The organism is Aerophototrophica crusticola (assembly GCF_012913305.1).
Classification (GTDB): domain Bacteria; phylum Pseudomonadota; class Alphaproteobacteria; order Azospirillales; family Azospirillaceae; genus Niveispirillum; species Niveispirillum crusticola.
The window spans coordinates 3,046,323-3,100,397 of sequence record NZ_CP051775.1; the positions used below are offsets into that span (position 1 = coordinate 3,046,323).

Here is a 54,075-nt window from a genome sequence, read left to right on the forward strand (position 1 = left end):
CGGCGCGCCGGAGCCCTTCCGCGTGCCGGTGGGCCAGGACGTGCCCCTGACCATGACCCTGAACCATGGCGGGCTGAACGTGTTCGAGCTGGCGGTGGATGCCGGCCCGCAGGAGCTGACGCTTGCCAACAACAAGGCCGCCGTGGTCGTCAACGGCGTGCGCGACCGGCTGCGGGTGCTGCTGGTGTCGGGCGAGCCCCATGCGGGGGAGCGCACCTGGCGCAACCTGCTGAAGGCCGACCCCAGCGTGGATTTGGTCCACTTCACCATCCTGCGCCCGCCGGAGAAGCAGGACGGCACCCCGATCCGGGAGCTGTCGCTGATCGCCTTCCCCATCCGGGAGCTATTCGAGCAGAAGCTGGAGGAGTTCGACCTGATCATCTTCGACCGCTACAAGCGGCGTGGCGTGATCAGCAACACCTACCTGGCCAACATCGCCGATTATGTGGAGCGGGGCGGCGCCTTCCTGGAGGCGAGCGGCCCGACCTTCGCGACACCCCTGTCCCTGTTCCGCACGCCCCTGGGCACCGTGTTGCCGGCGGAGCCCACGGGCGACGTGGTGGAGCGGCCCTTCACCCCCGCGGTCAGCGAGCTGGGACGGCGCCACCCGGTCACCGCCGGCCTCACCAGCCGGGAGGACGGCACCGGCGACTGGGGCCGCTGGTTCCGCCAGATCGACATCGCCCCCACCCGCGGCAGCGTGGTGATGAACGGCGCAGACGGCCGGCCCCTGCTGGTGCTGGACCGGGTGGGGGAGGGGCGGGTGGCCCAGCTCGCCTCCGACCACATCTGGCTCTGGTCCCGTGGCTTCGAGGCCGGCGGGCCCCAGGCGGAGCTGCTGCGCCGCCTTGCCCACTGGCTGATGAAGGAGCCCGAGCTGGAGGAAAATGACCTGCGGGCGACCGTGGACGGCAACCGCATCACCGTCACCCGCCGCAGCCTGGAGCCGGACACGCGGCCGGTGGAGGTCACCTCCCCCAGCGACGCCCGCTCCACCGTCACCCTGGAGGACCACAAGGACGGCACGGCCACCGGCACGGTGCTGGCCACCGAGCCCGGCATCTGGCGCATCGGCGACGGGGAACGCACGGCCCTGGCCGTGGTGGGTGCCGTGAACCCGCCGGAGCTGGCCGACGTGCGCACCAGCCCCGACCCGCTGGCCCCCGTGTCCAAGGCCACCGGCGGCGGCGCCTACTGGCTGGCGGATTACAGCACGAGCGACCCCATCCCCGACATCCGCCGCACCCGCCCCGACCGCGACAGCGCCGGCCGCGGCTGGCTTGGCCTGCGGGCCAACGGCGACTATGTGGTCACCGGCGTCAACCAGGTCCCGCTGCTGCCGGGCGTGCTGGTCCTGTTGCTGGCGGTGGGCCTGCTGCTGGCGGCATGGCGGCGAGAGGGGCGGTGACGCAGCCTTTCGGCGTGGCGGTGTGGCTCTGACAGACGGCGGCGTTGCGGAAGGACTCGGGCACGGATGAACCCGGATCAAGGCCGGATGTACAGGGATAATGGCCTGATGGGGCGGCCGGTTCTGGCGCTCTTGGTTTACTGGGCGGGTGAGCCGGAAACATTCACGAACAAGCACCATCCACGCACGAACATACACGAAAAATGACTGCGGCTTCGCCGCGCAAACAGCGCCGCAGGCTATCTTGTTTTGTGCGTGTTCGTGAATGCTTGGTGCGTGTCCGTGAATGTCCAAATGCCTCACCACACCCATCTAGGCACAATCCCCATCCCCAACCCCATCCGTGCCCATCCGGCAATCATCCCTTTCATCCGTGTCCAAATCCTTCCGCCCCGCCCTCCTCCGCAAAAGCTTCCTCCCCCGTTGAACCCGCCGCCATGGCCTTGTAACAAGGCGGGGTCGTTCAACCGGACCCCCGCATGACCCCAGCCCGCACCCTGGAGCCCATCGGCCTGATGGCCGGCACCGCCGCGCGGCGGGTGATGCAGTGCCTGATGCGGACGGGGCAGGAGGCCCGGTTCGTGGGCGGCTGCGTGCGCGACGCGGTGCTGGGGCTGGAGGGGGAGGACGTGGACATCGCCACGCCGCTGCCCCCGGACGAGGTGATGCGCCGGCTGAAGCAGGACGGCCTGCGCGCCGTGCCCACCGGAATCAAGCACGGCACCGTCACCGCCATCGTGGAGGGCAGTTCCTTCGAGGTCACCACCCTGCGCAAGGACGTGGAGACCTATGGCCGCCATGCCAAGGTGGAGTTCACCGACGACTGGCTGGAGGACGCGAAGCGCCGCGACTTCACCTTCAACGCCCTGTCGCTGAGCCTGGATGGCGACCTGTACGACCCGTTCGACGGGCTGGCGGACCTGGAGGCCGGTCGGGTGCGCTTCGTTGGCGACCCGCGGGAGCGCATCCAGGAGGACGTGCTGCGCATCCTGCGCTATTTCCGCTTCCATGCCCGCTTCGGCCGGGGTGGGGTGGACGCGGCCAGCCTGGACGCCTGTGCCGAGTTCGCGCCCCTGCTGCCCACCCTGTCGGGGGAGCGGGTGCGGGACGAGCTGCTGAAGCTGCTGGCCCTGGACCGGGCGGTGGAGGTCTGGCGGCTGATGCTGGGGCGCGGGATCATCGCCCACCTGCTGCCCCACGCCACAAGGGTGGAGCGGTTGCAGGCCCTGGACCGGCTGGAATGGATGGTGGGGGAAGCGGACCCCATGGCCCACTTGGCCGTGCTGCTGCCGCGGGACCGGGGGGTCGCCCTGGCTGCGGCGGAGCGGCTGCGCCTGTCCAACGCCCAGCGCGACCAGCTGGCGGCCCTGGTGGACCCGGCGGCGGAGGTCCACCCGGACCTGACGGTGCAGCAACGCCGCCACGCCTTGCAGAAGCTGGGCACGGAGCTGTACCGCGACCTGCTGCTGATCGCCGCCGCCGACCGCGGCACCCCGGCGTTCGAGCTGCTGGAGCCCCTGGCGGAGGCAGCCGCCTGGAAGGAGATCCCGTTCCCCCTGAAGGGACAGGACCTGCTGGACCGCGGCATCGCCCCCGGGCCGGCGGTGGGGAGCTGCTGGCCGCGGTGGAAGGCTGGTGGGCCGCCCGCGACTACCGCCCCAGCCGAGAGGACTGCCTGGCGGAGCTGGAGCGGCGGCTGGCCGGGCGCTGATGCCAATACCCGACGCGGGCAGTAGGCCTATCCCTTTGCACTGACTTTCGGGATAGGTCTAGCTTGCCTTTCGCCCTAAGCGGCGCTTCAATCAGGCGCGCAGGGAGGGTGGGATGCGCGTTCTGGTCGTAGATGACAGCCGATTCGTGCGGGAGATGCTCCAAGCCGTCCTGCTGGACCTGGGCTATGAGGTCGCCGTGTGCGAGACGGCGGAGGAAGCGGAGCTGCTTGCCTCCGGCGACTGGTTCGACATCGTCCTGGTGGACCTGAACCTGCCCGGCAAGTCGGGGATCGAGCTGTGCTGGGACCTACGGGTGAAGCACCCGCCGGGCTTGCAGTACCTGGTCATCATGACGACCATGACCCAGATCGCCACCCATATCGAGGCGCTGGACGGCGGGGCCGACGATTTCATGCCCAAGCCCATCGACATCGGCCTGCTGCGCGCCCGGCTGCGGCTGGGGGAGCGGCTGGTGCGGGCGCACAAGGACATGCACCGGCTGGCCATGACCGACCCCCTGTCCGGGGTGCTGAACCGGCGCAGCTTCTTCGAGCAGGCGGAGGACGCGCTGCGCCGCCGCCAGCGCACGGTAGAGTCGCTGGCCGTGGTCATGGTGGACATCGACCACTTCAAGCGGGTGAATGACGGCTTCGGCCACGACATGGGGGACGAGGTGATCCGCCAGGTGGCCAAGACCCTGCAAGGGGCCGTGCGCCAGACCGACTGCATCGGCCGCCTGGGCGGGGAGGAATTCGCCATCCTGTTCAGCAACACCGGCATCGACGTGGTCAGCCTGCTGGCCGAACGCCTGCGCAAGCGCATCGCTGAGCTGGCCCTGCGGTCGGAGGGGCGGTTGTGCCCCGTCACCGCCAGCTTCGGCGTCAGCCCCGTCCTGCCGGACGAGGACGCCATTGAGGCCGCCCTGAAACGGGCCGACAGCGCGCTCTACCGCAGCAAGCATGAGGGGCGGAACCGGGTGACGGTGCTGGCGGCGTAACCGTCAGGGCGCGATCTCCTCCACCGCCTCCCCTTCCACCCGGAACACCCGGTCCTGCGGGATGGCGAGGGCCAGGCAGTCGTCCAGGGGCAGGCCGGTGACGAGGCCGCGCAGGATGCGGCTGGCCATGCCGTGGCTGACGGCGATGGTCGGGCCGGTGACGGTGCGCAGCCAGTCCGCCAGCCGGGCCTGCACGCCGGCCAGACTCTCCCCACCCGGGGCCAGGAACTGCCAGCCCAGGGCGGGGGCGGTGCCCATGATCTGGGGACAGGCGGCGATGATCTCCGGCTTGGTCATGCCTTCCCAGGCGCCGAAGGAGACCTCTGCCAGACGCGGGTCCGTTTCCACGGCGAGGCCCGTGTGCCGGGCGATGGCGGCGGCGGTGGCCTGGGCCCGGCCCAGATGGCTGGCAACCAGCCGCACGCCGGGGGTGTTAGCCGTGAGGCGCGCCAACAGGGCGCCCACCTGGTCCGCCTGGGCACGTCCCCGGTCCGTCAGGGGGCTGTCGCGGTGGCCCTGGCTGCGGCCCTCGATGTTCCAAGCGGTTTCCCCGTGCCGCACCAGCCAGACCGGGTGCGGGCTCGTCGCCCTGGGCATCTGTCCGTCGAACATCAGGGCCACTTCACCTCGGGCGGCAGGCTCATCAGGATCGCCTCGATGTTGCCGCCGGTCTTCAGGCCGAACAGGGTGCCGCGGTCGTGGATCAGGTTGAACTCCACATAGCGGCCGCGGCGGACAAGCTGGTGCTCCCGCTGGGCCGGGGTCCAGGGGGTGTGCATGCGGCGGCGGACGATGCGGGGGTACACGTCCAGGAACGCCTGTCCCACCGCCTTGGTGAAGGCGAAGTCCGCCTCCCAGTCGCCGGTGTCGAGGTTGTCATAGAAGATGCCGCCCACGCCGCGCGGCTCGTTCCGGTGCGGCAGGAAGAAGTAGCGGTCGCACCACTCCTTGAACCGCTCATAATAGTCGGCGCCGTGGGCGTCACAGGCGGCCTTCAGTTCCGCGTGGAACTCCGCCTTGTCCTCCTCCGTCTCGGGGCTGTCCAGGAACATGGGCGTCAGGTCAGCCCCGCCGCCGAACCAGGCGATCTGGGTGGTCAGGTGGCGGGTGTTCATGTGCACCGCCGGCACCAGCGGGTTGCGCATGTGGGCCACCAGGCTGATGCCGCTGGCCCAGAAGGCTCCCGTGTCCCCCGCGCCGGGCATGCTGGCGCGGAACTCCGGGCTGAAGCTGCCATGGACGGTGGAGACGTTGACGCCCACCTTCTCAAACACCCGGCCGCGCATCACCGACATGACCCCGCCGCCGCCGGGCGCCCCGTCATGGTTGGCCCGGTCCCAGGCCTTGCGCTCGAACCGGCCGGGGGACAGGCCCTGGTGCGGCCCCTCCGCCAAATCGTCCTCGATGGCCTCGAAGGCGGCGCAGATGCGGTCCCGCAGGCTCTCGAACCAGGCGCGGGCGCGGGCTTGGCGGTCGGCGACGATGTCGGGGGACGGAAGCGGGGTGGGCATGGCGCACAACCTCTTGGGTCTTTCCCCAAGGTGTAGCGCGGACGGGCGACCGGGGCCATGGGGAGTTTGCCACGACCGGCCCGGCAGGCGGCCAAGCCCTGTCAGCCGGGCCGGAAACCGCCCGTCTGGCGCAGCGCCTCCCCCAACACCATGGAGGCGGCGACCGCCTGGTTCAGGGACCGCACCCCCGGCCGCATGGGGATGTACACCCGGGCGTCGCAGGCGGCCATCACGTCGGGCGGGGTGCCTGCCGTCTCCCGCCCCAGCAGCAGCGTGTCGTCCGCCCTGAACGCGAAGGACGTGTAGGGCACGCCCTGCTCCGTCTCCACCAGCACCACCCGCCCCGGCCGCGTGGCCTGGAAGGCGGGCCAGTTCACATGCCGCGTCACCTCCGCCAGCTCGGCATAGTCCATGGCGCTGCGGCGCAGGCGGCGGTCGTCCAGGATGAAGCCGCAGGGCTCGATGATGTCCACCGGCACGCCCAGGCAGGCGCCAAGTCGGATCAGGGTGCCGGTGTTCTGCGGGATGTCCGGCTGGTAGAGGGCTAGGCGCACGGGTGCTTTCCTGGGCACGCAACAATCGGGCCGCGCAGGGACAAGCCGTCGCATGTCCTTCGGCCCGATACCGGTCCATCTGATGCGTCGGGAGGCCCCGCGGGGTCAAGCCGGGTGTCGCAAGGCCCTGGAATGCTTGGGCCCGAGCCCCTGACGGTTCGGTGACCGACGCGACAGATTGTCCGGGGGCTGCGTCGCCGACGCGCTTCCCAACCCGGATGCCCGGATGTATACCCGTCCGGCGCGACCGGGCGGGGAGTCCGGCCGCGCGCTTTGCCTTTGCCCATGGGCTGGCCGCGCAGCACCTGCGCGGACGGGACCGGAGGGGCAACAGGCGGGACCGGGGATGATTTCAGGCGGGTGCCGGCCTTCTGCCGGGCGGCCCGGCAGGAGTTGAGGGAGACGAGAGGGATGGCGGACACCATGCATGGCGGCGAGGAACATACCCGCCGCGACTTCCTATATCTGGCCGCCGCCGCGACCGGTGGCGTGGGTGCCGCCGTCGCCCTGTGGCCGTTCGTGTCGAGCATGAACCCGGCCGCGGACACGCTGGCGCTGGCCAGCGTCGAGGTTGACCTGGCCCCGATCCAGCCGGGCCAGGCGATCAAGGTCATGTGGCGCGGCAAGCCGGTCTTCATCCGCAACCGCACCGAGGATGAGGTCAAGCAGGCCCAGGCCGTGGGCTTGGCCGAGCTGATCGACCCGCAGACGGACGCAGACCGCGTCAAGGCGGGCAAGGAGAACTGGCTGGTGCTGGTCGGCGTCTGCACCCACCTGGGCTGCATCCCGCTGGGCACCAACAGCGGCGAGGCCAAGGGCGATTTCGGCGGGTGGTTCTGCCCCTGCCACGGGTCGCACTATGACGGGTCCGGCCGCATCCGCAAGGGCCCGGCGCCGAAGAACCTGCAGGTTCCCGAGTACGCTTTCCTCACCGACACGCGAGTCAAGATCGGCTGAGGTCGATCCAGGACAGGGAGTGCCCAATGGCCCACGCCCCCACGAGCAGCTTCAAGAACCCGGTCGTGAACTGGATCGACCAGCGACTGCCGGTGTTCACCATGATGCAGAAGGAGTACGGGACGTTCCCGACTCCGCGCAACTTCAACTATTTCTGGAATTTCGGCGCCCTCGCCATGTTCGTGCTGGCGACGATGATCGTCTCCGGCGTCGTGCTGGCGATGCAGTACACCGCGCACACCTCGCTGGCGTTCACGTCGGTCGAGCGCATCATGCGCGACGTGAACTGGGGCTGGATGCTCCGCTACATCCACGCCAACGGCGCGTCCATGTTCTTCATCGTCGTCTACATCCACATCCTGCGCGGCTTCCTCTACGGCTCTTACAAGAAGCCGCGTGAGCTGCTGTGGATCCTGGGTGTCGTGATCTTCCTGCTCATGATGGCCACCGCCTTCATGGGCTACGTGCTGCCCTGGGGCCAGATGTCCTTCTGGGGCGCCACCGTGATCACCAACCTGTTCTCGGCCGTCCCGGTGGTGGGCGAGAGCATCGTGACCCTGCTGTGGGGCGGCTTCTCCGTCGACAACCCGACCCTGAACCGCTTCTTCGCCCTGCACTTCCTGCTGCCCTTCGTGATCTTCGCGGTCGTGTTCCTGCACGTGGCCGCCCTGCACATCACCGGGTCCAACAACCCGCTGGGCATCGAGCCGAAGGGCCCGCAGGACACCCTGCCGTTCCACCCCTACTACACGACGAAGGATCTGTTCGGCCTGTCGCTGTTCCTGATCTTCTTCGCCTTCTTCGTGTTCTTCGCCCCGAACTACCTGGGCCACCCAGACAACTACATCCCGGCTGACCCGCTGGTGACGCCCGCGCACATCGTGCCGGAATGGTACTTCCTGCCCTTCTACGGCATCCTGCGCTCCATCACCTTCAACATCGGCCTGCCCTTCAGCGACGTGGTGCTGATCGACGCCAAGCTGGGCGGCGTGATCGCCATGTTCGCCTCCATCCTGATCTGGGTCCTGATGCCCTGGCTGGATCGGTCGCCGGTGAAGAGCTACCGCTTCCGCCCCATCTACAAGTGGTGGGTGCTGATGCTGGTGGTGTCCTTCGCCATGCTGATGTATGCCGGCGGCAAGCCGGCCGAGCAGCCCTACGTGCTGGTCGGCCAGGTCGGCACCTTCCTGTACTTCCTGTTCTTCCTGGGCCTGCCCGTGATCAGCAGCTTTGAGCGTCCGCTTCCGCTGCCTGCCAGCATCGCGCAGCCTGTCCTGGGCGGTGGCCGCGTCGGCGCCGTCGCCGCTGCCAAGCCGATGGAGAAGGCCTGATGCGTCGCCTGCGTACCCTCATCCTTGCCGGCGTCCTGGGCCTGACCGGTGCCGCCGGCGCCCTGGCCGCAGGCGACGCCCCGGTGCCGCCCGCGCAGGAGTGGAGCCATGGCGGGGTGAACAGCCCCTTCTCCATGTTCAAGACCTTCGACCGGGCGTCGCTGCAGCGCGGCTTCCAGGTCTACAAGGAGGTCTGCTCCGCCTGCCACTCGATGGACCTGCTCGCCTACCGTAACCTGGAGGAGATCGGGTTCACCGAGGAGGAGGTGAAGGCCATCGCCGCCCAGTACGAGATCCAGGACAAGACGCCCAACGACCAGGGCGAGCTGGTGACCCGTCCGGGCATCCCGGCCGACCACTTCAAGAACCCCTTCCCGAACAAGCAGGCCGCTGCCGCCGCCAACAACGGCAAGGCCCCGCCGGACCTGTCCCTGATCGTGAAGGCCCGGTCCCACCATGAGGACTACATCTACGCGCTGCTGACCGGCTACGCGGAGGCCCCGCCGACCACCCGGTGCCGGAGGGGACGTACTACAACAAGTACTTCCCCGGCCACGCCATCGCCATGGCCCCGCCCATCTATCCGGACGGGATCACCTATGGCGACGGCACCAAGGCCACGGTGGAGCAGCAGGCCAAGGACGTGACCACGTTCCTGGCCTGGGCCGCCGAGCCCCACCTGGAGAGCCGCCGCCAGACCGGCATCATGGTGATGCTGTTCCTGGTGGTGTTCGCCGGGCTGATGTACGCCGCCAAGCGCCGCGTCTGGGCCGACGCGCACTGAGCGTCACCCGGTCCCGCGTGACCTTCGGCAAGGGCGCCCCCTCACAGGGGCGCCCTTCGCTTTTGGGCCATGTGGTTGACGCCGCCCACCCCGCGCGGCTGTTATCCAGACCAGCGCCATGACCACCGCCCAAGGATCGGAGGCCCGCCATGTCCGGAAACTATGCCGCCCTGACCCGGGTGTTGCGCTTCTGGTTCCAGGAGGCGGGGCCGAAGGACTGGTTCGCCGCGGACCCCGGCTTCGACCAGCGGACCACAGCCGCCCTGGGCGAGTTGCACGCGCAAGCCGCCGCCGGCGCCTTCACCGCCTGGCAGGAGGCGCCGGAGGGGTGCCTTGCCCTGTGCATCCTGCTGGACCAGGCGCCGCGCAACATGTTCCGGGGCAGCCCCGTGCCTTCGCCAGTGATGCCCAGGCCCTGGCCGTGGCCCGGCACGCAGTGGACAAGGGCTTCGACCTGGGCATGGCGGAGGACCAGCGGCTGTTCGTCTACCTGCCGTTCGAGCATGCGGAGGACATGGACAGCCAGCGCCGCTCGGTGCGCCTGTTCGCCGCCCGCACGGCGAAGCCGGACTATCTGGACTATGCCTGCCTGCACCTGGCCATCATCAGCCGGTTCGGCCGCTTCCCCCACCGCAATGCCGTGCTGGGGCGGAAGACGACGGCGGAAGAGCAGGCCTTCCTGGCCCAGCCGGGTTCCGGCTTCTAGGGCCCCCGGCACGCCCGGACCCGTATCCAAGGCTTCCGCAAACGCGCCCTGACGGGAACCGGGGCCGGGACCATTGTTGTCGCCGTCAGGCGCGGCTTTCCTGGCCCGGCCGGGTCTGCCAAGATGTGGGGGAGATCAAGGGGACAAGGCATGCAGTGGCCCGAGGTGGATCTGGTCGGCGCGTTCTGGCAGTGGCTGGCATCGCTGAAGCTGTTGCTGAGCGGCGCCGCGTCGCCCTTCTGGTGGCCCAGCCTGTTGTCGGCCCTGCTGGCCGGGGCCGTGCTGGCCTGGTTCGCCGGGCACCGGTCTGGCGGTCTGCTGGGCTACCTGTTCCCCCGCGACCGGGCCTATCTGAAGGAATTGCCGGTTGACTTGGCCTGCTGGCTGGCCGGGTCCAGCCTGCCGTTCCTGCTGGGGCCGCTGATGTACCTGGTCAGCCTGGGCGGCACCATGGTGGGTGTCTATGCCATGGGCATGCCGCCACAGGACGCGCCGGCCCCCGGGACCTGGGTCTTGCTGCTGTCCGCGGTGCTGGCCTTCACCTTCGGCGACTTCGCCCTGTACTGGACCCACCGGCTGTTCCACCGCTACCCCATCCTGTGGCGGGCCCATGCCCTGCACCACCGGCCTACGGTGCTGACCCCCTTGACCGGGTTCCGCTTCTGGCCGCAGGAGCAGGTGGTGCACATGACCGCCAACGTCTTCGCCCAGGGCATCGCCCTGGGCCTGATGGTGGGCACCCTGGGGCTGAAGGCGTCGCCCTACACGGTGCTGGGGGTGAACGTCTTCACCTTGGTGTGGAACGTGGCCTTCAGCCACCTGCGGCACAGCCACGTGCCCCTGCCCTTCCCGCGCTGGCTGTCCTATGTCTTCGTCAGCCCGCACATGCACCAGGCCCACCATTCCGTCGCGGTGGAGCATTACGACAAGAACTTCGCCACCGTCTTTTCCCTGTGGGACTGGATGTTCGGCACCCTGTACATCCCCGCCAAGGGGAGCGGTTCCGCTTCGGCGTCGAGGACGCCCCCGTTACGGCCGCGGTCCCGGTGGGGGAGCCGGCGAAGGTGTGAGTTCTTCCGTGCGTCGGTGCCGTCAATACGGACGACACGGACTTTCCCAATTACGAGAGTTTGCCTGCTTCGGTGACTCAGCTATCGCGCCGAAGGCGCAGGACATCTGACGGGCACAGAGCCCCGCCTGGCTTGACCTTGTCCGTGCCTGTCCGTGTTGCCGGCACAGCCGGCATCCGTGCCGTCCGTGTTCCCTGCACCGACGCCGGCGGCAAGCTCACTCCGCCGCCAGCTTCGCCGCTTCCCAGGCCAGCAGCACGCGCTTGCGGGCCGGCCCCCAGCGATAGTTGTCCAACACGCCCGTGCCCCGGATCACCCGGTGGCAGGGCACCAGGAAGCTGATGGGGTTGGCGCCGACGGCGTTGCCCACGGCCCGGGCGCTGGTGGGGTGGCCGATCCGCTGGGCGATGCCGGCATAGGTGGTGACCGTGCCGAAGGGGATGGTCAGCAGGGCCTGCCACACCTTCATCTGGAAGTTCGTGCCCTTCAGGTGCAGGGTCACCGGCCCGTCGGCGGGCTGCGCCAAGGGGCTGAAGGCCTGGGCCGCCGCCTTGGCGGTGGCACCGGGGTCCTCCACCAGCGTGGCCCTGGGCCAGTCCAGGGCCAGTTCGGCCAGGTGGCGGGCGGGGGTGTCGCCTTCCTCCGCCAGGAAGCTCAGCCAGCAGACGCCGCGGGGCGTGGCGGCCAGCAACGCACGGCCGATGCCGGTCTGGTGCACGCCCCAGCGGATTTCCATGCCCTGCCCGGCGGCCTTGTATTCCCCCGGTGTCGCCGCCTCTGCCACCACGAACAGGTCGTGCAGGCGGGACGGGCCGGACAGGCCCAGGTCGAGGGAGGTGCCCAGCAGGTCCGACCCCTCCTCCCGCAGCATGCGACGGGCATGGCCGAGGGTGACGAACTGGGCGAAGCGCTTGGGACTGATGCCGGCCCAGCGCTTGAACACCCGCTGGAAGTGCCAGGGGCTCATCCCCGCCTCCGCGGCCAGATCCTCCAGCCGGGGCTGCTGCTGCCAATCCCGCGCCAGCCGCTCGATGGCCGCGCCCACCTTGCGGGCGGCCAGGGGATCGTCGTCGGGAAGCTCAGCCTCGGGCGGCAGGTCGGGGGCGATGGTCATGGCCGGGCGCATCATGTCGTGGGCAAGCATGGTAGCCTCCGTTGTCAGGCCCTGACCATGCCCAAGACGGAAGCCCCGCCCCACCCGGTTCTTGCGGGATTACTCGGCGGCCTTCAGCTTGCCGTTTCCCTTCGCGGGCCCAGGCTTCTCCGCCGGCTCGGTCACGTCCTCCACGGCCACCTCCTCCACCTCCGCCTCTGCCACGTCGGCGGGCTTGGGCTCGGTGATGGTTTCCACCCCCACCACGGTGGGGACCGGCTGGGGCGGCGGGGCGTTGGGGTTGGGCAGGGCGGCCAGGGGCAGCGGCTCCCCCGCCTTGCGGCGGCGCACCGCGCCCTCGAACTGGCTACCCGGGGCGATCTCCAGGCTGGCCTGGTAGATGTCGCCCGCCACGGCGGAACCGCCCAGCAGATAGACCTCGTCCGCGTCGATGGCCCCTTCCACCTTGCCGTGGACCCGCACGGCCACCGCCTGGATGCGGCCGCGCACCAGCCCGCCGGGGCCGATGTTCAGCTTGGCGCAGCGCACGTCGCCGTCGATCCGGCCTTCCACATGCACCTCCCCGGGGGTGTCCAGGTTGCCGGTGACGGCCATGTCGGGACCGATGATGGAGGGCATGGGCTTGTCTCCGGGGCCCGCGGCGGGGCGGGGGATGGCGGTGGCAGCGGCGGCAGCGGAGGAGATGGTCTCCAGCCGGTCCTTAACCCTGGCAAACATAGCGGCCCTTCTCCATGAAGCGCAGCGGATCGACCGGCCGGCCGTCCACGATGACCTCGTAATGCACGTGCGGGCCGGAGCTGCGGCCGCTGTTCCCCAGGGTGCCGATCTGCTGGCCCAGGGCAACCGCATCCCCTTCCCGCACCATCGCCTTTTCCAGGTGGCCGTAGCGGGTGCGGATGCCGAAGCCGTGGTCCACCAGGACCTGCCGGCCGTAGCCGTCCTCCCAGCCCACCTCCAGCACCTTGCCGGCGGCGGTGACGCTGACCGGGGTGCCGACGGGCGCCACCAGGTCGATGCCGGTGTGCATGGCCCAGGCGCGGGTGAAGGGGTCGCGCCGGTTGCCGAAGCCGCTGGTGACGTAGAAATCGTCCACCGGGGTGGACAGGGGCAGCAGGGTGGTCAGGGCCTTCAGCCGTTCCTGCCGGGCGAGCCGCGTCTCCAGCGCGGCCAGGGCGGCCGTGGCCTGGGGCGGCAACAGGCTGGGCGGCATTTCCGGCAAGGTGACCAGGGGGCCGCCCATGCCGAAGCGCTCACGCTCCAGCTCCCGCAGCACCGAGTCGATGTTGATGCCCGTGTCGCGCAGCGCCCCCTCCACCGCGCCAATACGCAGGTCGGCATGTTCGGTCAGGCGGGACAGCAGGGCCACCTGCCCCTCCGCCGCCTTGGCGATGCGCTGGTCGGCGGCCACCACCTGGGCGGCCATCTGGTCCCGCTCCCCTTGCGCGGCGGCCATCTCCGCCCGCAGCCGGGCCGCCTCCCCCGCGCTTCCGCCAGGGCGCGGGCGAGGGCGGGGGCCTGTTCGTCAGGGGCCTGCGCGGTGTCCAGCGGCTGGTCGGCTGCCATGCCGGCCGCGGCCAGGGCAGCCTGGGCCCGGCGGGCGGCAAAGGCCTGGGCCGCCTGCCCCACCGCCTCCAGCGAGCGTTCCGCCGCCTGCAGGTGGCTGCCGCCCTCCGCCGGGCCGAGCCGGAGCGGCGACAGCGTCTCCCGCGCGTCGGCCAGGGCAAGGCGTAAGGCCCGGGCGCCGTCCTTGCCGGCCGCCTTTTCCTCCCCCGCCTCCAGGGTCGCCAGGGCCTCGACCACCCGCTCCCGCACGGCCCGTTCCTCCGCCAGGGCGGCGGCGAGGGCGGTCTTGGCGTCCTCCATCTCCCCCGCCATGCCGGCGAGCTGGCCGCGGGCTTCCGCCAACTGGGCAGCCAGGGACTCCGCCCCACCCTCCAGGAAGCCGATGGTGCGGCGGGCGTCGGACAGGGACAGGGCGGTGCCGAGCCAGCCGGCCAGGCAGAAGACCAGGCCGCACAGGGCGGCGGCGATGTACAAAGCGGGGCGCAGGCGCTGGCGGGGACCGATGACCACGGACCGGACGCGGTCATCCTCCACGATGATGACACGCTCGCTGCGGGTGAAGGCGTCGAACAAGGGTCCCCCCGTCATCACCGTCGGCCGGGGGCCCGGACACAAGGCGCCATCTGTCCTGCGACCGGCCGGGCCGGTGCTGGCGCCCTGGTGTGTTCCGTTCCCGCGCGATTGCCTGTGGCAATTTTGGGGTAGACCTTAGGGGAACGCCCCCCAGGGGGCAAGGCATGAATCGCGGGCCGTGTGGTCCGTGGACATCGTATCGCGCCTTGGGTGTGGGTCCCTCAGGCCCCCAGGCCGTAGACGTTGGCCCGCTTCAGCCGCACCCCCACCGCCGTGCCGGGGGACAGGTCCACATGGCCGTGGGTGCGGCGGTCCAGCACCGCCTCCACCACCTGCCCGCCCATGTCCAGGTCCAGGCGCAGCTCCGGCCCCACGGGCTGGACCGCAGTGACCCGGGCGGCGGCCGCGTCGGCTTCCGAGCCCGGCAGCAGCTCGATGTCGTGGGGGCGGACATAGGCGATGCCCGGCCCCGGGGCCGGCGGCCGGTTGGAGATGGGCACCCTCAACCCGGCGATGTCGGCGAACCCGTTCAGCACGGTGCAGGGCAGCTTGGCCCCGCCGCCGAGGAAGTCGCAGACGAAGGCGCTGGCCGGCATGTCATAGACCTCTGCCGGGGTGCCCACCTGCTCGATCCGGCCCTGGTGCAGGATGCAGACCCGGTCGGCCAGCTCCAGCGCCTCTTCCTGGTCGTGGGTGACGAAGACCGTGGTCACGCCCATGCCCTTGTGGATGTCGCGCAGCCAGCGCCGCAGCTCCTTGCGCACCTTGGCGTCCAGGGCGCCGAACGGCTCGTCCAGCAGCAGCACCCGCGGTTCCGTGGCCAGCGCCCGTGCCAGGGCCACCCGCTGCCGCTGCCCGCCGGAAAGCTGGTTGGGGTAGCGCTGCGCCAGGGGGCGGAGCTGGACCAGCTCCAACAGATGGTGCACCCGGTCGGCGATGACCTGCTCCGGCAGCTTGGGCTTGCGCTTGCCCACCCGCAGGCCGAAGGCCACGTTCTCGAACACGGTCATGTGCCGGAACAGGGCGTAGTGCTGGAAGACGAAGCCCACGCCGCGGGCGTGCGGCTCCTCCACCGTGGCGTCCACCCCGTCGATGGCCAGGCTGCCGCCGTCGGCGAACTCCAGCCCGCCGATCATGCGCAGCAGGGTGGTCTTGCCCGAGCCTGAGGGGCCCAGCAGGGCCATCAGCTCCCCCGTCTCGATGGACAGGTCCACGGCGTCCACCGCCGTGAAGGCCCCGAAGCGCTTGGTGATTCCGGTGAGTTGGATGCTCATGGCCGGTCTCCGGTCCTCAATGGCGGCGGGTGGCCGCCAGCTCCGCGCCGTAGCGCAGCTCCAGCAGCGACTTGGCCACCAGCGTCACGATGGCGAGCAGGGCGAGCAGCGACGCCACGGCGAAGGCCGCGACGAAGTTGTACTCGTTGTACAGGATCTCAACATGCAGGGGCATGGTGTTCGTCTCCCCCCTGATGTGGCCGGAGACGACGGACACGGCCCCGAACTCCCCCATCGCCCGGGCGTTGCACAGCAGCACGCCGTACAGCAGGCCCCATTTGATGTTGGGCAGGGTCACCCGGCTGAAGGTCTGCCAGCCTGAGGCACCCAGGGTTATGGCCGCCTCCTCCTCATCGTTGCCTTGGGCCTGCATCAGGGGGATCAGCTCCCGCGCCACGAAGGGGAAGGTGATGAACACGGTGGCCAGCACCAGGCCGGGCACGGCGAAGATGATCTGGATGTCGTATTCCCGCAGCACCGGCCCCAGCAGCCCGTGCGCCCCGAACAGCAGCACATAGACCAGGCCGGAGATGACGGGGCTGACGCTGAAGGGCAGGTCGATCAGGGTCAGCAGCAGGGCCTTGCCGGGGAAGCGGTGCTTGGCGATGGCCCAGGCGGCGCAGACGCCGAACACCAGGTTGGCCGGCACGGCGATGGCGGCCACGGTCAGGGTCAGCACGATGGCCGACCAGGCGTCCGGCTCCACCAGCGCCTCCCAATAGGCGCCGACGCCGCGGCGCAGCGCCTCCGCGAACACGGCCAACAGGGGCAGCAGGATGAACAGGGCCAGGAACCCCAGCCCCGCCGCCATGACCAGCGCCTTGACCCAGACCGGGTCCTCCAGCGCGCCGCGGGGGCGCGGCGGGGTGACGTCCAGCACCGGGGCCTTGCGCCGGTCGGTCGTGGTGGAGAGGGTCTCTGCGGCCATGGCGGTCGGTTCCCCCCTCAGATGCCGGCCCAACGCCGGGTCCAGCGCTGCAACAGGTTGATGACCAGCAGCAGTACGAAGCTGGCCCCCAGCATGGTGGTGCCGATGGCGGCGGCCCCGGCATAGTCGAACTGTTCCAGCTTGATGATGATCAACAGGGGCGCGATCTCGCTGACCATGGGCATGTTGCCGGCGATGAAGATGACGGACCCGTATTCCCCCACCGCCCGGGCGAAGGCCAGGGCGAAGCCGGTCAGCAGGGCCGGCAGGATGGTGGGGAAGATGACGCGGGCGAAGGTCTCCAGCCGGGTGGCGCCCAGGCTGGCCGCCGCCTCCTCCAGCTCCTTGTCCAGGTCTTCCATGACCGGCTGCACCGTGCGGACGACGAAGGGCAGGCCGATGAAGGTCAGGGCCACCAGCACGCCCAGGGGGGTGAAGGCCACCTTGATGCCCAGCGGCTCCAGCCACTGGCCGATCCAGCCGTTGGGGGCATAGAGCGCCGTCAGGGCGATGCCCGCCACCGCCGTGGGCAGGGCGAAGGGCAAATCGACGATGGCGTCCACCACCTTCTTGCCCCAGAAATCATAGCGCACCAGCATCCAGGCCACGGCCAGCCCGAACAGGGCGTTGATGCAGGCGCCCAGGAAGGCCATGCCGAAGCTGAGCTTCAGGGCCGCCAGGACCCGCGGCTCCGTCACCTCCGCCACGAAGCCGGAGAAACCCAGCTCATAGGGGCGCATGACCAGCGCCGCCAGGGGCAGCAGCACGATCAGCGTCAGGTAGGTGACGGTGATTCCCAAGGTCAGGCCGAAGCCGGGGATCACCGACCGTTCGGCCCGGAAGGGCACCGCCAAGGACGCCGCGGCGCCATGCAGACGAAATCCGGCCACCAGCCACCCCCCGCTCAAGCGCCCGGCCAGGGATAGGCGCGGCGAAGCCTAGGGCTGCCGGGCCGGGCCACGCGCATGCTTCCAAAAATGCGGGGCCTTGTCGCGTCCAAAGCTGTCGTCCTGGACCTGGGCACCACGAATTTCCCTCCGCACGCTGGGACCATGCCGGTGGTGAGTCAAGGCGCCAGCCCTGTTCACCATCACCCTTGTGGATTTCACAAGCGTTGGCGGAGGCTGTATTCCACAACGAGGATTGTCAATAGATCAGTTTTACCTATTAGATTTGGAAAATATGGGCAACCAGAAACCGGGCGCGACCCGGCGGCGGGCCGATCGGCATCCCCTCGGAATGGGGGCAATGTGGAATCAACGGCTTGCGGGAACGGCGACCGGGTCCGGCCCGTGCCGACCGGTGCCACCCACGGCAAAAATGCTCACCCGCCCCGCTGCCAGACCTTGCTGATCAGGAAGTGCTTGGCCAGGAACTGGTAGGTCTTCTTCAGCAGCGCCTCTGTCTCGCTGTCCTTGTCCACGTCCTGGCTGTCCCAGGCGGTGATCAGCTCGTCCCAGATCATCAGGTTGGTGTGCAGCTCGTCCCGCATGCGGCGGATGAAGGACACCTGGGCGTCATAGGTGCGCAGCATGGCCATGACCTCCGCGGTCTGGCCATCCACCTGGTTGAAGATGTCCTCGAAGTTGGCGACGGGCGGCTTGGCCAGGGCCTGCATGCGGGCGACGTCGCTCTGCACCTGGTTGTCGCCCTTGAAGGCGCGCTTGGCCTGGACCAGCTTGCCCATCATCTTCTGGATCAGCTGGAAGCGGTCCCGCAGCGCCTCGATGTAGGACAGCTCGCGGGCCAGGTTCTCCACCTTGTCCACCACCTCCTGCTTGCGTTCCTCCGGCAGGCCGAACTGCTTGGCGAGGCGGGAGAAGGCCTCTTGCGCCTTGGACTTGATGTTCGGGTCGTCCACCAGCTGTTCCAGCTTGAAGCGGTCGGGCACCGCCTCGTCCTTGCCGGTGATCCAGGAGACGAGCTGGAGCGAGATGCGCCCGCGGGCGATCTGCAGGTGCCGGTCCTCCACCCGCCAGGACGCGCTGCCGTCCAGCAGCTCCCGCGGGATGCTGTCGCCGGGCCGGATCTCCTTCACATATTTCAAGCCCTTCTCGACGATGGACAGCAGGCGGCCGTCCTGGCTCTTGTCGTCGATGTCGAAGGATTCGCGAAGTGTCCGGAAAGGGATCTTGCCCCAGACGTCACCCAGGTTGACGTTGAACACGGCATCGCCGCTATCCTGGGCGATGCTGAAATGGCCGCCGGGCAGTTGGAAGACCTTGCTGGTAAAGATGAAATGGGTGCTGGGGCTCGCGTCGGCGGTGCCCTCGGGGGAAGTCTGTTCCCCCGTTGCCTTAGGGTCTGTTGATGACGTCATCCGGACGCCCCGCCTCTGTTGACACGAAACCGATGGGAGTATAGCCGACGGATCGGGAAATGCGCAGGCCGATATGATGTGCCCGGTGAGCGATTTCCGCGACCTTGGCCCGACCGGGGGCACGGCTTGATCCCGGGCCGGGCCGATCCATCTCCCTGGCATGAGCACGACGACCGCAGACAACACCCGCCCTGCCCTGTCCTCCTTCCTCGGCCTCGTCTTCTGGCTGGGCTTGTGCTTCCTGGCCGCCGGCCTGGGTGGCATGGCGACGGGGCCGGAGATCCAGGGCTGGTACGCCACGCTGGAGAAGCCGCCCATCAACCCGCCCAACTGGGTGTTCGGCCCGGTCTGGACGACCTTGTTCATCATGATGGGCGTGGCCGCCTGGCGGGTCTGGCGTATCGCCGGGTTCGGCGGGGCAAGGTTGGCGCTGGGCCTTTTCCTGGCGCAGTTGGTGCTGAACGTGCTGTGGTCGGTACTGTTCTTCGCCCTGCACAGCCCAGGCGCCGCCTTCGTGGAGGTGTTCGGCTTCTGGGCCACCATGCTGGCCGCCACCCTGGCCTTTGCCCGGCATGACCGGCTGGCGGCATGGCTGATGGTCCCCACCCTGGCCTGGGTCGCCTTCGCCGCCGTGCTGAACGGCTGGATCTGGTGGATCAATTAGCCCCGTTTCCCGCAGACTGGAAACGGGTTTAGGCTTTCGTTTTCCTCACTGCCGACCCCGGTCCAAGTCCAAGCGACTTGGCCGCCTCAATCGTCGCTCATCACCTTGGCGGTCTTGATGGCGTCGCGGATGGCGACGCCCTTGCGCAGGATGTTGTCCACGATGCGGCCCTGGACCAGGTTGATGCCCGCCTTTTCGGCGAACATCAGGCCGGAGACGGTGCCGCAGCGGGCCAGGACGAAGCGGCAGTTGCTCTGGGCCCGGATCTTGTCGCAGAAGGCCTCGTACTCCCCCTCCGACATCATGTCCATCTCATCGGTCCAGAAGATCTTGGCATAGTCGCAGGCCATGTATTCCAGGTCCATGTGCGTAACCCAGAAGTCGTTCAGCCCGTCGATGCAGATCTTGTAGCCCTTGGCGGCCGCGAAATCGACCACCTCCTTGTACATGCCGATGTTCTCGACCAGGTCGGCCTTGTTGATCTCCAGCACCACGTTGCCGCGGAGGTCGGTGGTCAGCCGCTCGTCGAACTTCACGAAGGCGGCGGACAGGATGGTGGACAGGTTCAGGTTCAGCCCCAGCCGTCGCCCGCGCAGGAAGTCCACGCCATAGTTCAGGGCCTTCAGGACCGAGTTGTCCAGGTTGGCGGTGAAGTAGCTAAACAGCCACTTGTTGGCGGTGATGTCGTACTGGGGCGACAGCCGCTCCTCCAGCGCCTTCACGGCGATGTACAGCTCGAAATACTCGAACTCGTTCTCGGTGGCCCGGATGTTCACCACCGGCTGGTTCAGCATGAAGGGCGACAGGTCGAACATCTGCACGGCACGTTCGATCTTGCCCAGCTCCTCCAGCGTGATGGGGGGCTTGGTTTCCTGCTTCGCGCCATCGGCGCCGCCGTCCTTCGTCAGCCCCTCGATGAAGCGGATGACGTTCACGAAGTTCAGCGACAACTCCATGATCGAGTAGAGGCTGTCCTCCCCATAGGGATTGCGCTTCACCATCATGGTGCGCGACAGCAGCAGCTTCTCGATCTTCGAGCAGACGTCGGAGATGAGGGAGAACTTGATGCCCTTGTACAGGACGATGGCATCGTCGTTGGACAGGTTGAACACCTGCAAATACGCCGACTGGTCCGCCGTTTCCTGCATCGCCCGCTTGATGGACATGATGTCCAGGTGGGACTTGTCCTTCAGCAGCGACATGTGCAGGTGGATAAGGCGCAGGCCCTGCACCTCGCGCTTGGCGGACTGCAACAGGGTCAGCAGTTTCTGGTCGTCATAGTCCGGCTTTTCGGGAACGGCCGCCGTACGCTCCCCGGGCTTCACCCGGACCCAGTCCCGCTTCGGTGCGTTCGGCTGCCGATTCATCTCCGTCCCGTGACCCCTGATGGCCAGACCCGATCCGGGTCCCGCATGGCCTGCCCGGGCCCGGACGAAGGCGACCCACCGCCCCGACGCTGCCCTACCTCGGATGACTATACCGAATTTTAGGTAATGATAGCACCTGGATTTGAACGGCTTCTTAACAGGAGCGCCAAATCGGTGGCATGGCGGCAACGCCGCACGCGGATCACGGGAAAGGATGGCTGGGGCGCTAGGATTCGAACCTAGGTATGGCGGTACCAAAAACCGCTGCCTTACCGCTTGGCGACGCCCCATCCGTGTCGGCGGGGGCGGACCATACCCAAACTGGCCCGGCGGTGCAACGGGTTGTATTTGGGGAAAATGCCGTTCTGGAGACTGGTCGTTAACGGCTGGGGTGCTAGTCTGCACCGCATCAGCCCGCTTGCCCCGGAGACCGCCGGCCATGCGCCGGACCATCCCCCGCCCCCACCCCGCCGCCGCCCCGTCCCGTCTGCCGGCCCTGCTGCTGGCGGCCACGTTCCTGTCCGCGCCGGCCCTGGCGCAGGGATCGGGCCCGGCCGCCTCGCCCACGCCGCCCACGGTGCAGGCCCCGGCCGTGCAGGCGCCCGCCGCGCCCGCCGCCATGGCCCCCGAGGCGCCGATGGTGGCCGCCACCCTGCGGGTGCCGACGGTGGGCAACGCCCCCGCCCTTCCCGCCAAGGCCTCGCCCGAGATGAGGGCGCTGGACGCCCGTGCCCGGGCCGGGGACACGGAGGCGCAGATGGAACTGGCCGCCGCCCTGTCTTCCGGCACGCCGCCGGCCCCGTCGGACCTGAAGCGGGCCGTGTTCTGGTATGAGCAGGCCGCCGCGGCCGGCGACGCCGACGCCTGCTGGGCCCTGGCCGACCTGTACCGTGGCGACTTCGGCTTGAGCCCCGACATCGGCAAGGTGGCCGACTGGACCCGCCGGGCGGCCGAGCTGGGGCATGCGGAAGCCATGTACGATCTGGGCCTGCTGCACATGGAAGGCGGCGGCGTGGACCGCGACCCGGCCCAGGCCGCGGCCTGGTTCGAGCAGGCGGCCGACGCCGGCATCGCCCGCGCCCTGTTCATGCTGGGCGCCCTGTATGAGCAGGGGGTGGACGGCGCGCCCGACCCGGCCTCTGCCCGCGGCTGGTACGAGTTGGCCGCCGCGTCAGGCGACCGCACCGCCGCCGCGGCCCTGTCCACCCTGGATGCCGGCGGCAGCAACGTCCGCCTGGCCGCCGCCCCCGCCGGGGCCCTGCCCCCCATGGGCGCCGAGCCGCCCGCCCCGCCGCAGAAGCCCAAGCCCACCCGCACCGCCAAGGCTCCGGCTAAGGACAAGCCCCTGCCCGTCAGCCAGGCCGGCGTGAAGGAGATCCAGACCCGCCTGAACGCCCTGGGCTTCAAGGCCGGCACCCCCGACGGCAAGCTGGACAAGCGCACCGCCGCCGCCATCCGCGCCTTCCAGAAATCCCGCGGCTTGCCCCAGGACGGTCGCGCCAGCCAGGCACTGCTGGCCTCGCTGAAGAAGGGCAGGTAGGTCGGATTAGGCGCGGCAGCGCCGCAATCCGACGGGCATGGGCATCGGGGTGCCGTCGGATTACGAGGCTTCGCCTCTAATTCGACCTACGAATCCGTGATCTCCGGGTGGGGCCGCAGCACGGCCCCGTCCGGGAGGGCCAGGTTGAACCGGTCCGCCAGCAGGGCGCGGAACTCGGCCTCCCCCCGCACCCGCCGTTCCTCCAGCACCGTGGTGCCGAAGCGGCATTTGTAGTCGCCGTTCAGCAGGGTATGGCGCGCGGTGGGTGTGGCACGGGCCAGGACGCGGTTCAGGGTGAAGCGCGACTCCGGATGGGTGCTGGTGAAGTGGTTGGCGATGGCCAGGTCCACGTCCGCCACCGCTTCCTCCCCGAACCAGTAGAGGGGGAACCAGCCCTCCGGCCGCAGCACCTCCAGCTCCCAGCCGGGCTGAAAGGTCGAGGGCAGCAGGCGGAACCGGTCGCCGCCGCTGTCCTGCTCCCGCCCCGGCTCCAGCAGCAGTGGCTGCACCAAGCTGTTGCCGCCGAAGCCCACGTCGGCCACCCAGCTGTGGGCGCCGATGTGGACCAGGGTCATCAGGTGGGTGCGCCCGCCATGGGGCCCGCCCATGCGCACCCGCGCCAGCCGCCGCTCCGTCGTGAAACCCGCCAAGTCCAGCATGGCCCGGAACAGGCCGTTCTGCTCGAAGCAGTAGCCGCCCCGCCGCTGTCCCACCAGCTTGGCGAAGATGCCATCCAGGTCCGTGCGGATGGGCCGACCCAGATGGATGTCCAGATTCTCGAACGGCACCGCCCCGGCATGGGCCACGTGCAGCGATTGCAGCGTGGCATCGTCCGCGCGCACCGGCCCGGCGTGGTTGATGCGCTCCAGGTAAGGGTCCAGGCCGATGCCCATCATCCCTCAGGCCCCGAACACCCGCGCGAAAATCGTGTCCACATGCTTGGTGTGGTAGCCGAGGTCAAAGGCCTCGTCGATCTGCTGTTCGGTCAGGTGCTTCATCACCTCCGCGTCGGCCTTCAGCAGGGTGCGGAAGTCCTTGCCTTCCAGCCAGACCGGCATGGCGTTGCGCTGCACGGCGCGGTAGGCGTCCTCCCGGCTCATCCCCGCCTGGGTCAGGGCCAGCAGCACCCGCTGGGAGTTGTGCAGGCCGCCCAGCTTGTCCAGGTTGGACTGCATGTTCTCCGGGTAGACCACCAGCTTCTCGATCACGCCGGTCAGGCGGGCGAGGGCGAAGTCCAGGGTCACGGTGGCGTCGGGGCCGATCATCCGCTCCACGCTGGAATGGCTGATGTCCCGCTCATGCCAGAGGGTCACGTTCTCCAGCGCCGGGGTGACATAGGCGCGGACCATGCGGGACAGGCCGGTCAGGTTCTCCGTCAGCACCGGGTTGCGCTTGTGGGGCATGGCGCTGCTGCCCTTCTGGCCGGGGCTGAAATACTCCTCCGCCTCCCGCACCTCGGACCGCTGCAAATGCCGGATCTCGGTGGCCAGGTTCTCAACGGAAGCGGCGATGACGCCCAGGACGCTGAAGAACATGGCATGGCGGTCGCGGGGGATCACCTGGGTGCTGTGCGGCTCCACCGACAGGCCCAGCTTGGCCGCCACATGCTCCTCCACGCGCGGGTCGATGTTGGCAAAGGTGCCCACGGCCCCGGAGATGGCGCAGGTGGCGATCTCCTCCAGCGCCAGTTCCAGCCGCTTGCGGTTACGGGCGAAGGCGGCGTAGTGGCCGGCCAGCTTGACGCCAAAGGTGGTCGGCTCCGCATGGATGCCGTGGCTGCGGCCGATGGTGGGGGTGTACTTGTGCTCCAGCGCCCGCCGCTTCAGGGCGGCCAGCAGCTTGTCCAAATCTTCCAGCAACAGGTCCGCCGCCTGCTTCAGCTGCACGGCCAGGCAGGTGTCCAGCACGTCGGAACTGGTCATGCCCTGGTGCACGAAGCGCGCCTCCGGCCCCACATGCTCCGCCAGGTTGGTCAGGAAGGCGATGACGTCATGCTTGGTCTCCCGCTCGATCTCGTCGATGCGGGCGATCTCCCACTTGCCGCGCTCCCACACCGCCTTCGCCGCGTCCGCCGGGACCACGCCCAGCCCGACCATGGCGTCCATGGCGTGGGCCTCGATCTCGAACCAGATGCGGAACCGGTTCTCCGGGTCCCAGATGCGGGTCATCTCGGGGCGGGAGTAGCGGGGGATCATGGGCGTCGCCTCTGGCTGGGAACGATGGCGGCGCGACCATAGGACCGGCGCGCCGCCTTGACCAGTGCGGCGGATGCAAGGCGGGGGTCAGGAGAGGGTGGCCAGCCGGGCATCGTCCAGGGCAAGGACCGGCAGGGGACGGCGCCCCTCCGGCTGCCAGGCCGTGAAGGCGCGGGCGAAGCGGCGGTCGGCGGTGATCACGGCATCCGCGTCGGCGGCCAGGGCGGCGGCGACGTAGGCGCAATCATAGACGGGGTGGTTGGCTTGGCGGGCGATGGCCAAGGCTTGCTCCGCCACGTCAGCCGCGTCCACGACCTCACGGGGGATCAGGCGCAACGCCTGCACCGCCGTGTCGCATTGCGCCTCCGTCAGCAGCCCCTTGCGCCATTTCAGCCAGAGGACGTTCATCACCTCGACGCTGAACATCGCCGGGACGACGAACTGGAGGCGGCCCCGGAGTGCCAGCGCTGCGGCGGTCTCTTCTGCCGGGTCTTCGGCCACCAGCCACTTCACGGCCACGGAGGCGTCGACGGCGACCTTTTCCATCACGGTTCCCGCTGCTCCCGCATCTCGCGGAGTTCAGCCAATTCCTCGACGCTGTTCCCGTAGGGGCCGCCAGACAGCAGGTCCTTATGCTTTTCCATCAGCCTGTAATAGGCCTCCCAGCTCCGTTCCGGTTCCGGGCCGGACTTGCCGACCTCAGCCTTCAGCCGCGCCAGCGCCTCCTCCTCCACCGTGCGGCCATGGGCGGCGGCGTCGCGGCCCAGGGCGCGGAGCAGGTCGTCGGGGATGTTGCGCAGGATCAGGATGCCGTCCATGGGGGTGGCCGCCGTGCATGTCCAGGGGCGGCCAGCTTAACACGGGCGCCGTCAGCCCGTCACCGGCAGGGCCAGGGCCGGCGCGGCGGCCTTCACCTTCCCGGTGCGGCCCTGCTCGGCCATGGTGGCGGCCAGTTGGGCATGGGCCTGGGCCGTGGCCGCCACGGCGCCGGAATTGACGGTCTGGAGGGAGACGCCGTCCGGCCCCACGACGATGACGCCGCAGGGCACCACCCCGCCACCGCCGCCACCGCCCACCGGTTCCCCCAGCACGGACCCTCCGCCCACGCCGACACCGAAGGTGGTGGAGAACAGCGGGATCAGGGTCACGTCGCCCACGGTGATCGGGGTACCGGTGACGCCCTTGCCCAGGATCGCCTCGAACTCCCGCAGGGTCGTGGTCATGATCGTCTCGACCGGGTCGCTGGGGCTGGTGAAGGGGTTGGGGAACATGGGCGCCTCCCGCGCGCTGCGATGCAGCAAAATACCATCAGTGGCAAGGCAGTGGAAGAGTACAGCCAACATGGGTCGCCAGGCCTAGGCGCGCACGCAGCGGGGGCTTGACGCGTCCTGGGGGGCGGCAATGACCCAGCCATCGAGAAAGGCGTATTCGGGATAGGGGAAATCCGATTATGAAGGTGTCTGGCTAGCATCCCACACCAGGCAGGTCCCACCATGTCCGACACAAACGTCAACCCGCAGATCACCGACGCGGTCACCCAGGCCAACGTGAAGGTGGTGGGCGACGCACCCGCCATCGCGATGGGCAACCTCTACCAGGCCGCGGCCAAGTCCACCGGCATCCTCTTCCAGAACGCCACCGGCACCCAACAGCAGGGCGCGCTGGCCGAGGCATCCACCAACCAGGGCGTCATGCAGATTTACGCCATGGACACGGCGGCCGATGCCGCGACACAGGTGAAGGTCGCCGAAACCGGCGTCGCCGACAACCTGACCGGCCTGCTCACCGTGCTGGAGTCCTTCAAGGACAAGGGCAACCCGTAAGGCCTGGGCAGGATAGCCGCCCGGCAATACGCGTCGGCCGGCATGCCCCCCTTGCGGCCTTGGCAAGGGCGTTCCCCCGGCGGGGCGGGCAAAGTCCCGTCTCCGTCCCGCCGAGGCTACCCCCATGGATCTGGTCACCAGCGCCGCCCTGTTCGTCGCCGCCTTCCTGGCGGGGGCCCTGAACGCCGTGGCCGGGGGCGGAAGCTTCCTGACCTTCCCCACCCTGATCTTCGCCGGCATCCCGCCGCTGGTGGCCAATGCCAGCAGCACCGTGGCCCTGTTCCCCGGCAGCTTCGCCAGCGTCTATGCCTACCGGCGGGAGCTTAAGCAGCTCACCACCGTCAACATCCCGGCTTTCTTCGGCATCAGCTTGGTGGGCGGGCTGCTGGGGGCGTTGCTGCTGCTGTGGACGCCGGAGCGGCTGTTCGAGGCGCTGGTGCCCTGGCTGCTGCTGTTCGCCACCGTCCTGTTCGCCTTCGGCAAGCCCATCAGCGCCTGGATCAGCGCCCGTTATACCCTGGGCATGGGGGTGCTGCTGGTGGTGCAGTTCTTCATCGCCATCTATGGCGGCTATTTCGGCGGCGGCATCGGCATCCTGATCCTGGCCAGCCTGGGGCTGTTCGGGCTGACCGACCTGAACGTGATGAACGGGCTGAAGACCCTGGTGGCCGGTGCCCTGAACGCCGTGGCCACCGTCACCTTCATCATCGCCGGGGCGGTGGACTGGCACCCCGTGGCCATCATGCTGCCCGCCGCCGTGCTGGGCGGCTATGGCGGGGCGGCCATCGCCCGCCGCATCCCGCAAATCTGGCTGCGGCGCTTCGTGCTGACCGTTGCCGTGGCGATCACCGCCTATTTCTTCCTGAAGGGCGCGTGACGGGGTTGGCTCACCCGCCCGTGACCAACGCCACCTCCGCCGGGTCCAGCAAGCGCCACTGCCCCTCGGCCAGGTCGCCCAGCCCCAGACCGCCCACCCGGGCGCGGTGAAGGGCCACCACATGGTTGCCCACGGCGGCGAACATGCGCCGGACCTGGTGGTAGCGGCCCTCCGTCAGGGTCAGGCGGGCCGTCTTTTCCCCTGTGGGCTCCAGCATGGCTGGCAGCAGGGGCGTGTTCTCCGACTTCAGCAGCAGGGTGCCGCTGGCGAACACGGCCCCTTCCTCCCCCGTCAGGGGCCGGTCCAGGGTGACCTCATAGGTCTTGGGGATGCTGGACTTAGGCGAGATGATGCGGTGGAGCAGGGCCCCGTCATCGGTCAGCAGAAGCAGCCCCGTGGTGTCCCGGTCCAGCCGCCCCACCGGCGCCACGATGGGGTTGCGGTGCTGGAACCGGTCCGGCAGCAGGCCATAGACGATCCGGCCAGGATCGTTGGTGGAGCAGGTATAGCCCGCCGGCTTGTGCAGCATCGCCACCAAGCCCTGCGGCGGGTCCAGCGGTTCCCCGTCCAGCCGGACCTCGGCGTGTTCGACCTTGGCGTCCTCCCCCAGCACCGTGCCGTCGGCCAGGGTCAGGCGCCCGGCCCGCACCATGCCCTTCACCTCCCGTTGGCTGCCATAGCCCAGGTTGGCGACCAGCCGGACGAGCCTCATCCCCTTCACTCCTCTTGATGACGGCGGAACCTATCCCAACCGGTTGGGTTCTGCTAACGTGGCGCATGCCCACGGTGTACCGGTTCGACGGCCTGCGGGTCGTCATCTACCCCAACGACCACCGCCCTGCCCATGTCCATGTGCTGGGGCAGGGTGGCGAGGCGGTGTTCGTGCTGAACTGCCCCGACGGCCCGCCCGAGCTGCGGGAGCTGTTCGGGTTCGGGCGGGCGGAGGTGGCGCGCATCCGCGCCACCCTGGCCGACGCCCTGCCCCGGATCTGCGCGGAATGGAAGGTGATCCATGGACCCTACTGACCAGGAACAGCGCGCCGCTGAACAGCGGATGGGGGAGGCGCGGCAGGGTGGGCATGTGGTGGCCGCCCGCTATGTGCGCCGCGGCTCCCGCGTCGTGCTGAAGCTCAGCACCGGGGTCGAGCTTGCCTTCCCCACCGACCTTGCCGAGGGGCTGGCCGGTGCGGCCCCGGAGGACTTGGCGGAGATCGAGGTCAGCCCGTCCGGCCTGGGCCTGCATTGGCCGCGGCTGGATGCGGACCTGTATGTGCCGGCCCTGATGCAGGGCGTCTTCGGCTCCCAGCGCTGGATGGCGGCCCGGCTGGGGGCCGCCGGCGGCAAGGCCCGCTCCCCCGCCAAGACCGCCGCCGCCCAGGCCAACGGGCGCAAGGGCGGGCGGCCAAGGAAAGCCGCTGGTTAGAGCGTGTTCGCGCAAAGCGTGAACACGCTCCGGCGGCGACCGCCGCCGCGCGCCCCACCATTTATGTTGGAGGGGGCGCGTAAGCCAAGCCGCGGATGCGGCGCCGGCGTTTGAGGGACACGAAGAACTAACCCTTCACCGCCTCCAGCACCTTGTACCCGCCGTCCTCCACCACCGTACGGAAGCTGGCGAAGGCCTTGGCCAGGGTGGCCTCGTAGGGCAGGTGGCGGTTGGCGACCAGCCAGAAGCGGCCGCCGGGCTTCAGCGCGGCCGCGGCGGCGGTGACGAAGGCCTGGCCCAGGCCGGGGTCGTCGGCGCGGCCCACATGGAAGGGCGGGTTGCTGACGATGACGTCGTACTGCTTGCCCAACCCCGTGGTCACGTCTTGCCAGTGGAAGGCCAAGGGCACCGCGGCGCCCGCCAGGTTCTGCCGGGCGAGGTCCAGGGCACGCGCCTCCGCCTCATACAGGTCCAGGGCCGTGATGCCGGGGCAGCGGGCCAGCAGCTCCGCCGACAGGTAGCCGAAGCCGGCGCCCAGGTCCGCGGCCCGCCCCTTCAGTCCCGCCGGCAGGTGCTGCGCCAGCAAGGTGGAGGCAGGGTCCAGCCGGTCCCAGGCGAACAGCCCGGGGCGGGAGGTGAAGCGCCCGCCGGCGATGGGCCGCGGCGCGTCCAGGGCGGCCCAGCTTTCCAGCAAGGCCTGGTCCACCGGGCGGCCAGGGGTGGTCCAGAACACCCGGGACTTGTTCTTGGACAGGCTGTCCACACCGCCGGCCAGGGCGGCCAGGTCGGCTTCCCCGCTCTTGGCGCCTTCGGTGTTGGGCAGGGATGCGACCACCCGCCCCTCCGCCCCGGCCAGGGATACGCCCTGGGCCAGCAGGGCCCGCGCCTCCGCCCGCTGCCGTGGCAACAGGGCCAGGACCAGCGGGTAGGGGCCGGCCGGCACCTCCGCCACCGGGGGAAGCCGGCCGCCGTCAAGGCGTCGGCATGGGGTTTGAAGCTCTGCTGGCACAGCAGCTTCGCCCCCGGGCCCAGGCGGCGCAAGGTCGGGTGGGGTCGGGCGCGCAGGAACGGCACCTGGCCGTCGGCGGGCCAGGCCAGGGGGCCGTTCAGCAGGGGAAGCAGCAGGGTTTCCAGCGCGGGATCGTCGGTGGCCATGGCGTCAATCCACCGCGAAGACCATGGCCTTCAGGTACTGCGTCTCCGGCAGCAGCGGGTGGACCGGGTGGTCCGGCCCGGCGCCGGCGAAGCGCAGGATTCGGCCCTGGCGCCCGGCCTCCCCCAGGCCGCGCGCCACCTCCTGGTGGAACAGGGGCGGCTCCATGTTGTGGGAGCAGCTGGCCACCAGCAGCATGCCGCCGGGGGCCACCAGCTTGGCGGCGGCCTTGGTCATCTTGCGGTAGGCGCGGCTGCCCACGGCCAGGTCCTTGCGGGACTTCACGAAGGCCGGCGGGTCGCAGATCACCACCTCCCAGGTCCGGCCTTCCTCCACGTAACGGTCGAGCAGGTTGAAGGCGTCGCCCTTCACCGCCTCGACCCGGTCGGTGACGTTGTTCGCCTCCGCCGCCTTCATCGCCACCTCCAGCGAGGCGGCGGAGCGGTCGACCAGGGTCACGTGCTTGGCGCCGCGGCTGGCCGCGAGCACGCCGAAGCCGCCGCTGTAGGTATAGAAGTCGATGGTGGTCCTGCCCTTCGCCAGGTTGGCGATGAAGGCACGGTTGTCGCGCTGGTCGAAGAACCAGCCGGTCTTCTGCCCGCCGGACAGGTCGGCGAAGAAGGTGGCGCCGTTCTCCTCCACCGGGACCAGGCCGGTGATCTCCCCCTTCGCCACGCGGACCTCTTCCGCCAGCCCCTCATAGGACCGGGCGGCGCTGTCGTTGCGCAGCACGATGGCGCTGGGGTTGAGCACCTCGTCCAGCGCCTCCAGGATCATGGGCAGGCGCCGGTCCATGGCCACGGTGTTGGCCTGCACCACCACCACGTCGCCATAGCGGTCCACGATCAGGGCCGGCAGGCCGTCGCTCTCCGCGTGGACCAGCCGGTAGAAGGGCCGGTCGAACAGCCGCTCCCGCACGTCCAGGGCCCGGCGCAGGCGCTTCACGAAAAAGCCGGTGTCCACCGCCTCGCCCACGTTCCGGGTCAGGAAGCGGGCGGCGATCAGGGTGTGCGGGTTGAAGGTGGCGAGGCCCAGGGGCGAACCGCCCGCGTCCACCACCCGGACGACGGACCCGGCGGGCAGCGCCTTGGCCGCCTTGTCCATGTCCACCTCGTTGGAATAGACCCAGGGGTGCCCGTGCAGGGCCCGCTTGTGGCGGCCCGCCTGGATGCGGACGGTGGGGATGGCAGAAGGGGCGGCGGCCACGGGCGCCGGGGCGGCGGGCGTGGCGGGCAGGTCGGGCGTGTCGGTCATGGCCCGCACATTAGCGTGATCCCGCGGTTGTTCAATGGGAACCGCGGGAAGGCTGGGATGCAGGAGGGGAGGAAGCACAATCCCTCCCTGAACTTCCCCTCGACAGCACCGGGGCCGCGGGCGACCTTTGTACATGTATCGCGTGGGGGAGGGGCGGGTGGCGGACAGCGGGTTCAGGGTGCGCTTCTGGGGGGTGCGGGGCAGTATCGCCGCCCCCGGTCCGGCAACGGCGCGCTATGGCGGCAACACACCCTGCATCGAGGTGCGCTGTGGCCCGCACCTGCTGATCTTCGACGCCGGCACCGGCATCCGCGCCCTGGGTGAGAAGATCCGGGCGGAGGAGCCGCTGGACGCGGACCTGTTCCTGACCCACACCCATTATGACCATATCTCCGGCCTGCCCTTCTTCGGCCCGGCCTACAAGGGCTGCAACCGCTTCACCCTGTGGGAGGGGCACCTGGGCGCGGGCAAGCCGCTGGAGGACGTGCTGCGCCAGTTGATGGCGGCACCCCTGTTCCCCGTGCCGCTGAACATCATCGAGAGCAACTTGCGATTTCGAAAGTTCGCCGCCGGCGACAGGCTGGAGCCGCGGCCCGGGGTCACCATCCACACCGCCCCCCTGCACCACCCCAACGAGGCCACGGCCTATCGCGTGGAGTATGGCGGCAAGGCTCTGTGTCTGGCCTTCGACACGGAGCCGCGGGGTGCGGAGCCCGACCCGGGCGTGGTCGCCATCGCCAAGGGGCGGACCTGCTGGTGCATGACGCCATGTTCACAGACGCGGAATACGCCACCCACAAGGGCTGGGGCCATTCCAGCTGGGAGGAGGCGGTGCGCGTGGCGGACGCCGCCGGGGTGGGGCGGCTGGTGCTGTTCCACCATGACCCCGGCAGGGCCGACGACGCCCTGGACGTGATCGGCCACGCGGCCCTGGCCCGCCGTAAGGGCACCATCGTGGCGGCGGAGGGGATGGTGATCGGCCTGTGACTCCCGTCCAGGGGAAGAGCCGGGGAATGGACAACCCTTCCGGACGTACAAGGGAACTTTCGCGTGTGGGGCGGGTTCTAGGCGCGAGCGAGACCGTACCCGACCGTCCCCGGCGCAACCGGGGCCGGTGGCTGAGAAGGCCCCACGCCCATGCCGCGCATGTCCCTGCTGTTGCCCCTGGCCCTGGCGATCCCGCTGGGCCTGGCCGCCTGTTCCTCCACCCCCGACGCGCCCCCCGCCAGCCTGCCGGCGGCCCGCGCCGCCCTGCAGGGGGTGGATCCAAGCCTGGCGAACCGCTACGCCCCGGCGGAGTACCGGGAAGCCACGACCCTGCTGGACCAGGCGGAGGCCGCTTGGCGGGACGAGGAGTATGACCGGGCCCGCCGGCTGTCCGAACAGTCGCTGACCACCACGCGCCTGACCCAGGCCCGCACCCAGGCGGCCCAGGCGGAGGAGGCGCGTACCGACGTGGCCCGTACGCTCCAGACCCTGGAATCCGAGGTGGGCCTGTCTTCCCCCCGGCGCCAGGGCCCGGCCCCCGGCACCCTGGCGCAGCCTGGCACGTCGGTCCCGGCCACACAGGCGCCCACCACCATCGTCCCGGGCACGGCGACGGCACCCGCGGGCGCGCCCTTGCCGCCGCCCACCGCCACCACGGACCCGACCCTGTCGGGCAGCGGCGCCGCCACCCTGCCACCGGCCGGCCGTGGTTATTGACGCCGCCCCGCCCCGCCCGTTCCCAGGAGCCGCGCCATGACCCGGTCCGCCCCCCACAAGCCCCTGTTCGCCGCCGCCCTGCTGCTGGGCCTGTCCGCCTGTGCCTCCGGCCCGGACGAGTACGCCCCCCTGGCCCAGGTGGAGGAACGCTTCACCGTGGCCCGGCAGGAGCAGGTGCCCGCCTTGGCGCCCGTGGCCTTCCAGGATGCCGAGCGGTCGCTGCAGACCGCCAAGGCCGCCCTGGGCGACGCCAGCGAGGCGGAGATCGCCCACCTGACCACCGTGGCCGACCGCCAGCTGGAGGTGGCCCGTGCCGACGCGGCCGCCGCCAAGGCCCGGGAGGAGCGCCAGGCCATGGTCGGCCAGCGGGAGCAGATCCTGCTGTCCGCCCGGGAGCAGCAGCTCGCCCAGGCCCGGCTGACGGCGGAGCAGGAAAGGCTGCGGGTGCAGGCCCTGGAATCGCAACTGGCGGAGTACGAATCACGCCAGACGGAGCGCGGTCTGGTGCTGACCCTGCGGGACATCACCTTCGACCTGGACAGCGCCAGCCTGTCGCCCGGTGACCAGGAACGGCTGCGGCCCCTGGCCGACTTCCTGCGCAACCATCCGGACCGGATGGTGACCATCGAGGGCCACACGGACAGCAGCGGCGCCGACAGCTACAACCAGCAGCTTTCCCAGCGCCGGGCCGAGGCGGTGGAGGACTTCCTGGTGGCCCAGGGGATCGAGCCGGGCCGCGTCCGCGCCACGGGCCGGGGCGAGGCGGTGCCCGTCGCCAGCAACGACACCCAGGCCGGCCGCCTGCAGAACCGCCGGATCGAGGTCGTGATCGGCGACCCGGGCGGCATCCGTGGGGTGGCCGCCAGCCGCTGACCGGCGGCCGTTACTTGGATCGACCGGTTGCAGGGAAGACAAAAATGGAATACCCGGCCGTGCAAATGAACGGCCGGGCGCTTCCCATTAACATTCGGCCTATCCCATCGGGTGAGGCTGTGCGATATAATCGTGCGTATTCGGTACTGCGCACGATTCGGGGCCATGCGACTCCTCATCGCCGACGATCACGACCTTGTCCGCGACGCCCTGCGTTCGCACATCGAGCGGTTTTCCCCCGACACCCAGGTGGTGGGGGCCGGCTCGGTCGCGGAGGCCACCAAGGTGCTGGAGACGGCGCCCGGGGCTGACCTGGTGCTGCTTGACCTGCGCATGCCGGGGATGAACGGCCTGAACGGGCTGATCCGGCTGCGGGAACGGTTCCCGGCCGTGAAGCTGGCCCTGATGTCGGGGGAGGCACGGCCCGAGGACATCCGCCTGGCCCTGGCCCATGGGGCCATCGGCTTCCTGCCCAAGACCCTGTCCGGCGACGCGCTGGTGCACGCCGTGCGCCGCATGGCGGCGGGGGAGAGCTTCGTTCCCGCAGAGATGGCGGCGGACACGACCGACGTGCCGGAGGGCGCCCAGGCCGCCGGCTTCACCCGGCGGGAGCGGGAGGTGCTGGACTTCCTGCTGAAGGGCCAGTCCAACAAGGAGATCGCCCGCGCCCTGGACCTGGAGGAGGTGACGGTGAAGCTCCACATCCGGGGCCTCTGCCGCAAGCTGGGGGCCAAGAACCGAACCCAGGCCGCCATGCGGGCCGTGGAGCTGGGCCTTGCGAAGTGAGGCGGACGGGACGGCGCCCGCCGACGGGGCCGGTGGCCTGCCGCCCCGGTTCCGGCATGACCTGCTGAACGCGTTGAACGCCGTGGTGGGCTTCGCCGGGCTGCTGGTGGAGGACCTGCCCGAGGGCCAGCCGAAGGAGTTCGCCCGCCGCGTGCTGGAAGCGGGGCTGGAGGCGCAGCGGCTGGCGGAGCGGCTGCCCGCCACCGCCCCCCGGGGCGTGCGGGTGCTGCTGGTCGGCCCGGCGGCGGAGGCGCACGCGGCCGCCTTGGAGACGCTGGGCCTGGTCCCGACCCCGGCCGGCACCGTGGCGGAGGCGACCGACGCCCTGGCCGAGGCGCCGGACGCCTGGGACGTGGTGGTGGCGGAGCGGCACAGCGACGCGCTGGGGGCGGCCTGCGGCACGTCCGGCCCCGTGCTGCTGGCCCTGCTGGCGGGGGAGCCGGTCCATGGGCTGGCGGCCCGCATCCTGGCGACCCGGCACTGAACGGCCCGCCCGCGGGTGGGGACGGCCCTGACCAACTGCCCACCCCTTTCGGACCCGATCTGGTGTATCCAGGAAGGGACCAACCAGAGCCGCAACCCAGCCCGATGAACACCAGCCCCGCCGCCCCAGCCCGAGACGCCGCGGAAGGCCTGTTGCAGGCCCTGGCGGACGCGAGCGGGGATGCCCTGGCGGCCCTGGTGCCGTCCGGCCCGGAGGGCGCCTTGCAGGTCGCCGTGGCCAATGCCGCGGCGCGGGGGCTGGTGGGCGCCGTCCCCGGGTTGGCGGCGTCGGCCCTGCTGCCGGGGGCCGGGGCGCTGCCCGCCGCGCTGGCCGCCGTGCAGGCGGACGGGACCCCCCGCACCATCGAGGCGGCCCATGCCGGGAGGACCCTGCGCCTGACGGTCAGCCGCGCCGCCGGTGCCCTGCTGCTGCGGGCCGAGCCCGCGGGGGAGCGGCAGCGGCTGGAGCAGGAGCTGCGCAGCGCCCGGGAACGGCTGGAGCTGGTGGTGCGCGCCGCCCGCGACGGCATCTGGGACTGGGACCTGGCCGCCGGAACCATCTGGTTCTCCCCCCAGTGGAAGGCCCATTTCGGCTATGAGGACCATGAGCTGGAGAACACGCTGGAGGCCTGGGAAAAGCTGATCTTCCCGGAGGACCGGGCAATCGCCCTGCGCATGGTGGACGACTACCTGGCCGGCCGGGTGAACGCCTTCGAGGCGATCCAGCGCTTCCGCCACCGGCTGGGCGGCACGGTGCTGATCTATACCCGCGCCATGAAGGTGCTGGACGACCAGGGTCGGCCGGTCCGGCTGGTGGGCGCCCACACGGACATCACCCACATCAAGCAGGCCGAGGCCCGGCTGCACAATGCCGAGACCCGGCTGGTGGACGCCATCGAGCGGCTGCATGACGGCTTCGTCCTGTATGACAAGGACGACCGGGTGGTGCTCTACAACAGCCGCTTCCTGGAATATTACCCGGAGCTGGCGGACGTGCTGTGCCCCGGCATCACCTTCGAGCAGGTGCTGCGGCAGGCGGTGCAGCGGGGCTCCATCAAGGTGGCGCCGGAGAAGGTGGAGCAATGGGTCGCCGACCGCCTGCACAACCACCAGAACCCCGGCCCCGCCTTCGAGCGGCGGCTGGGCACCGGCCGGGTCATCCGCGTCACCGAGCAGCGCACCCATGACGGGGGCATCGTCAGCCTGGGCGTGGACGTGACGGAGCTGCGGGCCAGCGAGGAGCGGTTCCGCAGCCTGGTCTCCACGGTGCCGGGCATGGTCTACCAGTGGGTGGAGCGGGCGGACGGGACCCGCGGCTATTCCTATGTCAGCCCCCGCTGCCGCGACATGTACGGCGTGGAGCCGGAGGAGCTGCAACGGGACTGGTGGCTGCTGCCCCTGCACCCAGAGGACGTGGAACGCTGGGAAAAAAGCATCGAGGAGGCGCAGGCGACCCTGTCCGACTGGTCGTTCGAGGGCCGCTTCATCCTGCCCGACGGGCGGCCCCGCTGGTGGCGTGGCGTGTCCCGCCCCGTGCGGGTGGGGCCGGGGGAGGTGCGCTTCAACGGCATCGTCATCGACATCGAGGAGCAGAAGCAGGCCGAGGCGGAGCTGAAGTACCGCGAGGCCATGCTGCGCTACACCGCCGGCATCGCCGGGCTGGGCTATTGGGTCTGGGACCGGGAAAGCATGCGCACCAGCTATTGCTCGCCCGAGCTGGCCGCCATCCGCGGCGTGACGGTGGAAGGCTACCTGCAGACGCTGGGCAGCTTCGAGCAGCAGCTCCAGGCCGTCTACCCGGACGACCGGGGGACCTACGCGGCCGTCGCCATCGCCAGCGCCAAGGCCAAGCGGCCCTATGGGCTGGAATACCGCATCGTCAGGCCCGACGGCCAGGTGCGCCACATCCGCGAGGTGGGTGGCCCGGTGTTCGGGGAGCGGGGCCGGCTGCTGAAATATGTCGGGGCGCTGCAGGACATCACCGAGCGCAAGCAGCGTGAGCTGGAACTGGAACAGGCCCGCGACCGGCTGGAGGACCAGGCGGACACCATGCGGGCCCTGGCCCGGGACCTGGAGGCCGCCCGCGACGCGGCGGAGGCGGCCAGCCGTGCCAAGTCGCGTTTCCTGGCGGTGATGAGCCATGAGCTGCGCACCCCCATGACCGGGGTGATCGGCATGGTGGACCTGCTGCTGGGCACGCCCCTGTCCACGGAGCAGCGCCAGTACCTGGACACGCTGCGGTCGTCCGCCGACAGCCTGCTGGTGGTGCTGAACGACATCCTGGACTTTTCCAAGATCGAGGCCGGGCAGCTGGCGCTGGAACGCATCCCCGTGCGGCTGCCCACCCTGCTGGGCGACGTGGCCCGGCTGTTCGCCCCCGCTGCGGCGGCGAGGCGCCTGTCCCTGGACGTGGACCTGCCGGGGAGCCCCTGCCCGACCTGCTGGGCGACCCCACCCGGCTGCGCCAAGTGCTGATGAACCTGGTGGGCAACGCCGTGAAGTTCACGGAGGCCGGCGGCATCCGGCTGGGCCTGGAGCTTGTTCGCACGGAACCGAAACAAGCTTCGGCGGAGCCTGCCCCGGCCCCCGAGCCGGGGGCGATTGAGGCGCACGAACAGGCGCTGCGCCTGTCGGTGCGGGACACGGGCATCGGCATCCCGGCCCCGGCCCTGGCCGGCCTGTTCGAGCCCTTCACCCAGGCCGACGCCTCCACCACCCGCCGCTTCGGCGGCACGGGGCTGGGCCTCGCCATCTGCAAGCGCCTGGTGGAGGCCATGGGCGGGGAGATCGGGGTGGAGAGCAAGGCGGGCCGGGGCTCCACCTTCTGGTTCAGCTTGCGCCTTCCGGTGGCGCCGGGGGCGGAGGCCCGGTCGGCGGCCGCGCCCGCCATGGCCCCGGCCCGCGCCGCGCCGGTCCGGGTGCTGGTGGCGGAAGACAACCAGGTCAACCGGCTGCTGGTCCTGGCCATGCTCCAACGCAAGGGTTTCGTGGTGGAGGCGGTGACCGACGGGCGGGAGGCGGTGGAGGCCGCCCGGCGCGACGCCTTCGACGTGGTGCTGATGGACATGCAGATGCCCGTCCTGGACGGGGACGGGGCGGCCGCCGCCATCCGGGCCCTGCCGGCCCCGGTCAACGGCCTGCCGATCATTGCCCTGACCGCCGAGGCCCTGCCGGAGGACAAGACGCGGCGGGAAGGCGGCGGCCTGTTCGACGCCTATCTGACAAAGCCCATCGACTGGCCCCGGCTGGTGGAGACGGTGAACGCCCTGGCCGCCCGCCGCCGGGCCGAACGTGCGGGCCGCTGACCCGCGGCGCCCCATGCCGCGTTAAGTTTTGTAGCTCCTGGTCACCGAACCATCGGGCCCCGACCAAAGTCGGGGGGTAACGGCCCGATCCGGCAAAAAGATCGGTGAGTAAATCATCCGATTTCGGACGGCCAGAGTTCCTGCTGGGATTCCAGATACTTGGGTCGAAAGACCTTTTGTCTGCCGACTAAAACTTTATTTCGCACCAACCATTCGGACCAGGCGGAAGATTGCCGGCCGAACGGCTGCATTGATTCAGATCATTCCCTGTTTGCGAGAAAACCATTAACCATTTGGCGCCGAGGGTTATCAGCTTCCGGGCCGGTCCGGTCCGGCCAGGGCAACCCGGAACCCAGGGGGAGACGCCGGATGCAACAAGAACTCACGCACAGAATACGCAAACACCCGAAATTCGCCGAACTGGTCGCCAAGCGCACCCGGCTGGGGCTGATCCTGTCGTTGATCGTCCTGGTCCTGTACTTCGCGTTCATCCTGACGGTGGCGTTCAAGCCGGCCCTGCTGGCCACGTCGCTGGCCGGGGGCGTGACCACCGTGGGCATCCCGGTGGGGGTGTTCGTCATCGTGTCGGCCTTCCTGCTGACGGGCATCTATGTCCGCAAGGCGAACGCCGAGTTCGACGAGCTGAACCGCCAGATCATCGAGGACACGCTATGAGCCGCCTGCGCCCCATCCTGATGGCGGCCCTGGCCGCCCTCCTCCTCATCCCCGGCATGGCACTGGCCGACGCGCTGACGGGGCAGACCCAGAAGCAGCCGCTGGACTGGCATGCCATCAGCATGTTCGCCATCTTCGTCGGCGCGACCCTGGGCGTGACCTACTGGGCCGCGCGGCAGACCAAGTCCGCCAAGGACTTCTACGCGGCGGGCGGCGGCATCACCGGCTTCCAGAACGGCCTGGCCATCGCCGGCGACTACATGTCGGCCGCCTCGTTCCTGGGCATCTCCGCCCTGGTGTACGCCAGCGGCTTCGACGGGCTGATCTTCTCCATCGGCTGGCTGGTGGGCTGGCCCATCATCCTGTTCCTGATCGCGGAGCAGCTGCGCAACCTGGGCAAGTACACCTTCGCCGACGTGGCCAGCTTCCGCCTGCAGCAGACCCCGGTCCGCACCCTGGCGGCCTGCGGCTCGCTGGTGACGGTGGCCTTCTACCTGATCGCCCAGATGGTGGGCGCCGGCCAGCTGATCAAAGTGCTGTTCGGCATGGACTACATGTACGCCGTCGTCCTGGTCGGCATCCTGATGATCGGCTACGTCACCTTCGGCGGCATGCTGGCCACCACCTGGGTGCAGATCATCAAGGCGATCATGCTGCTGTCCGGCGCCACCTTCATGGCCGTGGCGGTGCTGTACAATTTCGGCTTCAGCCCGGAAGCCATGTTCACCAAGGCGACCGAGATCCACCCCAAGGGCACGGCCATCATGGGCCCCGGCGGGCTGATCAAGGACCCCGTCTCCGCCATCTCGCTGGGCTTGGCGCTGATGTTCGGCACGGCCGGCCTGCCGCACATCCTGATGCGCTTCTTCACCGTGGCCGACGCCAAGGAAGCGCGGAAGTCCGTGTTCTACGCCACCGGCTTCATCGGCTACTTCTACATCCTGACCTTCATCATCGGCTTCGGCGCCATCATCTTCGTCTCCACCAACCCGACCTACGTCACCGACGGGGTCATGGTGGGCGGCAACAACATGGCGGCCATCCACCTGTCCGACGCGGTGGGCGGGGCCTACTTCAAGGGCTTCATCTCCGCCGTCGCCTTCGCCACCATCCTGGCGGTGGTGTCGGGCCTGGCCCTGGCGGGTGCCTCCGCCGTCAGCCACGACCTGTACGCCAACGTCTTCCGGCGCGGCCGGGTGAACGAGGTGCAGGAGATCCGGGTGTCCAAGATCGCCACGGTCTGCCTGGGCGTCCTGGCCATCGTCCTGGGCATCATCTTCGAGAAGCAGAACGTGGCCTACATGGTGGGCCTGGCCTTCGCCATCGCGGCGTCCGCCAACTTCCCCATCATCGTCCTGTCCATGTACTGGTCCAAGCTGACCACCCGCGGCGCCGTCATCGGCGGCTTCATGGGCCTGGTCAGCGCGGTGGTGGGCGTGGTGCTGGGCCCGGTGGTCTGGGTGAAGGTGCTGGGCAACGCCGCCCCCATCTTCCCCTATGAGAACCCGGCCCTGTTCTCCATGTCCCTGGCCTTCATCGGCACCTGGTTCTTCTCCGTCACCGACAAGAGCGCGTCGGCCCAGGCGGAGGCCCGTGCCTACGAGGCCCAGTACATCCGGTCCCAGACCGGCCTGGGTGCCGAGGGCGCCTCGGCGCACTGAAGCCTTGTTCCTGAAAGTACCGGGCGGGGGTGCCGATGGCCCCCGCCTTTTTCTTTACCGTTGAGATGGGTCAAGGACACCGGTCATCCTCTCCCCCTCAATCATCCCTCACCACGGCGCGGCTGGACGCGCCAGCAAAAGGGAAAGACAGTGATGCAGCCGGGCGGGCTTGATCCGTCGGACGCCGAAAGCGTGCTGGCCACCTATGCCCCCGGCCTGCTGGCCGCGGTGGACGCCGCCCCCGACCTGGACGGGCTGGCCCACGCGGAGGACGCGCACAACGGCCTGGTGCGGGTGCTGGCCCAGGTGGGCCTGCCGGTGCCGGCCATCGGGCGGGCCGTGGCGCTGCTGAACCACCGGGTGATGGCCCGGCTCTATGCCCTGTCCATGCCGCCGGAGCTGGTGGCCCAGACCTGCCTTGTCGTGATGGGCAGCGAGGGGCGGGCGGAGCAGATCCTGAAGACCGACCAGGACAACGGCCTGATCGTGCGCGACGGCATCGACCCCCTGTCCCTGGCCGGGCCGCTGAAGGATTTTTCCGACGGGCTGGCGCGGCTGGGCTGGCCGCCCTGCCCGGGCAACGTCATGGTCACCAACCGCGCCTGGGTGCGGGACGAGGCCGGCTGGGCGGAGACGCTGGCCCGCTGGGTCCGCCTGCCCAACCCGGACAGCTTCATGTCCGTGGCCATCTTCGCCGACGCCGGCGCCGTGGCGGGGGACGCGACCCTGCTTGCCGGGGCGCGGCAGCGCCTGCTGGACCTGCTGGCGGGCCACGGCGCCTTCCTGTCCCAGTTCGCCCACACCGCCCTGACCTTCGAGACGCCGCTGGGCCTGTTCGGCACCCTGCTGACCGAGGGCGGGGAGCACAAGGGGCGCCTGGACCTGAAGAAGGGCGGCATCTTCCCCATCGTCCACGGCATCCGCGCCCTGGCGCTGGAGGCCCACCTGCCCCAGACCAACACCCTGGACCGGCTGGCCGCCCTGATGCAGGCCGACCGGCTGGAGCGGGGCCTGGCCGTGGACCTGCGGGAGGCGTTCGAGTTCCTGCTGGCCCTGCGCCTGAAGGCCAAGCTGCATGAGGCCCGCCAGGACGGCGCCGACAACCTGATCGCCCCCGCCCACCTCGCCCCGACGAACGCGAGGAACTGCGCCATGCCTTCCGCGTGGTGAAGCAGTTCAAGGACCTGCTGTCCTACCACTTCCACCTGGGGATGTTCTGAGGGGGCCAGACAAAGCTGCCCAAGCCCCTACAGATCCTTGAGGTCCAGGACCAGCCGCTTCCCCACGGCCCGTGCTGCGCGGTCAAGGGTCTCCAGGGAGACGGCGACATTCTCCGGGTCCAATACCCGCTCCACCTGCGCGCGGCTCGTGCCCATCCCGGATGCCATGGCCGTTTTCGAGATGTCGGCCGAGGTGCGGGCCTCTTCCAATTGCCGGGCGATCACCCGCTTGATGGCAGCGCCATACACCTCGTCCTTGATGCCCTGCTCGTCCAGGAACGCCTCAAAGCTCAGGTCCGTGCCGGTCATGGATAATCCCCTTTGCGGTTCCGTGCCTGGTAGTCGGCCCAACGCCCGCGGGCCAGCCTGATCTCCTCATCCTGCTCACCTTTGCCATCATGGCCGTTCAGCAGGATGGCCTTCTTGCCGTCGATGGCGAAGTATGTCCGCGCCTCGACCCGGCCGCCCGGATGGTAGAGCGGACTTCCCAAACACCGCCGCCAAGAGGCTTGCACAACGGCGGCCCCTTGTCAGGCCAGCCGAACTCCACCTCGGCGATGTCGCGGCCGACGATCCTGCGATCCTGTTCATCAAGGCCCAGCAGCCAATCACGCACCGGCAGCTTGTGGCGGCCCGTCACGCTGGCCGTGGCGTAGAACTCGGCGGCAATCACCTTGCGCGGCGGCTTGGGCGTCATGGGCAGACTGTACCGCATATGATACGCCCAGGCAAGCTATTCCGTACCGTATCCGGTACGAAATGCCGGGCTCTCAAGATACGGCGAGGATCACCCCTCCTTCCGCCCCCACAGCATGTAATTCACGTCCAGGTCCTTCGGCGCCAGCTTGAAGCGGTCGGTGATGGGGTTGTAGGCGACGCCCGTCACCTCCTGCACCGTCACGCCGGCCCGGCGCAGGCCGCCCACCAGCTCGGACGGGCGGAGGAACTGCTTCCAGTTGTGCGTGCCCACCGGCAGCCAGCGCAGCACGTACTCCGCGCCGACGATGGCCATGGCGAAGGACTTGGCCGTGCGGTTCAGGGTGGCCATGAAGACCAGGCCGCCGGGCTTGGCGAGGTCCGCCACGGCACCCAGGAACAGCTCCACGTCGGCCACGTGCTCCACGATCTCCAGCGCCAGCACCACGTCGAACCGTTCGCCCTCGGCGGCCAGCGCCTCCGCCGGGACGCAGCGGTACTCCACCGGCGTGTTGGTCTCCAGCGCGTGGGCGGCGGCGGTCTTCACGTTGCGCTCCGCCGCGTCGATGCCCATGACCGTGGCGCCCAGCCGGGCCAGCGGCTCCGCGATCAGCCCGCCGCCGCAGCCCACGTCGAGGATGCGCAACCCCTCCAGCGGCCGCTCCGCCGTGGCATCGCGGCCCAGCTCCCGGCAGAGGGTGTCACGGATGTAGCCCAGGCGGACGGGGTTGAACTTGTGCAGCGGCCGGAACTTGCCCCTGGGGTCCCACCATTCCGCCGCGATGGCGCTGAACCGGGCCACGTCGGCGGGGTCGATGGTGGTCCGGCCGGGGGCGGTGGTCATGGTCCTGGTCCCATTCCTGTCACGGGAAAAAGCGTGGCAAGGCAGGTAACCCGCCAAGTGCCGGCACCGCAAGCGGCGCGGGTGCGCTGCGGCATCGCTGCATGGCCCCCGGCTTGCCCTGCCTTCGGGCAGGGAGTATGGATACGCGGCCCCGGACCGGCAAGCGCGGCCGGACACGGGCGACGTCGCGCCGCCGGACCTTGGTCCCGGCCCCGGCAGGCCCGACCTTGAACCCTTAGGCGGAGTGGACGGTTCCATGGCGCGGCTTGTCCTGAAGTTCGGCGGCACCTCGGTCGGCGATATCGAGCGCATCAAGAACGTCGCCCGCAAGGTGAAGCAGGAGGTGGACGCCGGCCACCAGGTGGCGGTGGTCGTCTCCGCCATGTCCGGAGTCACCAACCAGCTGGTCGACTATTGCCGCTCCATCTCCAAGCTGCATGACGCGCGGGAGTATGACGCGGTGGTCGCGTCGGGGGAGCAGGTGACCAGCGGGCTGCTGGCCATCGCGCTGCAGGATTTGGGCATCCCCGCCCGGTCGTGGCAGGGCTGGCAGATCCCCATCATCACCGACGACACCCACGCCAAGGCCCGCATCCAGCGCATCGACACGACCGAGGTCGCGAAGCGCATGGATGAGACGGGGGAGGTGGCCGTGGTGGCCGGCTTCCAGGGCGTGTCGGAGCGGGCGCGCATCGCCACCCTGGGCCGCGGCGGTTCCGACACCTCGGCCGTCGCCTTGGCCGCCGCGCTGAACGCGGAGCGCTGCGACATCTATACCGACGTGGACGGTGTCTATACCACCGACCCGCGCATCGTTTCCAAGGCCCGCAAGATCCCCCGCATCACCTATGAGGAGATGCTGGAGATGGCCTCGCAGGGCGCCAAGGTCCTGCAGACCCGGTCGGTCGAGATGGCCATGAAGCACCGGGTGCGGGTCCAGGTGCTGTCAACCTTCGAACAGGCGCCGGGCAGCGATTATCCCGGGACCCTGGTGGTGGATGAGGACGAGATCGTGGAACAGGAACTGGTCAGCGGCATCGCCTATAGCCGTGATGAGGCGAAGGTCACCCTGGTGGGCGTCGAGGACCGGCCGGGCGTCGCCGCCCGCATCTTCGGGCCCCTGACCGATGCCGCCATCAACGTGGACATGATCGTCCAGAACGTGTCGGAGGACGGCAAGACCACCGACATGACCTTCACCGTCGGCAAGGCCGACCTGGACCGCACCGTGCAGGTGCTGGAGAAGGCGAAGGGGGAGCTGAACTTCCGCCGCCTGATCTCCGACGCCAACGTGTCGAAGGTCAGCGTCATCGGCGTGGGCATGCGCAGCCATGCCGGCGTCGCCCAGCGCATGTTCAAGGCCCTGGCCGACCGCGGCATCAACATCCAGGTGATCTCCACCAGCGAGATCAAGGTGAGCGTGCTGGTGGCGGAGGAGTACACGGAGCTGGCCCTGCGTGCCCTCCACACCGCCTATGGGCTGGACGCGGCATAAGCCGCGCCTGGATTTCCCCAATATTCGTCTCCATCTTCCCGGGACGGGCCCGCCAGCCCTCCCGGGTTCCGGTGCTTCCGGGGCACCTGATTCCTTCTTCACCCCTGCCGGACGGACCCGCCCCATGACCGCACGCCACCGCCTCGACGCCCTTTGGCAGCGTGGCCGGGATTTCCTGGGCACCGACCTCGCCATCATGGGCGGGGCCATGACCTGGGTCAGCGACCGGCACCTGGTCTCCGCCATCTCTAACGGCGGCGGCTTCGGGGTGATCGCGTCCGGCTCCATGCCGCCGGAGGTGCTGCGGGCGGAAATCCGGGCGACGCGGGAACTGACGGACAGGCCCTTCGGCGTCAACCTGATCACCCTGCACCCGCAGCTCGACCAGCTGGTCCAGGTCTGCCTGGAGGAGCGGGTGGGCATCGTCGTCCTGGCGGGCGGCCTGCCCCCGGCCACGGCCATCAAGGCGCTGAAGGAGGGCGGGGCGCGGGTCATGTGCTTCGCCCCGGCCCTGGTCATCGCCAAGAAGCTGATCCGCAGCGGCGCCGACGCCATCGTGATCGAGGGGATGGAGGCCGGCGGCCATATCGGCCCCGTCTCCACCTCCGTCCTCGCCCAGGAAATCCTGCCGGAGGTGCGGGACGTCCCCGTCTTCGTCGCCGGCGGCATCGGCCGGGGGGAGGCGATCGTCAGCTACCTGGAGATGGGCGCCGCCGGCGTGCAGCTGGGCACCCGCTTCGTCTGCGCCACGGAGTGCCGGGCCCACCCCAACTTCAAGAAGGCCTTCATCCGCGCCGGCGCCCGCGACGCCGTGCCGTCGGTGGCCCTGGACGCCCGCTTCCCCGTCATCCCCGTCCGCGCCCTATCCAACGAGGGGACGCGGCGCTTCATGGACAAGCAGCGGGAGGTGATCGCCCGCTTCGACCGGGGCGAGCTGGACCAGAAGGAGGCCCAGCTGGAGATCGAGCATTTCTGGGCCGGCGCCCTGCGCCGCGCCGTGGTGGACGGCGACGTGGAGACCGGCAGCGTCATGGCCGGCCAGTCCGTGGGCATGGTCACCCGGGAACAACCCTGCGCCGAGATCCTGGCGGAGCTGGTGGAGCAGGCGGCGGCGGCGCTGGAGAAGCGGATGGCGGTGGCGTAGGCGCCCCGTCCGGAACCCACCCCCGCCCCCGCCGGTTGCCCCCGTCCATCTACCGGGGGTGCCCGATGGACTTCAGCCCGCAGACCGAGCCCGACCAGCACGCCGCCTTTGCCCAAGCCCTGGCGGGATTCACGCGCGGCAGGCCGGTCACCGTGCTCTGCCATTTCGACGCGGACGGCCTGTCCGCCGGGGCCCTGTTCGCCCGCGGCCTTGCCCGGGCCGGGCATGAACCGGCCCTGCGGCTGGTGGGCCGGGGGGAGGACCCCTGGTCGGCGGAGATGGGGCGGGAGCTGGCGGACGCCGCCCCCGGCGGGATTGTGGCCACCGACCTGGGCGTGCGGCGGGACCCGCTGGCCCCAGGGGTGCCCACGGTTCTGGTGGATCACCATGTGCCCCAGGGCCTGCCGGATGGGCAGACCACCGTCGTCACCGGTTACGGCCAGGACCCCACCCCCTGCTCCGCCCTGCTGGCCTACCGCTGCCTGGCCGGGGTTACCGACATGGACCCGGACCTGTGGCTTGCCGCCCTGGGCACCATCGGCGACTTAGGCGAACGGGCGCCCTTCGCCGAGCTGGCGGAGGCCAAGCGCCGCCACGGGGCCAAGCTGCTGCGGGAGGCGACAAGCCTGATCAACGCCCCCCGCCGCTCGGCATCCGGTGACGCCACCCCGGCCCTGCACCTGCTGATGAAGGCCAAGGGCCCGGGGGAGGTGGTGTCGGGCGAGCACCGGAGACAGCCATCCTCCAGGCCGCAAGGGGTGAGGTGAAGGCAGCGCTGGAGGAAGCCCGCCGCGCCCCGCCCCGCTTTGCCGGCCAAGTGGCGCTGGTGCAGTGCCACTCCCCCTGCCAGATCCACCCGCTGCTGGCACAAAGCTGGGCCGGCCGCCTGCGCCGCAACGTGGTGATCGCCGCCAACACCGGCTTCCGCCCCGGCCGGGTCCACTTCGCCGCCCGTACCGCCACGGACACGGACCTGGTCGCCTTCCTGGCCAGACACGCACCCCCGGGCGCCGCCGGCCCAGCCTATGGTCAGGGCCACCGCCAAGCCTCCGGCGGCGCGCTGGATGTGGAGGGCTGGGCGCTGTTCCTGGGGGGGTGGGATTCAGGGGAATGGGGTAAGGATGTCCTTGTGAACATGCCATGGACGGCATATCCTGGGGGTGTCCTCAGGTGGCTGGCGGCATGCCCACGGTTGTCGAGTACACGGACGAGTTCGGTGACTGGTGGGTTGGCCTGTCTCCTGTCCAACAGGAGGATGTGGCGGCCAGCGTCGGACTGCTGGAGGAAATGGGCCCTCGCCTGCCATTCCCCCACTCATCCGGGGTGAACGGTTCCAGGCACCCGCACATGCGGGAGCTGCGGGTCCAGAGTGGTGGCCGGCCCCTGCGGATTTTCTACGCCTTCGACCCGCGGCGGCAAGCCATCCTGCTGCTGGGCGGCGACAAGACCGGGGATGGCCGATTCTATGAACGCATGGTCCCCTTGGCGGATGACCTTTACGACACCTACCTGGACGAGCTTCGGCGGGAAGGACTGATCCGATGACCGGGCACACCCCCTTTTCCAAGCTGCGGGCCGGGTTGCCGCCGGAACGGCAGCAGCGCGCCGCCCAGAAGACGGCTGCCCTGCGCGAGCGCATGGCCCTGCATGAGGTGCGGGAGGCGCGACGCCTGACTCAGGCATCCCTCGCCGACACGCTGGGCGTGGACCAATCCGCCGTCGCCAAGATGGAGAAGCGGACGGACATGTATGTGGGCAACCTCCGCCGCTTCGTGGCGGCCATGGGGGGTGAGTTGCAGATCATCGCCCGCTTCCCCGAAGGGGACGTGGTGATCGACAACTTCGCCGGCCTTGGCGAACCCGCGGACCCGGCGGCGTCTACCGGGGCTGACTGACGTCAGGTCCATAGGGGTTGGTCAGTCCGACCGCTCACACCCCCGCATACCGCTCCACCAGCCCGGCCACCAGGTGCGGCGCCTCCTCGTGGGCCAGGTGGCCCAGGCCGGGCAGCGGTTCCACCACCGAGCCGGGGACGAGGCCGTGGACGCGTTGGGCCTGGGACGGGGGGATGGCCTTGTCGGCGCCGGCGGCCACCAGGACCAGCCGGCAGGGCAGGCGGGGCAGGTCGCGCAGCAGGGGGTGCAGGTCCCAGTTGGCCATCATGGCCAGCGCCCCCTGCACATGGGCGGGCTGGCGCAACAGGCGGCGGTACAGTTCCAGCCCCGGCTTGTCGAGGCGGGAGCCGGTGTCGCGCACCAGCTTTTCCACCGACCGCGGGTCGGACGCGGTGAGGGAGAAGATCCGCGGCACGACGGGGTTCATCACCAGCAGCTTGGCAAGACCGCTCAAGAACTCTCCCTGCCCCTCGCGGAACGGCAGGAAGGCGCCGTTCAAGGCGACCACGACCTCTGGCTTGATGCCGCCGTCCAGGGCGGCCTGGGCCAGGATGGCGGCCCCGGCGGAATGGCCCACCGTGACCGCAGGGGGCAGATCCAGGACCTTGACCAGGGCGGCCAGGACCCGGGCCATCTGTGGCAAGGTGGGACGGGGCAGGGGTTCCGAGAAGCCGTGTCCGGGCAGGTCCGGCATCACCAGGGTATAGCGGGGAGCCAGCAGGGGGGCCAGGTCGCGCCAGCTATGCGTCGCCGCCCCGGTGCCGTGGACCAGCAGCATCACCGGTCCCTGGCCCATCACCTGCACATGCCAGCGCAGCCCACCCGCGGCGACGAAGCGGCTGGCCTCCCGGTTCGGCCAGTCCCGCCCTTCCCGTGCCCAGTCGGGCCTTGTGCTGAACAGCATGGCCGGCCCCCCCTTACGCCGCCTGTCGGGCCGGGGCGGCTGCGGCGGCGCGGACGGCGGTGGACAGGGTGGCGGCATCAGCTCGGGGCAAGGCCAGGTAAGGGGCGCCCAGCGCCTCGGCCAGGTCCCGGGCCGCCGGTTCGGGGAAGGGGCTGGTGTCCACCAGTAGGGCGGGCAGGCCGGCACCACGCAGGGCCTGGGCGGCGGCAAGCGCGTCCTCTTGCGCCTTGGCGCGGCCCTTGGTGCCGTCGCGGGCCACATTGCCCTTCCCGTCGGTCAGCAGCACGATGCCGGGGATACTGCCCCGGCGCCGTTCCCCCTCCGCCAGCAGGCGCGCCGCCTCGATGCCTGCGGCCAGGGGTGTCGCCCCGCCGCCCGGCAGCTCCGCCAAGCCGCGCTTGGCCCGGGACAGGGACCGGGTGGGGGCAGCAGCAGCTCGGCCCCCTCCGCCCGGAAGGCCAGCAGCGCCACCTGGTCCCGGCGCACGTAGCAGTCGGCCAGCAGCAACTCGACGGCGCCCTTCGCCTCCGCCAGCCGCTGGAACGCCGCGGACCCGCTTGCGTCCACGACGAAGATGGTGGTGGTCTGGGACCGTCGCTTCAGCTTGGCGACGCGGAAATCGTCCCGCCGCACCTGGATACGGTCGTCTTGCGCTTCCGCCCGGCGCAGGGCCTGCCAGGGAGCGGCGGCGCGCAGGGTCTCGATCACGCTCAACCGCAGGCCGGACTTGGGCGACCCGCGGCGCACCCCCGCCGGCCGGCCCCGCCCCTTGCCGGATTGCAGCGCCCCGGCCCGGCTGCCTTGGGAGGTTGAGCCTTTCGGCGCCAGCCCGGCCCGTAGCAGGGCCAACAGCCCCGCCGGGATGGCCGCCTGGGCCGCGGCCAGCACCAAATCGTCCAGCGGCGGGGCGTCCAGGGGATCGGCGCTGCCCTCCTCCGCCTCCCCCGTTGGGGGCGGGTCGGGGGGCGGGTCGTCGGCGGTATCCTCCGTCGCTGGGACCTGCGTCGCCCGCGGGGCAAGCACCAGCCGGGCGGCCAGGGATGCGTCCTCCGCCAGCACCACCACCCGCCCATCAAGGGCCGCCGCCGCGCGGGCGGCGCGCAGGGCCTGCAAGGGGGCGCGCAGGCTGTAGATGCCCAGGGCCAGGGCGGCGGCGCACAGGGCCTCTGCCACCTTGCCGTCCGCCGTCACCAGCGGCATCAGGCGCCGCGCCCCCTCCACCGCCCGGTGGTCGGGCAAGGCGGGGTCGGGGTCGCGGGCGGGCAGGCCCTCCAGGTCAAGGGGGAAGGCCAGCCGGTCGGCCAGGGCGGCGGGCGGGCGCTCCTCCGGCCCGATGCCTTCGTCCAGGGCCACGACGCCCACCCGGGCGGGGAAGCGGCGGGCGAGGCCATCGCGCTCCAGCACCACCTCTCCCTCGTCCAGGGCGGCGGCGAGCCGGGCGGCGGTGCCGTGGGGCAGGCGCTCGGCCATGGCCAGCAGCAGCACGCCGCCATCCGCCTCCGCCAGGGCGCCGCGGCTGACCACCGGGCGGCCCGCGTTCAGGGTGGCGGCCAGGTCCAGCCCGCCCAGCAGCCCGGCATCGTCCACCCCCACCGGCAGCCGGCGCAGGGGCGGCCCCTGGGGCAGCAGCCGTGCCAGCCAGCCCAGCCAGCGGTCCCGCGCCGGCCCAGGGGCGGCCCGCAGCAGCACCCCGCCCAACCCATGGGGATCGACGGCGAACAGGGCGGCGGCCCGGGCGGCACTGTCCCAAGGATGGTCGCCGCTGTCCGCCCCGTCGGTCATTTGCCGAACACCTCTTCCAGGGCCCGTTCCACCCGCACGCCGGACCCGGCCTCGTCCAGGGGGTTGCGGCGCAGGCGGTGGCGTAAGGCGGCGGGGGCCATGCGGCGGATGTGGCCATTGTCCACCTTGGCGCCCCCCTCCAGCGCCGCCAGGGCGCGGGCGGCGCGCATCAGGGTCAGCTCCCCACGCAGACCGTCGGCGCCGAGCGCGATGCACAGCCGGGCGATGTTCTCCAGCGCCTTGTCCGGCACCTTCACGGCGGACAGGCCGGCCCGGCCGCCCTCCACCTGTTTCCGCAGCTTCGCGTCTTCCCGCCCCCAGCGGGCGGTGAAGCCGGCGGGGTCCCGCTCATAGGCGTCGCGGCGCTTCACCACCTCCACCCGCTGGGCCAGGTCGGTGGGGGTGCGCACGTCCACCGACAGGCCGAACCGGTCCAGCAGCTGGGGCCGCAGTTCCCCCTCCTCCGGGTTGCCGCTGCCCACCAGCACGAAGCGGGCGGGGTGGCGGATGCTCAACCCCTCCCGCTCCACCACGTTCTCGCCCGACGCTGCCACGTCCAGCAGCAGGTCCACCAAGTGGTCCTCCAGCAGGTTGACCTCATCGATGTACAGGAACCCGCGGTGGGCCTTGGCCAGCAGGCCGGGCTCGAACGCCTTCTCCCCCTTGGACAGGGCGCGCTCCAGGTCCAGGGCGCCCACCACCCGGTCCTCCGTGGCGCCCAGGGGCAGGTCCACCACGGGCACCGGCGCGGCGGCGACCGGCAGGGGCCCGGCGGCGGCCCGGTCCCGGCACTCCGCGCACAGGCCGCCGGTGCCGTCCGGCGCGCAGCCATAACGGCAGCCTGCCACGACCGGCATCTGCGGCAGCAGGGCGGCCAGGGCGCGCACGGCGGTGGACTTGCCTGTGCCGCGGTCGCCGAACACCATCACCCCGCCGATGCCCGGGTCCACCGCGGCCACCAGCAGGGCTTGGCGCATCTCCTCCTGCCCCACGATGGCGGCAAAGGGGAAGGGGGCGCGGCGGCCGGTGGGGATGCCGGGCGGGGGCACGGGTGCCTTGGCCGTCCGCTTGGGTGCCACCGGGGCAAGGGCGTCGATGGTCATGGCAACTCCTCCCCCCGCGGGGGACGCGGGTCAGGGCGGGACCAGGCCGAACAGGTGGGCCAGATCCTTGAAGAAGATGCGGACGTGCGCGACGGGCTTGGCGCGCACCAGCTCCTTGTTCATATAGGCGTCCCAGGTCAGCTTCTGCACGTCCCGGTCGCGGCACATGCTGACGAAGCGTTCGCGGCGCTTGTCGCTGCCGTACCAGAAGCGCTGCATCAGCCCCAGCACCCAGAACACCCGGCCATGGGCCTTCAGGAAGCGCTTGCGGGCCTGGGCCAGCTCCGCGGCACGGCCCGTCTCCAGGAAGGCCACCCCCGCCTCCGCCGCCAAGCGGCCGCCCACCATGGCGTAGTAGATCCCCTCCCCCGACGCGGGCGCCACCACCCCGGCGGCGTCGCCGGCCAGCAGCACGTCCAGGCCGTTGTCCCAGCGCTTCAGGGGCCGCATGGGGATGGGCGCACCCTCCTTGCGGATCGTCTCGCACCCCGCCAGGCCCGCCCGGTCCCGGAGGTCGGCGATGGACTTGCGCAGGGAATAGCCCTTGACCGCGCTGCCGGTGCCGACGCTGACCGTGTCCCCGTGGGGGAAGACCCAGGCGTAGAAGTCGGGGGAATGGCGGCCCTGGTAGTAGACGTCGCAACGCCGCCCGTCCATGTCCGCCCCGGTCTGGGGGGCGGGGGCGCGGATGATCTCATGGTAGGCGAACACGAACGGCGCCTCCACCCCCGGCAGGGCCTGCCGCGCGACGGCGGAGTTGGCGCCGTCCGCCCCGATCACCAGACGCGTCCGCAGCCGCGCCTCCGTCCCGTCGGGGGCGTCCTTGGGGTGGTAGACGACGATGGCGGTGCCGTCCCGGTCCCGCTCCAGCCGCAGGAAGCTGCCCGACTGCCGCTCCGCCCCCGCGGCGGCGGCGCGGCCCCGCAGCCATTCGTCGAACATGCCCCGGTCCACCATGCCGACGAAGCCGTCGTCGATGGGCATGTCCACCCGCTTCTCGCTGGGCGCCACCATGCGGGCGGAGGTGATCTTGGCCACCAGCAGCCCGTCGGGGATCTGGAAGTCGCGGATCAACCGGGGCGGGATGGCCCCGCCGCAGGGCTTGATCCGCCCGGCCTTGTCCAGCAGCACCACGTCCTTCCCGGCGCGGGCCAGGTCGGCGGCGGCAGTGGCGCCCGCGGGGCCCCCGCCCACCACCACCACGTCACGGGTCACCATCGCCAGCATGGGTCGCCCCCTTCCCCGGACCGTCAGGCCCGGCTGATTCCCACCAGTTCCGTCCGCACAGGTTCGACCGGGGCCGCCCGGTCGAAGTCCAGCCGCAGCGCCATCTGCGCCGCCGCGAGGAACAGCACGCCCTCTGCCAGGAAGACGGCGGCATAGGCGGTGCCGGGGTCGGCGAAGACCGCCCGCGCCAAATCCGCCGCCGCGGTGCCCAGGAACCCGCCCAGGCCGAAGGCGATGGCCTGCGCCGCCCCCCACAGCCCCATGCGCACCCCGTCGCGCCCCTGGGACCCCGCCCCCACCCGTTCCATCATCGAGCCGATGGCCGCCACGGCGAAGGCGCCGTTGGCGATGCCCAGGGCGAAGACGCAGGCCTTCAGCGGCCAGGCCGGCGCCATCAGCCCGCCCAGCCCCAGGCTGGCGAGGGTGAGGGCGGAGGCGACGCAGCCCCCCACCGTCCAGGCGCGCAGGGACCCCGGGCCCTTGCCGCGGGACAGGCTGCCGACGATGGCTACCAGGATCATCCCCGCCAGCACGCCGCCATGCTGCAGGCTGGACAGCTTGGTCGTCTCCCCCGGCGTCAGGCCGAAGACGGCGCCGGCGAAGGGCTCCAGGATCAAATCCTGGGCGCTGTAGGCCAGCATGGACAGGAAGACGAAGACCGCGAAGCCGCGGGCCGCCGGCTCCCCCCACACTTGGGCCAGGGCGGCGCGGAAGGGCACCTTCGCCGGGGCTTGAGCCCGCGCCATGGGCTTGGCCGGGCGGCCTTCCAGGCCCCAGACCGCCAGGGTGCTGACCGCGAGCGCGATGGCAGCGACGGACGCGGTGATGGACAGCAGGCGGGCCGGGCTGAACGGGTCCAGCAGGCTGCCGACGATGGCGGTGGTCACGATGAAGCCGACGATCATCATCACCCAGGTGACCGTGGCCGCCGCGGCCCGGCGTCCCGAGGCCACGCGGCTTGCCATCAGCACCAGCAGGGAGGTGCCGGCGGCCCCCACGCCCAGCCCGATCATCAGGAACGCCAGCACCGCCAGGGCCGTGCCCCAGGCCGGGTCCGTCGCCAGCCAGCCGATGGACAGGGCGGCCAGCACGCCGCCCAGGGCCAGCACCGCCATGCCGCCGATGATCCAGGGGGTGCGCCGCCCGCCCACGTCGGACCCGTGGCCCATGCGGGGCCGGG

At 70.4% G+C, this 54,075-nt stretch carries 56 protein-coding genes, 1 tRNA gene and 4 pseudogenes (2 of these 61 running past the window's edge); 31 read left to right on the forward strand and 30 right to left on the reverse strand.

The genetic code is table 11. From position 1 onward, the window contains the following. From HHL28_RS14860 to HHL28_RS14870, 3 genes are all read left to right on the forward strand, one after another. Positions 1–1,408, forward strand: the 3' portion of a protein-coding gene (locus HHL28_RS14860; protein WP_075771380.1) for a hypothetical protein. The gene continues 680 nt to the left of window position 1, outside the view; 1,408 of the gene's 2,088 nt are visible here — the last part of the coding sequence; the start codon falls outside the window, past its left edge; it ends in the stop codon at positions 1,406–1,408. A gap of 479 nt (positions 1,409–1,887) precedes the next feature. Next, positions 1,888–3,144 carry a CCA tRNA nucleotidyltransferase gene (locus HHL28_RS14865; protein ID WP_404325879.1) on the forward strand — a complete coding sequence of 419 codons (1,257 nt, stop codon included), beginning with the start codon at positions 1,888–1,890 and terminating at the stop codon, positions 3,142–3,144. Between the two features lie 88 nt (positions 3,145–3,232). Beyond that, the gene (locus HHL28_RS14870; protein WP_075771378.1) at positions 3,233–4,117 is read left to right on the forward strand and encodes a GGDEF domain-containing response regulator; all 885 of its coding nucleotides are present in this window, start codon (positions 3,233–3,235) and stop codon (positions 4,115–4,117) included. Positions 4,118–4,120: 3 nt separating this feature from the next. Here the strand turns inward: HHL28_RS14870 and HHL28_RS14875 are convergent, their stop codons facing one another. The 3 genes from HHL28_RS14875 to HHL28_RS14885 all read right to left on the reverse strand — a co-directional run bounded on the left by HHL28_RS14875 (position 4,121) and on the right by HHL28_RS14885 (position 6,182). After that, positions 4,121–4,729 carry a histidine phosphatase family protein gene (locus tag HHL28_RS14875; RefSeq protein ID WP_169655376.1) on the reverse strand — a complete coding sequence of 203 codons (609 nt, stop codon included), beginning with the start codon at positions 4,727–4,729 and terminating at the stop codon, positions 4,121–4,123. Next, positions 4,729–5,628 (reverse strand): oxygen-dependent coproporphyrinogen oxidase, encoded by a 900-nt coding sequence (hemF, locus tag HHL28_RS14880; RefSeq protein ID WP_169655378.1) that lies wholly within the window; start codon positions 5,626–5,628, stop codon positions 4,729–4,731. The genes HHL28_RS14875 and hemF overlap by 1 nt, the downstream gene beginning before the upstream one ends. 101 nt (positions 5,629–5,729) lie before the next feature. Continuing rightward, positions 5,730–6,182, reverse strand: coding sequence for a tRNA (cytidine(34)-2'-O)-methyltransferase (locus HHL28_RS14885; protein ID WP_404325881.1), 453 nt, complete (start codon positions 6,180–6,182; stop codon positions 5,730–5,732). Between the two features lie 411 nt (positions 6,183–6,593). On the opposite strand from HHL28_RS14885, the gene petA reads away from it, so the two are divergent. The 5 genes and pseudogenes from petA to HHL28_RS14910 all read left to right on the forward strand — a co-directional run bounded on the left by petA (position 6,594) and on the right by HHL28_RS14910 (position 11,106). After that, on the forward strand, positions 6,594–7,139 hold the full coding sequence (gene petA / locus HHL28_RS14890; protein WP_075771375.1) for a ubiquinol-cytochrome c reductase iron-sulfur subunit: 546 nt from the start codon (positions 6,594–6,596) through the stop codon (positions 7,137–7,139). Between the two features lie 26 nt (positions 7,140–7,165). Then, complete coding sequence (locus HHL28_RS14895) at positions 7,166–8,470, forward strand: cytochrome b (protein WP_075771374.1); 1,305 nt, start codon at positions 7,166–7,168, stop codon at positions 8,468–8,470. A 134-nt stretch (positions 8,471–8,604) separates the two neighbouring features. After that, positions 8,605–9,254 (forward strand): annotated as a pseudogene (locus HHL28_RS14900) (cytochrome c1). A gap of 149 nt (positions 9,255–9,403) precedes the next feature. Next, positions 9,404–9,960: pseudogene (locus HHL28_RS14905) on the forward strand (DUF924 family protein). A 150-nt stretch (positions 9,961–10,110) separates the two neighbouring features. Further along, complete coding sequence (locus HHL28_RS14910; protein ID WP_169655380.1) at positions 10,111–11,106, forward strand: sterol desaturase family protein; 996 nt, start codon at positions 10,111–10,113, stop codon at positions 11,104–11,106. A 141-nt stretch (positions 11,107–11,247) separates the two neighbouring features. On the opposite strand, the gene HHL28_RS14915 is transcribed toward HHL28_RS14910, so the two are convergent. The 8 genes from HHL28_RS14915 to HHL28_RS14950 form a co-directional block, all read right to left on the reverse strand. Next, positions 11,248–12,174, reverse strand: coding sequence for a methylated-DNA--[protein]-cysteine S-methyltransferase (locus HHL28_RS14915; RefSeq protein ID WP_404325883.1), 927 nt, complete (start codon positions 12,172–12,174; stop codon positions 11,248–11,250). A 69-nt stretch (positions 12,175–12,243) separates the two neighbouring features. Beyond that, complete coding sequence (locus HHL28_RS14920; protein ID WP_169655382.1) at positions 12,244–12,861, reverse strand: bactofilin family protein; 618 nt, start codon at positions 12,859–12,861, stop codon at positions 12,244–12,246. Next, positions 12,845–13,567, reverse strand: a complete 723-nt coding sequence (locus HHL28_RS14925; RefSeq protein WP_169655384.1) for a M23 family metallopeptidase — start codon at positions 13,565–13,567, stop codon at positions 12,845–12,847. The genes HHL28_RS14920 and HHL28_RS14925 overlap by 17 nt, the downstream gene beginning before the upstream one ends. Continuing rightward, positions 13,489–14,280, reverse strand: coding sequence for a hypothetical protein (locus tag HHL28_RS14930; RefSeq protein WP_169655386.1), 792 nt, complete (start codon positions 14,278–14,280; stop codon positions 13,489–13,491). The genes HHL28_RS14925 and HHL28_RS14930 overlap by 79 nt, the downstream gene beginning before the upstream one ends. 221 nt (positions 14,281–14,501) lie before the next feature. Further along, positions 14,502–15,554 carry a sulfate/molybdate ABC transporter ATP-binding protein gene (locus HHL28_RS14935; RefSeq protein WP_075771368.1) on the reverse strand — a complete coding sequence of 351 codons (1,053 nt, stop codon included), beginning with the start codon at positions 15,552–15,554 and terminating at the stop codon, positions 14,502–14,504. 16 nt (positions 15,555–15,570) lie between these two features. Then, positions 15,571–16,365: a sulfate ABC transporter permease subunit CysW gene (gene cysW, locus HHL28_RS14940; protein WP_404326941.1), complete on the reverse strand. Its 795-nt coding sequence runs from the start codon at positions 16,363–16,365 to the stop codon at positions 15,571–15,573. 134 nt (positions 16,366–16,499) lie between these two features. Continuing rightward, a complete protein-coding gene (gene cysT, locus HHL28_RS14945; protein ID WP_075771423.1) occupies positions 16,500–17,357 on the reverse strand; it encodes a sulfate ABC transporter permease subunit CysT in 858 nt (285 codons plus the stop codon). Between the two features lie 449 nt (positions 17,358–17,806). After that, the gene (locus HHL28_RS14950; RefSeq protein WP_075771367.1) at positions 17,807–18,802 is read right to left on the reverse strand and encodes a hypothetical protein; all 996 of its coding nucleotides are present in this window, start codon (positions 18,800–18,802) and stop codon (positions 17,807–17,809) included. Positions 18,803–18,962: 160 nt separating this feature from the next. Between HHL28_RS14950 and HHL28_RS14955 the strand changes: the two genes are divergently transcribed. Then, the gene (locus HHL28_RS14955; RefSeq protein ID WP_075771366.1) at positions 18,963–19,466 is read left to right on the forward strand and encodes a TspO/MBR family protein; all 504 of its coding nucleotides are present in this window, start codon (positions 18,963–18,965) and stop codon (positions 19,464–19,466) included. Positions 19,467–19,552: 86 nt separating this feature from the next. On the opposite strand, the gene HHL28_RS14960 is transcribed toward HHL28_RS14955, so the two are convergent. Together HHL28_RS14960 and HHL28_RS14965 are read right to left on the reverse strand one after the other, a co-directional pair. After that, complete coding sequence (locus HHL28_RS14960) at positions 19,553–20,833, reverse strand: EAL domain-containing protein (protein WP_075771365.1); 1,281 nt, start codon at positions 20,831–20,833, stop codon at positions 19,553–19,555. 215 nt (positions 20,834–21,048) lie between these two features. Continuing rightward, positions 21,049–21,123: transfer RNA gene (locus HHL28_RS14965), tRNA-Gln, on the reverse strand. Between the two features lie 149 nt (positions 21,124–21,272). Here HHL28_RS14965 and HHL28_RS14970 point away from each other — a divergent pair. Beyond that, positions 21,273–22,373 carry an SEL1-like repeat protein gene (locus HHL28_RS14970; protein WP_075771364.1) on the forward strand — a complete coding sequence of 367 codons (1,101 nt, stop codon included), beginning with the start codon at positions 21,273–21,275 and terminating at the stop codon, positions 22,371–22,373. Positions 22,374–22,459: 86 nt separating this feature from the next. On the opposite strand, the gene HHL28_RS14975 is transcribed toward HHL28_RS14970, so the two are convergent. The 5 genes from HHL28_RS14975 to HHL28_RS14995 form a co-directional block, all read right to left on the reverse strand. Beyond that, the gene (locus HHL28_RS14975; protein ID WP_075771363.1) at positions 22,460–23,269 is read right to left on the reverse strand and encodes an arylamine N-acetyltransferase family protein; all 810 of its coding nucleotides are present in this window, start codon (positions 23,267–23,269) and stop codon (positions 22,460–22,462) included. Between the two features lie 3 nt (positions 23,270–23,272). Further along, complete coding sequence (gene purB / locus HHL28_RS14980) at positions 23,273–24,568, reverse strand: adenylosuccinate lyase (RefSeq protein ID WP_075771362.1); 1,296 nt, start codon at positions 24,566–24,568, stop codon at positions 23,273–23,275. 87 nt (positions 24,569–24,655) lie between these two features. Continuing rightward, a complete protein-coding gene (locus HHL28_RS14985) occupies positions 24,656–25,114 on the reverse strand; it encodes a type II toxin-antitoxin system VapC family toxin (RefSeq protein ID WP_075771361.1) in 459 nt (152 codons plus the stop codon). Further along, entirely contained in the window at positions 25,114–25,386 is a 273-nt protein-coding gene (locus HHL28_RS14990) for a FitA-like ribbon-helix-helix domain-containing protein (protein WP_075771360.1), read from the reverse strand. The genes HHL28_RS14985 and HHL28_RS14990 overlap by 1 nt, the downstream gene beginning before the upstream one ends. Positions 25,387–25,437: 51 nt before the next feature. Then, the gene (locus tag HHL28_RS14995; protein ID WP_075771359.1) at positions 25,438–25,839 is read right to left on the reverse strand and encodes a spore germination protein GerW family protein; all 402 of its coding nucleotides are present in this window, start codon (positions 25,837–25,839) and stop codon (positions 25,438–25,440) included. Between the two features lie 222 nt (positions 25,840–26,061). On the opposite strand from HHL28_RS14995, the gene HHL28_RS15000 reads away from it, so the two are divergent. Both HHL28_RS15000 and HHL28_RS15005 read left to right on the forward strand, forming a co-directional pair. Next, positions 26,062–26,391 carry a RebB family R body protein gene (locus HHL28_RS15000; protein WP_075771358.1) on the forward strand — a complete coding sequence of 110 codons (330 nt, stop codon included), beginning with the start codon at positions 26,062–26,064 and terminating at the stop codon, positions 26,389–26,391. Positions 26,392–26,515: 124 nt separating this feature from the next. Next, complete coding sequence (locus tag HHL28_RS15005) at positions 26,516–27,268, forward strand: sulfite exporter TauE/SafE family protein (protein ID WP_075771357.1); 753 nt, start codon at positions 26,516–26,518, stop codon at positions 27,266–27,268. A 10-nt stretch (positions 27,269–27,278) separates the two neighbouring features. Here HHL28_RS15005 and HHL28_RS15010 read toward each other — a convergent pair whose 3' ends face one another. After that, positions 27,279–27,980, reverse strand: coding sequence for a pseudouridine synthase (locus HHL28_RS15010; protein ID WP_075771356.1), 702 nt, complete (start codon positions 27,978–27,980; stop codon positions 27,279–27,281). 65 nt (positions 27,981–28,045) lie between these two features. On the opposite strand from HHL28_RS15010, the gene HHL28_RS15015 reads away from it, so the two are divergent. Together HHL28_RS15015 and HHL28_RS15020 are read left to right on the forward strand one after the other, a co-directional pair. Beyond that, positions 28,046–28,294, forward strand: a complete 249-nt coding sequence (locus tag HHL28_RS15015; protein WP_075771355.1) for a DUF4160 domain-containing protein — start codon at positions 28,046–28,048, stop codon at positions 28,292–28,294. After that, positions 28,281–28,691, forward strand: coding sequence for a DUF2442 domain-containing protein (locus tag HHL28_RS15020; protein WP_075771354.1), 411 nt, complete (start codon positions 28,281–28,283; stop codon positions 28,689–28,691). Before HHL28_RS15015 ends, HHL28_RS15020 begins: the two co-directional genes overlap by 14 nt. Before the next feature lie 127 nt (positions 28,692–28,818). On the opposite strand, the gene HHL28_RS15025 is transcribed toward HHL28_RS15020, so the two are convergent. Continuing rightward, positions 28,819–29,643, reverse strand: coding sequence for a class I SAM-dependent methyltransferase (locus tag HHL28_RS15025; RefSeq protein WP_404325889.1), 825 nt, complete (start codon positions 29,641–29,643; stop codon positions 28,819–28,821). 207 nt (positions 29,644–29,850) lie between these two features. Further along, on the reverse strand, positions 29,851–31,098 hold the full coding sequence (locus HHL28_RS15030) for a class I SAM-dependent rRNA methyltransferase (RefSeq protein ID WP_083699135.1): 1,248 nt from the start codon (positions 31,096–31,098) through the stop codon (positions 29,851–29,853). 133 nt (positions 31,099–31,231) lie between these two features. On the opposite strand from HHL28_RS15030, the pseudogene HHL28_RS18825 reads away from it, so the two are divergent. The 12 genes and pseudogenes from HHL28_RS18825 to HHL28_RS15080 all read left to right on the forward strand — a co-directional run. Further along, a pseudogene (locus HHL28_RS18825) lies at positions 31,232–31,747 on the forward strand (MBL fold metallo-hydrolase); the annotation flags it as partial. Between the two features lie 107 nt (positions 31,748–31,854). Further along, positions 31,855–31,920, forward strand: a pseudogene (locus tag HHL28_RS18830) (hypothetical protein); the annotation flags it as partial. Between the two features lie 15 nt (positions 31,921–31,935). Continuing rightward, positions 31,936–32,085 (forward strand): hypothetical protein, encoded by a 150-nt coding sequence (locus HHL28_RS18835; RefSeq protein ID WP_404326980.1) that lies wholly within the window; start codon positions 31,936–31,938, stop codon positions 32,083–32,085. Positions 32,086–32,235: 150 nt separating this feature from the next. Beyond that, on the forward strand, positions 32,236–32,802 hold the full coding sequence (locus tag HHL28_RS15040; protein WP_075771351.1) for a DUF4398 domain-containing protein: 567 nt from the start codon (positions 32,236–32,238) through the stop codon (positions 32,800–32,802). A 36-nt stretch (positions 32,803–32,838) separates the two neighbouring features. Further along, positions 32,839–33,675: an OmpA family protein gene (locus HHL28_RS15045; protein WP_075771350.1), complete on the forward strand. Its 837-nt coding sequence runs from the start codon at positions 32,839–32,841 to the stop codon at positions 33,673–33,675. A gap of 165 nt (positions 33,676–33,840) precedes the next feature. Continuing rightward, entirely contained in the window at positions 33,841–34,461 is a 621-nt protein-coding gene (locus HHL28_RS15050) for a response regulator (protein ID WP_075771349.1), read from the forward strand. Then, the gene (locus HHL28_RS15055; protein ID WP_075771348.1) at positions 34,451–34,945 is read left to right on the forward strand and encodes a hypothetical protein; all 495 of its coding nucleotides are present in this window, start codon (positions 34,451–34,453) and stop codon (positions 34,943–34,945) included. Before HHL28_RS15050 ends, HHL28_RS15055 begins: the two co-directional genes overlap by 11 nt. A gap of 104 nt (positions 34,946–35,049) precedes the next feature. After that, positions 35,050–37,419 (forward strand): PAS domain-containing protein, encoded by a 2,370-nt coding sequence (locus HHL28_RS15060; protein ID WP_169655389.1) that lies wholly within the window; start codon positions 35,050–35,052, stop codon positions 37,417–37,419. Further along, the gene (locus HHL28_RS15065; protein ID WP_404326943.1) at positions 37,419–38,249 is read left to right on the forward strand and encodes an ATP-binding protein; all 831 of its coding nucleotides are present in this window, start codon (positions 37,419–37,421) and stop codon (positions 38,247–38,249) included. The genes HHL28_RS15060 and HHL28_RS15065 overlap by 1 nt, the downstream gene beginning before the upstream one ends. A 369-nt stretch (positions 38,250–38,618) precedes the next feature. Beyond that, positions 38,619–38,924 carry a DUF485 domain-containing protein gene (locus HHL28_RS15070; protein WP_075771806.1) on the forward strand — a complete coding sequence of 102 codons (306 nt, stop codon included), beginning with the start codon at positions 38,619–38,621 and terminating at the stop codon, positions 38,922–38,924. Beyond that, on the forward strand, positions 38,921–40,585 hold the full coding sequence (locus tag HHL28_RS15075; protein WP_404325893.1) for a cation acetate symporter: 1,665 nt from the start codon (positions 38,921–38,923) through the stop codon (positions 40,583–40,585). Before HHL28_RS15070 ends, HHL28_RS15075 begins: the two co-directional genes overlap by 4 nt. Before the next feature lie 153 nt (positions 40,586–40,738). Then, positions 40,739–41,755, forward strand: coding sequence for a putative nucleotidyltransferase substrate binding domain-containing protein (locus HHL28_RS15080; protein ID WP_169655394.1), 1,017 nt, complete (start codon positions 40,739–40,741; stop codon positions 41,753–41,755). 77 nt (positions 41,756–41,832) lie between these two features. Here the strand turns inward: HHL28_RS15080 and HHL28_RS15085 are convergent, their stop codons facing one another. The 3 genes from HHL28_RS15085 to ubiG all read right to left on the reverse strand — a co-directional run bounded on the left by HHL28_RS15085 (position 41,833) and on the right by ubiG (position 43,345). Continuing rightward, a complete protein-coding gene (locus HHL28_RS15085) occupies positions 41,833–42,114 on the reverse strand; it encodes an XRE family transcriptional regulator (protein ID WP_075771804.1) in 282 nt (93 codons plus the stop codon). Between the two features lie 97 nt (positions 42,115–42,211). Further along, entirely contained in the window at positions 42,212–42,520 is a 309-nt protein-coding gene (locus tag HHL28_RS15090; protein WP_404325895.1) for a type II toxin-antitoxin system RelE/ParE family toxin, read from the reverse strand. 72 nt (positions 42,521–42,592) lie between these two features. Next, positions 42,593–43,345 carry a bifunctional 2-polyprenyl-6-hydroxyphenol methylase/3-demethylubiquinol 3-O-methyltransferase UbiG gene (gene ubiG, locus HHL28_RS15095; protein WP_075771803.1) on the reverse strand — a complete coding sequence of 251 codons (753 nt, stop codon included), beginning with the start codon at positions 43,343–43,345 and terminating at the stop codon, positions 42,593–42,595. Between the two features lie 256 nt (positions 43,346–43,601). Between ubiG and HHL28_RS15100 the strand changes: the two genes are divergently transcribed. The 5 genes from HHL28_RS15100 (at position 43,602) to HHL28_RS15120 (ending at position 47,879) form a co-directional block, all read left to right on the forward strand. Then, on the forward strand, positions 43,602–44,840 hold the full coding sequence (locus tag HHL28_RS15100; RefSeq protein WP_075771802.1) for an aspartate kinase: 1,239 nt from the start codon (positions 43,602–43,604) through the stop codon (positions 44,838–44,840). Between the two features lie 124 nt (positions 44,841–44,964). Next, entirely contained in the window at positions 44,965–45,984 is a 1,020-nt protein-coding gene (locus tag HHL28_RS15105) for an NAD(P)H-dependent flavin oxidoreductase (protein ID WP_075771801.1), read from the forward strand. A 65-nt stretch (positions 45,985–46,049) separates the two neighbouring features. Then, positions 46,050–46,751, forward strand: coding sequence for a DHH family phosphoesterase (locus tag HHL28_RS15110; protein ID WP_169655396.1), 702 nt, complete (start codon positions 46,050–46,052; stop codon positions 46,749–46,751). A 415-nt stretch (positions 46,752–47,166) separates the two neighbouring features. Beyond that, a complete protein-coding gene (locus tag HHL28_RS15115; RefSeq protein ID WP_075771812.1) occupies positions 47,167–47,529 on the forward strand; it encodes a type II toxin-antitoxin system RelE/ParE family toxin in 363 nt (120 codons plus the stop codon). Further along, a complete protein-coding gene (locus tag HHL28_RS15120; RefSeq protein ID WP_075771799.1) occupies positions 47,526–47,879 on the forward strand; it encodes an XRE family transcriptional regulator in 354 nt (117 codons plus the stop codon). The genes HHL28_RS15115 and HHL28_RS15120 overlap by 4 nt, the downstream gene beginning before the upstream one ends. A 34-nt stretch (positions 47,880–47,913) precedes the next feature. On the opposite strand, the gene bchO is transcribed toward HHL28_RS15120, so the two are convergent. The 6 genes in view from bchO to HHL28_RS15145 are tightly spaced (at most 30 nt apart) and all read right to left on the reverse strand, a layout consistent with a single transcriptional unit that may run on beyond the window. Next, complete coding sequence (gene bchO, locus HHL28_RS15125; protein WP_075771798.1) at positions 47,914–48,783, reverse strand: alpha/beta fold hydrolase BchO; 870 nt, start codon at positions 48,781–48,783, stop codon at positions 47,914–47,916. Between the two features lie 13 nt (positions 48,784–48,796). Further along, positions 48,797–49,069 (reverse strand): hypothetical protein, encoded by a 273-nt coding sequence (locus HHL28_RS18840; protein WP_404325899.1) that lies wholly within the window; start codon positions 49,067–49,069, stop codon positions 48,797–48,799. Then, complete coding sequence (locus HHL28_RS15130; protein WP_404325901.1) at positions 49,060–50,565, reverse strand: magnesium chelatase subunit D; 1,506 nt, start codon at positions 50,563–50,565, stop codon at positions 49,060–49,062. Before HHL28_RS15130 ends, HHL28_RS18840 begins: the two co-directional genes overlap by 10 nt. Then, positions 50,562–51,668 (reverse strand): magnesium chelatase ATPase subunit I, encoded by a 1,107-nt coding sequence (bchI, locus tag HHL28_RS15135; protein ID WP_083699205.1) that lies wholly within the window; start codon positions 51,666–51,668, stop codon positions 50,562–50,564. The genes HHL28_RS15130 and bchI overlap by 4 nt, the downstream gene beginning before the upstream one ends. Positions 51,669–51,698: 30 nt before the next feature. Further along, a complete protein-coding gene (locus tag HHL28_RS15140) occupies positions 51,699–52,895 on the reverse strand; it encodes a geranylgeranyl diphosphate reductase (protein ID WP_075771796.1) in 1,197 nt (398 codons plus the stop codon). A 23-nt stretch (positions 52,896–52,918) separates the two neighbouring features. Further along, on the reverse strand, positions 52,919–54,075 hold the 3' portion of the coding sequence (locus HHL28_RS15145; protein ID WP_404325903.1) for a BCD family MFS transporter. The gene runs 148 nt beyond the window's last position; 1,157 of the gene's 1,305 nt are visible here — the last part of the coding sequence; the start codon falls outside the window, past its right edge; the stop codon is at positions 52,919–52,921.

Bases quoted from the DNA above. Each gene is read 5' to 3' on its own strand.
- HHL28_RS14875 (WP_169655376.1), bottom strand. From the start codon at position 4,729: ATGTTCGACGGACAGATGCCCAGGGCGACGAGCCCGCACCCGGTCTGG.
- HHL28_RS15090 (WP_404325895.1), bottom strand. From the start codon at position 42,520: ATGCGGTACAGTCTGCCCATGACGCCCAAGCCGCCGCGCAAGGTGATT.
- HHL28_RS15060 (WP_169655389.1), top strand. From the start codon at position 35,050: ATGAACACCAGCCCCGCCGCCCCAGCCCGAGACGCCGCGGAAGGCCTG.
- ubiG (WP_075771803.1), bottom strand. From the start codon at position 43,345: ATGACCACCGCCCCCGGCCGGACCACCATCGACCCCGCCGACGTGGCC.
- HHL28_RS14925 (WP_169655384.1), bottom strand. From the start codon at position 13,567: ATGGCCGCCCAGGTGGTGGCCGCCGACCAGCGCATCGCCAAGGCGGCG.
- HHL28_RS15065 (WP_404326943.1), top strand. From the start codon at position 37,419: ATGAACCTGGTGGGCAACGCCGTGAAGTTCACGGAGGCCGGCGGCATC.
- HHL28_RS15040 (WP_075771351.1), top strand. From the start codon at position 32,236: ATGCCGCGCATGTCCCTGCTGTTGCCCCTGGCCCTGGCGATCCCGCTG.
- HHL28_RS15110 (WP_169655396.1), top strand. From the start codon at position 46,050: ATGGACTTCAGCCCGCAGACCGAGCCCGACCAGCACGCCGCCTTTGCC.
- HHL28_RS15080 (WP_169655394.1), top strand. From the start codon at position 40,739: ATGCAGCCGGGCGGGCTTGATCCGTCGGACGCCGAAAGCGTGCTGGCC.
- HHL28_RS15085 (WP_075771804.1), bottom strand. From the start codon at position 42,114: ATGACCGGCACGGACCTGAGCTTTGAGGCGTTCCTGGACGAGCAGGGC.
- petA (WP_075771375.1), top strand. From the start codon at position 6,594: ATGGCGGACACCATGCATGGCGGCGAGGAACATACCCGCCGCGACTTC.
- HHL28_RS14990 (WP_075771360.1), bottom strand. From the start codon at position 25,386: ATGGACGGCATCCTGATCCTGCGCAACATCCCCGACGACCTGCTCCGC.
- HHL28_RS14895 (WP_075771374.1), top strand. From the start codon at position 7,166: ATGGCCCACGCCCCCACGAGCAGCTTCAAGAACCCGGTCGTGAACTGG.
- HHL28_RS15120 (WP_075771799.1), top strand. From the start codon at position 47,526: ATGACCGGGCACACCCCCTTTTCCAAGCTGCGGGCCGGGTTGCCGCCG.
- HHL28_RS14935 (WP_075771368.1), bottom strand. From the start codon at position 15,554: ATGAGCATCCAACTCACCGGAATCACCAAGCGCTTCGGGGCCTTCACG.
- HHL28_RS14950 (WP_075771367.1), bottom strand. From the start codon at position 18,802: ATGACGTCATCAACAGACCCTAAGGCAACGGGGGAACAGACTTCCCCC.
- HHL28_RS15045 (WP_075771350.1), top strand. From the start codon at position 32,839: ATGACCCGGTCCGCCCCCCACAAGCCCCTGTTCGCCGCCGCCCTGCTG.
- HHL28_RS15140 (WP_075771796.1), bottom strand. From the start codon at position 52,895: ATGCTGGCGATGGTGACCCGTGACGTGGTGGTGGTGGGCGGGGGCCCC.
- bchO (WP_075771798.1), bottom strand. From the start codon at position 48,783: ATGCTGTTCAGCACAAGGCCCGACTGGGCACGGGAAGGGCGGGACTGG.
- HHL28_RS15015 (WP_075771355.1), top strand. From the start codon at position 28,046: ATGCCCACGGTGTACCGGTTCGACGGCCTGCGGGTCGTCATCTACCCC.
- HHL28_RS15020 (WP_075771354.1), top strand. From the start codon at position 28,281: ATGGACCCTACTGACCAGGAACAGCGCGCCGCTGAACAGCGGATGGGG.
- HHL28_RS15105 (WP_075771801.1), top strand. From the start codon at position 44,965: ATGACCGCACGCCACCGCCTCGACGCCCTTTGGCAGCGTGGCCGGGAT.
- hemF (WP_169655378.1), bottom strand. From the start codon at position 5,628: ATGCCCACCCCGCTTCCGTCCCCCGACATCGTCGCCGACCGCCAAGCC.
- HHL28_RS15005 (WP_075771357.1), top strand. From the start codon at position 26,516: ATGGATCTGGTCACCAGCGCCGCCCTGTTCGTCGCCGCCTTCCTGGCG.
- cysW (WP_404326941.1), bottom strand. From the start codon at position 16,365: ATGGCGGCGGGGCTGGGGTTCCTGGCCCTGTTCATCCTGCTGCCCCTG.
- HHL28_RS14915 (WP_404325883.1), bottom strand. From the start codon at position 12,174: ATGCTTGCCCACGACATGATGCGCCCGGCCATGACCATCGCCCCCGAC.
- HHL28_RS14960 (WP_075771365.1), bottom strand. From the start codon at position 20,833: ATGAATCGGCAGCCGAACGCACCGAAGCGGGACTGGGTCCGGGTGAAG.
- HHL28_RS14985 (WP_075771361.1), bottom strand. From the start codon at position 25,114: ATGGAAAAGGTCGCCGTCGACGCCTCCGTGGCCGTGAAGTGGCTGGTG.
- HHL28_RS15030 (WP_083699135.1), bottom strand. From the start codon at position 31,098: ATGACCGACACGCCCGACCTGCCCGCCACGCCCGCCGCCCCGGCGCCC.
- HHL28_RS15130 (WP_404325901.1), bottom strand. From the start codon at position 50,565: ATGACCGACGGGGCGGACAGCGGCGACCATCCTTGGGACAGTGCCGCC.
- HHL28_RS15050 (WP_075771349.1), top strand. From the start codon at position 33,841: ATGCGACTCCTCATCGCCGACGATCACGACCTTGTCCGCGACGCCCTG.
- HHL28_RS15115 (WP_075771812.1), top strand. From the start codon at position 47,167: ATGCCCACGGTTGTCGAGTACACGGACGAGTTCGGTGACTGGTGGGTT.
- HHL28_RS14870 (WP_075771378.1), top strand. From the start codon at position 3,233: ATGCGCGTTCTGGTCGTAGATGACAGCCGATTCGTGCGGGAGATGCTC.
- purB (WP_075771362.1), bottom strand. From the start codon at position 24,568: ATGATCCCCCGCTACTCCCGCCCCGAGATGACCCGCATCTGGGACCCG.
- HHL28_RS14970 (WP_075771364.1), top strand. From the start codon at position 21,273: ATGCGCCGGACCATCCCCCGCCCCCACCCCGCCGCCGCCCCGTCCCGT.
- HHL28_RS15070 (WP_075771806.1), top strand. From the start codon at position 38,619: ATGCAACAAGAACTCACGCACAGAATACGCAAACACCCGAAATTCGCC.
- HHL28_RS14955 (WP_075771366.1), top strand. From the start codon at position 18,963: ATGAGCACGACGACCGCAGACAACACCCGCCCTGCCCTGTCCTCCTTC.
- HHL28_RS15010 (WP_075771356.1), bottom strand. From the start codon at position 27,980: ATGAGGCTCGTCCGGCTGGTCGCCAACCTGGGCTATGGCAGCCAACGG.
- HHL28_RS14920 (WP_169655382.1), bottom strand. From the start codon at position 12,861: ATGTTTGCCAGGGTTAAGGACCGGCTGGAGACCATCTCCTCCGCTGCC.
- HHL28_RS15100 (WP_075771802.1), top strand. From the start codon at position 43,602: ATGGCGCGGCTTGTCCTGAAGTTCGGCGGCACCTCGGTCGGCGATATC.
- HHL28_RS14995 (WP_075771359.1), bottom strand. From the start codon at position 25,839: ATGTTCCCCAACCCCTTCACCAGCCCCAGCGACCCGGTCGAGACGATC.
- HHL28_RS14865 (WP_404325879.1), top strand. From the start codon at position 1,888: ATGACCCCAGCCCGCACCCTGGAGCCCATCGGCCTGATGGCCGGCACC.
- HHL28_RS14910 (WP_169655380.1), top strand. From the start codon at position 10,111: ATGCAGTGGCCCGAGGTGGATCTGGTCGGCGCGTTCTGGCAGTGGCTG.
- HHL28_RS15075 (WP_404325893.1), top strand. From the start codon at position 38,921: ATGAGCCGCCTGCGCCCCATCCTGATGGCGGCCCTGGCCGCCCTCCTC.
- bchI (WP_083699205.1), bottom strand. From the start codon at position 51,668: ATGACCATCGACGCCCTTGCCCCGGTGGCACCCAAGCGGACGGCCAAG.
- HHL28_RS14975 (WP_075771363.1), bottom strand. From the start codon at position 23,269: ATGATGGGCATCGGCCTGGACCCTTACCTGGAGCGCATCAACCACGCC.
- HHL28_RS15000 (WP_075771358.1), top strand. From the start codon at position 26,062: ATGTCCGACACAAACGTCAACCCGCAGATCACCGACGCGGTCACCCAG.